General features: G+C 74.0%; 52 protein-coding genes and 2 pseudogenes (1 of these 54 running past the window's edge). 23 read left to right on the top strand and 31 right to left on the bottom strand.

What is annotated here, in order from left to right; all coding sequences use genetic code 11:
- The 4 genes in view from AB0J24_RS23295 to AB0J24_RS23280 are tightly spaced (at most 60 nt apart) and all read left to right on the top strand, a layout consistent with a single transcriptional unit that may run on beyond the window.
- A protein-coding gene (locus tag AB0J24_RS23295) for a LysE family transporter (protein WP_358684744.1) crosses the window boundary here: on the top strand, positions 1–269 show its end. Its footprint begins 325 nt before the window's first position; only the last 269 of its 594 coding nucleotides appear in the window; its start codon lies off the left edge, out of view; its stop codon occupies positions 267–269.
- A gap of 60 nt (positions 270–329) precedes the next feature.
- A complete protein-coding gene (locus AB0J24_RS23290; protein ID WP_358684742.1) occupies positions 330–1166 on the top strand; it encodes an AraC family transcriptional regulator in 837 nt (278 codons plus the stop codon).
- Entirely contained in the window at positions 1163–1546 is a 384-nt protein-coding gene (locus AB0J24_RS23285; protein WP_358684739.1) for a VOC family protein, read from the top strand. The genes AB0J24_RS23290 and AB0J24_RS23285 overlap by 4 nt, the downstream gene beginning before the upstream one ends.
- Positions 1543–1920 (top strand): MmcQ/YjbR family DNA-binding protein, encoded by a 378-nt coding sequence (locus AB0J24_RS23280; RefSeq protein WP_358684736.1) that lies wholly within the window; start codon positions 1543–1545, stop codon positions 1918–1920. The genes AB0J24_RS23285 and AB0J24_RS23280 overlap by 4 nt, the downstream gene beginning before the upstream one ends.
- 59 nt (positions 1921–1979) lie before the next feature.
- Here the strand turns inward: AB0J24_RS23280 and AB0J24_RS23275 are convergent, their stop codons facing one another.
- From AB0J24_RS23275 to AB0J24_RS23265, 3 genes are read right to left on the bottom strand one after another with little or no spacing between them, the layout of a single operon-like run.
- Positions 1980–2903, bottom strand: coding sequence for an ABC transporter permease subunit (locus AB0J24_RS23275; RefSeq protein ID WP_358684733.1), 924 nt, complete (start codon positions 2901–2903; stop codon positions 1980–1982).
- Complete coding sequence (locus tag AB0J24_RS23270) at positions 2903–4102, bottom strand: glycine betaine/L-proline ABC transporter ATP-binding protein (protein ID WP_358684795.1); 1200 nt, start codon at positions 4100–4102, stop codon at positions 2903–2905. Before AB0J24_RS23270 ends, AB0J24_RS23275 begins: the two co-directional genes overlap by 1 nt.
- Before the next feature lie 5 nt (positions 4103–4107).
- Entirely contained in the window at positions 4108–5064 is a 957-nt protein-coding gene (locus AB0J24_RS23265) for a glycine betaine ABC transporter substrate-binding protein (RefSeq protein WP_358684730.1), read from the bottom strand.
- Between the two features lie 64 nt (positions 5065–5128).
- Between AB0J24_RS23265 and AB0J24_RS23260 the strand changes: the two genes are divergently transcribed.
- On the top strand, positions 5129–5890 hold the full coding sequence (locus AB0J24_RS23260) for an alpha/beta hydrolase (protein ID WP_358684727.1): 762 nt from the start codon (positions 5129–5131) through the stop codon (positions 5888–5890).
- A gap of 69 nt (positions 5891–5959) precedes the next feature.
- On the opposite strand, the gene AB0J24_RS23255 is transcribed toward AB0J24_RS23260, so the two are convergent.
- Positions 5960–6385, bottom strand: a complete 426-nt coding sequence (locus AB0J24_RS23255; RefSeq protein ID WP_358684724.1) for a TIGR03668 family PPOX class F420-dependent oxidoreductase — start codon at positions 6383–6385, stop codon at positions 5960–5962.
- 81 nt (positions 6386–6466) lie between these two features.
- Here AB0J24_RS23255 and AB0J24_RS23250 point away from each other — a divergent pair, with 81 nt between their 5' ends.
- From AB0J24_RS23250 to AB0J24_RS23230, 5 genes are all read left to right on the top strand, one after another.
- Positions 6467–7453, top strand: coding sequence for a pirin family protein (locus tag AB0J24_RS23250; protein ID WP_358684721.1), 987 nt, complete (start codon positions 6467–6469; stop codon positions 7451–7453).
- A gap of 79 nt (positions 7454–7532) precedes the next feature.
- Entirely contained in the window at positions 7533–7877 is a 345-nt protein-coding gene (locus AB0J24_RS23245; protein ID WP_358684719.1) for a metalloregulator ArsR/SmtB family transcription factor, read from the top strand.
- Complete coding sequence (locus AB0J24_RS23240; RefSeq protein ID WP_358684716.1) at positions 7874–8356, top strand: SRPBCC family protein; 483 nt, start codon at positions 7874–7876, stop codon at positions 8354–8356. Before AB0J24_RS23245 ends, AB0J24_RS23240 begins: the two co-directional genes overlap by 4 nt.
- A gap of 106 nt (positions 8357–8462) precedes the next feature.
- Complete coding sequence (locus AB0J24_RS23235) at positions 8463–11564, top strand: DEAD/DEAH box helicase (RefSeq protein WP_358684713.1); 3102 nt, start codon at positions 8463–8465, stop codon at positions 11562–11564.
- Positions 11561–12406, top strand: a complete 846-nt coding sequence (locus tag AB0J24_RS23230; RefSeq protein ID WP_358684710.1) for an SWIM zinc finger family protein — start codon at positions 11561–11563, stop codon at positions 12404–12406. Before AB0J24_RS23235 ends, AB0J24_RS23230 begins: the two co-directional genes overlap by 4 nt.
- A 258-nt stretch (positions 12407–12664) precedes the next feature.
- Here AB0J24_RS23230 and AB0J24_RS23225 read toward each other — a convergent pair whose 3' ends face one another.
- From AB0J24_RS23225 to AB0J24_RS23215, 3 genes are all read right to left on the bottom strand, one after another.
- Entirely contained in the window at positions 12665–13015 is a 351-nt protein-coding gene (locus AB0J24_RS23225) for a DUF3817 domain-containing protein (protein WP_358684707.1), read from the bottom strand.
- Between the two features lie 112 nt (positions 13016–13127).
- Positions 13128–14600 (bottom strand): FAD-dependent monooxygenase, encoded by a 1473-nt coding sequence (locus AB0J24_RS23220; RefSeq protein ID WP_358684705.1) that lies wholly within the window; start codon positions 14598–14600, stop codon positions 13128–13130.
- 72 nt (positions 14601–14672) lie between these two features.
- On the bottom strand, positions 14673–15575 hold the full coding sequence (locus tag AB0J24_RS23215; protein WP_358684702.1) for an alpha/beta fold hydrolase: 903 nt from the start codon (positions 15573–15575) through the stop codon (positions 14673–14675).
- Between the two features lie 164 nt (positions 15576–15739).
- Here AB0J24_RS23215 and AB0J24_RS23210 point away from each other — a divergent pair, with 164 nt between their 5' ends.
- Positions 15740–16171 carry an SRPBCC family protein gene (locus tag AB0J24_RS23210; protein WP_358684700.1) on the top strand — a complete coding sequence of 144 codons (432 nt, stop codon included), beginning with the start codon at positions 15740–15742 and terminating at the stop codon, positions 16169–16171.
- A 71-nt stretch (positions 16172–16242) separates the two neighbouring features.
- Here AB0J24_RS23210 and AB0J24_RS23205 read toward each other — a convergent pair.
- The 6 genes and pseudogenes from AB0J24_RS23205 to AB0J24_RS23180 all read right to left on the bottom strand — a co-directional run.
- A pseudogene (locus AB0J24_RS23205) lies at positions 16243–16557 on the bottom strand (SMP-30/gluconolactonase/LRE family protein); the annotation flags it as partial.
- A gap of 56 nt (positions 16558–16613) precedes the next feature.
- Complete coding sequence (locus AB0J24_RS23200) at positions 16614–17861, bottom strand: glycosyltransferase (RefSeq protein ID WP_358684697.1); 1248 nt, start codon at positions 17859–17861, stop codon at positions 16614–16616.
- The gene (locus AB0J24_RS23195; RefSeq protein ID WP_358684694.1) at positions 17858–18784 is read right to left on the bottom strand and encodes an alpha/beta fold hydrolase; all 927 of its coding nucleotides are present in this window, start codon (positions 18782–18784) and stop codon (positions 17858–17860) included. Before AB0J24_RS23195 ends, AB0J24_RS23200 begins: the two co-directional genes overlap by 4 nt.
- The gene (locus tag AB0J24_RS23190) at positions 18781–20217 is read right to left on the bottom strand and encodes an FAD-dependent monooxygenase (RefSeq protein ID WP_358684692.1); all 1437 of its coding nucleotides are present in this window, start codon (positions 20215–20217) and stop codon (positions 18781–18783) included. The genes AB0J24_RS23195 and AB0J24_RS23190 overlap by 4 nt, the downstream gene beginning before the upstream one ends.
- A gap of 204 nt (positions 20218–20421) precedes the next feature.
- Entirely contained in the window at positions 20422–21024 is a 603-nt protein-coding gene (locus AB0J24_RS23185; protein ID WP_358684690.1) for a helix-turn-helix domain-containing protein, read from the bottom strand.
- Positions 21017–21622: a TetR family transcriptional regulator gene (locus AB0J24_RS23180; RefSeq protein ID WP_358684688.1), complete on the bottom strand. Its 606-nt coding sequence runs from the start codon at positions 21620–21622 to the stop codon at positions 21017–21019. The genes AB0J24_RS23185 and AB0J24_RS23180 overlap by 8 nt, the downstream gene beginning before the upstream one ends.
- A gap of 282 nt (positions 21623–21904) precedes the next feature.
- On the opposite strand from AB0J24_RS23180, the gene AB0J24_RS23175 reads away from it, so the two are divergent.
- Positions 21905–22822 carry a TIGR03854 family LLM class F420-dependent oxidoreductase gene (locus AB0J24_RS23175; protein ID WP_358684686.1) on the top strand — a complete coding sequence of 306 codons (918 nt, stop codon included), beginning with the start codon at positions 21905–21907 and terminating at the stop codon, positions 22820–22822.
- Here AB0J24_RS23175 and AB0J24_RS23170 read toward each other — a convergent pair whose 3' ends face one another.
- Complete coding sequence (locus AB0J24_RS23170; protein WP_358684684.1) at positions 22823–24547, bottom strand: hypothetical protein; 1725 nt, start codon at positions 24545–24547, stop codon at positions 22823–22825.
- Between the two features lie 97 nt (positions 24548–24644).
- Here AB0J24_RS23170 and AB0J24_RS23165 point away from each other — a divergent pair, with 97 nt between their 5' ends.
- Both AB0J24_RS23165 and AB0J24_RS23160 read left to right on the top strand, forming a co-directional pair.
- Positions 24645–25163, top strand: coding sequence for a DUF309 domain-containing protein (locus AB0J24_RS23165; RefSeq protein WP_358684682.1), 519 nt, complete (start codon positions 24645–24647; stop codon positions 25161–25163).
- Positions 25164–25224: 61 nt separating this feature from the next.
- A complete protein-coding gene (locus AB0J24_RS23160) occupies positions 25225–26751 on the top strand; it encodes a GDSL-type esterase/lipase family protein (protein WP_358684679.1) in 1527 nt (508 codons plus the stop codon).
- Positions 26752–26820: 69 nt separating this feature from the next.
- On the opposite strand, the gene AB0J24_RS23155 is transcribed toward AB0J24_RS23160, so the two are convergent.
- Together AB0J24_RS23155 and AB0J24_RS23150 are read right to left on the bottom strand one after the other, a co-directional pair.
- A complete protein-coding gene (locus AB0J24_RS23155; RefSeq protein WP_358684677.1) occupies positions 26821–27945 on the bottom strand; it encodes an NDMA-dependent alcohol dehydrogenase in 1125 nt (374 codons plus the stop codon).
- A 121-nt stretch (positions 27946–28066) separates the two neighbouring features.
- Positions 28067–28813: an SDR family NAD(P)-dependent oxidoreductase gene (locus AB0J24_RS23150; RefSeq protein WP_358684675.1), complete on the bottom strand. Its 747-nt coding sequence runs from the start codon at positions 28811–28813 to the stop codon at positions 28067–28069.
- Between the two features lie 63 nt (positions 28814–28876).
- Here AB0J24_RS23150 and AB0J24_RS23145 point away from each other — a divergent pair, with 63 nt between their 5' ends.
- From AB0J24_RS23145 to AB0J24_RS23135, 3 genes are read left to right on the top strand one after another with little or no spacing between them, the layout of a single operon-like run.
- Positions 28877–29725 (top strand): shikimate dehydrogenase, encoded by an 849-nt coding sequence (locus AB0J24_RS23145; RefSeq protein WP_358684673.1) that lies wholly within the window; start codon positions 28877–28879, stop codon positions 29723–29725.
- A gap of 43 nt (positions 29726–29768) precedes the next feature.
- On the top strand, positions 29769–30128 hold the full coding sequence (locus AB0J24_RS23140; RefSeq protein WP_358684670.1) for a DUF3253 domain-containing protein: 360 nt from the start codon (positions 29769–29771) through the stop codon (positions 30126–30128).
- A gap of 18 nt (positions 30129–30146) precedes the next feature.
- The gene (locus AB0J24_RS23135; RefSeq protein WP_358684668.1) at positions 30147–30947 is read left to right on the top strand and encodes a methyltransferase domain-containing protein; all 801 of its coding nucleotides are present in this window, start codon (positions 30147–30149) and stop codon (positions 30945–30947) included.
- 4 nt (positions 30948–30951) lie between these two features.
- Here the strand turns inward: AB0J24_RS23135 and AB0J24_RS23130 are convergent, their stop codons facing one another.
- Positions 30952–31671, bottom strand: coding sequence for a TetR/AcrR family transcriptional regulator C-terminal domain-containing protein (locus tag AB0J24_RS23130; protein ID WP_358684665.1), 720 nt, complete (start codon positions 31669–31671; stop codon positions 30952–30954).
- Positions 31672–31949: 278 nt separating this feature from the next.
- Between AB0J24_RS23130 and AB0J24_RS23125 the strand changes: the two genes are divergently transcribed.
- Positions 31950–33728 (top strand): protein kinase, encoded by a 1779-nt coding sequence (locus AB0J24_RS23125; RefSeq protein WP_358684662.1) that lies wholly within the window; start codon positions 31950–31952, stop codon positions 33726–33728.
- Between the two features lie 6 nt (positions 33729–33734).
- Here AB0J24_RS23125 and AB0J24_RS23120 read toward each other — a convergent pair whose 3' ends face one another.
- From AB0J24_RS23120 to ilvD, 3 genes are all read right to left on the bottom strand, one after another.
- Positions 33735–34316 carry a class I SAM-dependent methyltransferase gene (locus AB0J24_RS23120; RefSeq protein WP_358684660.1) on the bottom strand — a complete coding sequence of 194 codons (582 nt, stop codon included), beginning with the start codon at positions 34314–34316 and terminating at the stop codon, positions 33735–33737.
- 15 nt (positions 34317–34331) lie between these two features.
- Positions 34332–36095 (bottom strand): hypothetical protein, encoded by a 1764-nt coding sequence (locus AB0J24_RS23115; protein WP_358684658.1) that lies wholly within the window; start codon positions 36093–36095, stop codon positions 34332–34334.
- A gap of 336 nt (positions 36096–36431) precedes the next feature.
- On the bottom strand, positions 36432–38108 hold the full coding sequence (gene ilvD / locus AB0J24_RS23110; protein ID WP_358684656.1) for a dihydroxy-acid dehydratase: 1677 nt from the start codon (positions 38106–38108) through the stop codon (positions 36432–36434).
- Positions 38109–38287: 179 nt separating this feature from the next.
- Between ilvD and AB0J24_RS23105 the strand changes: the two genes are divergently transcribed.
- On the top strand, positions 38288–38749 hold the full coding sequence (locus AB0J24_RS23105; RefSeq protein WP_358684654.1) for a L,D-transpeptidase: 462 nt from the start codon (positions 38288–38290) through the stop codon (positions 38747–38749).
- Positions 38750–38802: 53 nt separating this feature from the next.
- Here AB0J24_RS23105 and AB0J24_RS23100 read toward each other — a convergent pair whose 3' ends face one another.
- From AB0J24_RS23100 to AB0J24_RS23060, 9 genes are all read right to left on the bottom strand, one after another.
- A complete protein-coding gene (locus AB0J24_RS23100; protein ID WP_358684651.1) occupies positions 38803–39747 on the bottom strand; it encodes a manganese catalase family protein in 945 nt (314 codons plus the stop codon).
- Between the two features lie 190 nt (positions 39748–39937).
- A complete protein-coding gene (locus AB0J24_RS23095; protein WP_358684649.1) occupies positions 39938–41821 on the bottom strand; it encodes a DEAD/DEAH box helicase in 1884 nt (627 codons plus the stop codon).
- A gap of 348 nt (positions 41822–42169) precedes the next feature.
- Positions 42170–44647: a Tex family protein gene (locus AB0J24_RS23090; RefSeq protein ID WP_358684647.1), complete on the bottom strand. Its 2478-nt coding sequence runs from the start codon at positions 44645–44647 to the stop codon at positions 42170–42172.
- A gap of 55 nt (positions 44648–44702) precedes the next feature.
- The gene (locus tag AB0J24_RS23085; RefSeq protein ID WP_358684645.1) at positions 44703–45335 is read right to left on the bottom strand and encodes a TetR/AcrR family transcriptional regulator; all 633 of its coding nucleotides are present in this window, start codon (positions 45333–45335) and stop codon (positions 44703–44705) included.
- 104 nt (positions 45336–45439) lie between these two features.
- Entirely contained in the window at positions 45440–46639 is a 1200-nt protein-coding gene (locus AB0J24_RS23080) for a cytochrome P450 (RefSeq protein ID WP_358684642.1), read from the bottom strand.
- Positions 46640–46664: 25 nt separating this feature from the next.
- Positions 46665–47255 carry a TetR/AcrR family transcriptional regulator gene (locus AB0J24_RS23075; protein ID WP_358684639.1) on the bottom strand — a complete coding sequence of 197 codons (591 nt, stop codon included), beginning with the start codon at positions 47253–47255 and terminating at the stop codon, positions 46665–46667.
- Positions 47252–47809 (bottom strand): DUF4334 domain-containing protein, encoded by a 558-nt coding sequence (locus AB0J24_RS23070; RefSeq protein ID WP_358684637.1) that lies wholly within the window; start codon positions 47807–47809, stop codon positions 47252–47254. The genes AB0J24_RS23075 and AB0J24_RS23070 overlap by 4 nt, the downstream gene beginning before the upstream one ends.
- A 37-nt stretch (positions 47810–47846) precedes the next feature.
- Positions 47847–50354 carry an FAD-dependent oxidoreductase gene (locus tag AB0J24_RS23065; RefSeq protein WP_358684634.1) on the bottom strand — a complete coding sequence of 836 codons (2508 nt, stop codon included), beginning with the start codon at positions 50352–50354 and terminating at the stop codon, positions 47847–47849.
- 424 nt (positions 50355–50778) lie between these two features.
- Positions 50779–52071, bottom strand: coding sequence for an MFS transporter (locus AB0J24_RS23060; protein WP_358684632.1), 1293 nt, complete (start codon positions 52069–52071; stop codon positions 50779–50781).
- 149 nt (positions 52072–52220) lie between these two features.
- Between AB0J24_RS23060 and AB0J24_RS23055 the strand changes: the two genes are divergently transcribed.
- Positions 52221–53087 carry an alpha/beta hydrolase gene (locus tag AB0J24_RS23055; RefSeq protein WP_358684629.1) on the top strand — a complete coding sequence of 289 codons (867 nt, stop codon included), beginning with the start codon at positions 52221–52223 and terminating at the stop codon, positions 53085–53087.
- The gene (locus tag AB0J24_RS23050) at positions 53087–53827 is read left to right on the top strand and encodes an enoyl-CoA hydratase-related protein (RefSeq protein ID WP_358684627.1); all 741 of its coding nucleotides are present in this window, start codon (positions 53087–53089) and stop codon (positions 53825–53827) included. Before AB0J24_RS23055 ends, AB0J24_RS23050 begins: the two co-directional genes overlap by 1 nt.
- A 34-nt stretch (positions 53828–53861) precedes the next feature.
- Here the strand turns inward: AB0J24_RS23050 and AB0J24_RS23045 are convergent, their stop codons facing one another.
- Positions 53862–54824 (bottom strand): WYL domain-containing protein, encoded by a 963-nt coding sequence (locus AB0J24_RS23045; RefSeq protein WP_358684624.1) that lies wholly within the window; start codon positions 54822–54824, stop codon positions 53862–53864.
- Positions 54825–54954: 130 nt separating this feature from the next.
- Between AB0J24_RS23045 and AB0J24_RS23040 the strand changes: the two genes are divergently transcribed.
- Positions 54955–55356 carry a RidA family protein gene (locus tag AB0J24_RS23040; protein ID WP_358684622.1) on the top strand — a complete coding sequence of 134 codons (402 nt, stop codon included), beginning with the start codon at positions 54955–54957 and terminating at the stop codon, positions 55354–55356.
- Positions 55357–55388: 32 nt separating this feature from the next.
- Complete coding sequence (locus AB0J24_RS23035; RefSeq protein ID WP_358684620.1) at positions 55389–56408, top strand: DUF4185 domain-containing protein; 1020 nt, start codon at positions 55389–55391, stop codon at positions 56406–56408.
- 55 nt (positions 56409–56463) lie between these two features.
- On the opposite strand, the pseudogene AB0J24_RS23030 reads toward AB0J24_RS23035, so the two are convergent.
- Positions 56464–56771 (bottom strand): annotated as a pseudogene (locus AB0J24_RS23030) (MFS transporter); the annotation flags it as partial.

Here is a 56771-nt window from a genome sequence, read left to right as displayed (position 1 = left end):
TGCTGGGCACGGCCGCCGCGCTGACCTTCCTCAACCCGCACATGCTGCTGGACCTGCTCGTGCTCGGCTCGCTGGCCGCCGCACACGGGGACGGCCGGTGGGCGTTCGCCGCCGGTGTGATCGCGGCGAGCCTGCTCTGGTTCACCGGTCTCGGTTTCGGCGCGACCCGGCTGGCCGGGTTGTTCGCGCGGCCGTCGGCCTGGCGGGTGCTCGACGGCGCCGTCGCTGTGGTCATGCTGGTGCTCGCGGCCGGCCTCGCACTCGCCTGACGCCGGCTCTCGTCGCACAGCAGCTGCCGGGGCGGCCGTCGCCCTGGCACGATGCCCGGTATGGGAGGGCAGTTCCGGCCGGCGCGGCCGCCCGCCGCGCTGCGCCCCCACGTGCTGCGCTACCTCGGTTACCGGGAGGAGTCGGCGGTGCCCGTGCAACGGCGGCAGGCCCCGGCCGCGGGAGTCGCGCTCGTCATCGGGTTCCATCCGCTGGAGCTGTCCGGTCCGGAACTCGGCGCGACGAGCGCGGCCGCGTTCGTCGGCGGACTGAGCGACAGCTGGGTCCTCACCCGGTTCACCGGCCCGCAGGCGGGCGTACAGGTGGACCTCACCCCGGTGGGCCTCTACACCCTGCTCGGTGGCCGGGCCCTGCCGAACGGCGCGGTCCCCACGCTGGACGAGCTGTCCGATCCGGTACTGGCCGCGCTGCCCGACCGGCTCGCCGCCGCACCGGACTGGCCGGCGCGGTTCGGGCTGGTCAGCGACGTGCTGGCCGCCCGGCTGCTCGACCTGCGGGCCCGCCGCCCGGCACCGGAGGTGATGCACGCCTGGCGGCGGATCTCCGCCACGGGTGGAGGGCTGAGGGTGTCGGAGCTGGCCGCCGAGACCGGCTGGAGCCGCAGACACCTCCAGGCCCGCTTCTCGGCCCAGATCGGGATCGGCCCGCGTACCGCGGGCCGGGTGCTGCGCTTCGCGCGGGCCTCCGCGATGGTCACCGGCAGCCGGGCCCCGCTGGCCGGGATCGCGGCGACCTGCGGCTACGCCGACCAGGCGCACCTGGGCCGGGAGTTCCGCGCGCTCGCCGGGGTCACCCCGGGCGGGTTCCGCGCCGAGTGGTCCGGGTTCCCGTTCGTACAAGACGAGGGCCCGGCTGCCGGCCAGGATCGACCGGCATGAGCATCCACACCACGCTGCGCTACGACGACCCCCGCGCCGCGATCGACTTCCTCACCTCGGCGCTCGGGTTCCGGGCGCTGGACACCCGCGCCGACGACCGCGGGGTGATCGCACACGCCGAGCTGGCCTGGGACGACGGCGACGACACCGCGGTGCTCGCCCTCGGTGCCCGTCGTGGTGTCGACGACCGGTTCGACACCGGACGCGCCGTCCTCTACCTGACCTGCGACGACCCGGACGCCCTCTACCGCAGGGCGGTCACCGCCGGGGCCCGGGTGGTGATGGAACCGGTCGACCAGGACTACGGGTCGCGCGAGTTCGCCGTGGCCGACCCGGAGGGCAACGTCTGGTCGGCGGGGACGTACCGGATGACCGGATGACGGCGCGACATCCCGACCCGGCCGATCCGCTGCCCTGGCTGCGGGAGATCTGCCTGTCGCTGCCCGAGGTCACCGAGAAGATCAGTCACGGCTCACCGGCGTGGTTCGTGAAGCGGATGTTCGTCAGCTACGCCGAACACCACCACGGGCACCCGCACATCGCGTTCTGGTGCGCGGCGCCGCCGGGTGTGCAGGAGGAGCTGGTCGCCGAGGACCCGGCCCGTTTCTTCCGCCCCGCCTACGTCGGGCACCGGGGCTGGCTCGGTGTCGTGCTCGACGGGACCGGCGAGCAGGCCGCCGACCTCGACGAGATCACCGAGATCGTCACCGACGCCTACCGCCAGGTCGCGCCGAAGCGCCTCACCGGGACCTGAGCACCGGCTGCGCACGGTGCGGCGCAGCGCGGTTCGGCGCGGCGCGGCGCGGTCCGGGTTCAGGCTCGCGCCCCGGCGCCGGCGACCTCGGTCGTCGTCGCGGGCCGGGCCGAGCCGGAGGTCCGGCCGCGCCGGCCCCGCAGCGTCGCCAGCAGGCCGCGGCCGGGGCGCTCGGCGAGGGCTGCGGTGAACCGGTCCAGGAAGATCGCCAGGATCACGACGGCCAGACCGCCCTCCACGCCCGCGGCGATGTCGAGCTGGGTCACCGCGCTCACCACGACGGTGCCCAGGCCGTCGGCTCCGGCCAGCCCGGCGACCACCACCATCGACAGCGCCAGCATGATCACCTGGTTGATCCCGGCCATGATCGAGGGCAGCGCCATCGGCAGCTGGATCTCGCGCAGGATCTGCCGCGGGTGCGCGCCGAACGCGTGCGCGGCCTCGACGATCTCCGGATCGACGCCGCGGATCCCGAGCTCGGTGAGCCGGACGGCGGGCGGGATGGAGAACACCGTCGTCGCCACCACGCCGGGCACCACACCGATGCCGAAGAAGAACACCGCCGGGATCAGGTAGACGAACACCGGCGTCGTCTGCATCAGGTCCAGCAGGGGGCGCACCACCGCGCCGACCGCACGGCTGCGGGCCGCCCAGATGCCCAGCGGCACCCCCACCGCGGTCGCGATCGTCGCGGCGACCAGCACCACGCCGAGCGTCTCCATCGTCTCCTGCCACAGGTCGAACGCGTCGACCAGGGCGAACCCGAGCAGCGTGAACACGGCCAGGCCCCAGCCGCGCACGAGCAACGCGCCCAGGGTGAGCAGCACCAGCCAGACCCACCACGGCGGTCCGGCGAGCACCGTCGTCAGTGCCTCCACGACCACCGTGACGAGAGCGCTGATCCCGTCCAGCAGGGCCGGGATCGCCGACAGCAGCCACAGCACGAACGCCTCGACGTAACTCCCGAGCTCGATCCTGGGCATCAGCGGCTCCCGTCGGGGCCGGGCTGGGCGGACAGCGCGGCCAGCACGGCACCGCGCGGCACGACACCGCACAGCCGGCCGTCCGCCACGACGGCCAGCGGGACGGGGTTGCGGCCGACGTCGCCCAACAGGTCGATCAGCGGACGATCCGGTTCGGTCGTGCGGTACTCCGCGACCAGCGCCGACTCGTCGATCGAGTCCGCGCCGCGCCCTGCGGCGTGGCCCAGCCGGTCGTCCCGGATCACGCCGAGGATGCGCTGCTCGTCGTCGACCACGTAGGCGCCGGTCGCCTCGGCCTGCCCGAGCCGGACGAGCACGTCGGCCGGGCGCTCGGTGAGCCGCACCGTGATCCTCGGTTCCCGGATCACGTCAGCGGCGGTCAGCACCCGGCTGCGGTCGACGTCGGAGACGAACTCGGCGACGTAGTCGTCGGCCGGGGACTCCAGGATCTGCGGACCGGTCCCGACCTGGACCAGCCTGCCGTCCTTGAGCAACAGGATCCGGTCGCCGAGCAGCATCGCCTCGTTGAGGTCGTGGGTGATGAACACGATCGTCTTGCGCAACTCCCGCTGCAGCCGCACGAGCAGCTGCTGCATGTCCCGGCGGATCAGCGGGTCCAGCGCGGAGTACGGCTCGTCCATGAGCAGCACGTCGGTGTCGGCGGCGAGCGCCCGCGCCAGCCCGACCCGCTGCTGCATCCCACCGGAGAGCTGACCGGGGTAGGCCTCGGCGCGCTCGGCCAGACCCACCTGCTCCAGCGCCCATTCGGCCTTCTCCCGGCGCTGCGCGGTTGCGGTGCCGCGGATCTGCAGGCCGTACTCGGCGTTCTGCCGGACGGTGCGGTGCGGCAGCAACGCGAAGTGCTGGAACACCATCGCGATCCGCTTGTTGCGCAGGTTCCGCAGATCGACGCCACCGAGCGAACCGAGATCGTGCCCGTCGATCCCGATCGTGCCGGAGGTCGGCTCGATCAGCCGGTTCAGCAGCCGGACCAGCGTCGACTTGCCCGATCCGGACAACCCCATGATCACGAACAGCTCGCCGGCCGCGATGTCGAACGACACGTCGTGCACGGCCAGGGTCGCGCCGGTGCGCCGCTGGATCTCACCGCGGCCCACCCCGCCACCGGCCAGCACGACGGCGTCGTCGATCTCCTTCGGGGAACCGAACACCTTGGTCAGGTTCCGGACCTCGATCATCGTGCTCACGGCGCACCCACCCATTCCCGGACCAGGTCGGGACGGGCGGCCACGTAGTCGCGGGCCACCGTCTCGACGTCGGCGTTGTCGACGTCCACCCGTTGCAGCATCTGCTCGACGTCGGCGAGCGGCAGTTCGAATCGTCCGAGCAGTTCCGCGAACCGCGGGGCGGTCGCGTTCAGATCACCGGCAGCGGCGGTCCACGCCGAGTACGCCGGCATCGCGCAGGCACCGTCACCGGTGGTGAAGCAGTCGTCGCGGGCCGGGTTGGGTTCCTCCAGCCTGGTCAGCTCGAACTCCTCGAAGACGTAGTGCGGCCGGTAGAGGTAGACCAGGATCGGCGTGCCGCGTTCCTGGGCGCGGCGCAGCTCGGCGATCTGCGCGGCCTCGCTGGAGGTGACCTGTTCCAGGTCCAGGCCGTATCCGGCGAGCCGCTTCGCGTTCTGCTCGGTGGTGATGAAGCTCGGGTCGGAGTCGACCAGTCTGTTGTCCAGTGCGGCCGCGTAGTCGTTGAGCTGCGTGACACTGCGCAACCCTTCGAGCGGCTGTCCGGGGCCGAGCATCGCGGTGGGCACGTACCAGCCCTGCTCGGCGCCGTCGTAGGTCGGGTGCACGAGCTCGATGCGGGGTTCGGCCTGCGCGGCGAGCTCGGACTGGTTGGGCATCGCGACCTCGGTGAGCACGTCGACGTCACCGCGGCGGGCGCCGGCCCACGCGGTGGCGGGCCCGACCTGGATGGTCTCCAGCTCCCCCACCCCGAGCTCCGGATGCGTCGCGACGACCTCGGCCAGGATCGCGTTGGTCAGCTTCGCCGCACTCCAGGGGAACTGGGCGAGGCGCACCGTGTGCCCGTCGGCGGCACCGGCACAACCGGTGACGGTCAGCAGCGCCGCGATCAGCGCGAGTGCCGGGCACGCGACCCGGCCGGACGCTCGGGTCGGGTGCTGCCTGCCGCGGGACACCGCCGGAACCCTGCAGCACCGCTCGACCACCCGCAACCGGACGCAGCACCTAGCATGATCGACCGTGCCCGCGACGACGCTGCTGGAACTCGACGGCCTGCGCTACGAGTTCGACGACGTGCCCGGTTCACCGGACCTCGCACCCCTGCTGTTCCTGCACGAGGGGCTCGGCTCGGTCGGCCTGTGGCGCGGGTTCCACCGCAGGATCGCCGCCGAGAGCGGCCGGCGTGCCGTCGCCTACTCGCGGCTCGGGCACGGCCGCTCGGACCGCCCCCGCACCCCACCGACGACGTCGTTCATGGCGGAGGAGGCGGCCGTCGTCGTCCCGGCGCTGTGTTCCGCGCTCGGTCTGGACCGTCCGGTCCCGGTCGGCCACTCCGACGGCGGGACGATCGCGCTGCTGACCGCCACCCGGCTCGACGTGCCCGGGGTGATCGTCCTGGCCCCGCACGTGCTGGTCGAGGAGTTCGCGCTGGCCGAGATCCGGGCCGCGCGGACCGCGTTCGAGCAGGGTGACCTGCGCAGCCGGATGGCCCGCCACCACGACGATCCGGACGCAGCCTTCCGCGGCTGGAACGACATGTGGCTGGCCGAGGAGTTCCGGGCCTGGGACATCCGCGACGAGCTCGGCGCCATCACCGCACCGGTGCTCGGGATCCAGGGTGACGACGACCCGTACGGCAGCATCGTGCACGTCCGCAGCGTGGCGGAGCGGGCGGCCGGTCCGGTCACCGTCACCGAGCTGGCATGCCGGCACTCCCCGCACCTGGAGCTGCCCGACGAGACGGCCGCTGCGATCACCGGCTTCCTCTCCGGTCTGCCGTGACCGGACCGCGCCTGCCGCCCCGGGGCGTGCCGACCCGCAGATCGTCGGGCCGGGCACGCGTCCGACGGATCAGCGCGCGGACCATCCGGTCCAGCGGGTCGGGGTCAGCACGAGCACGTCGTCGACGGGCGGCCGGGCCGCGTACGGCGGGTACTTGGCCACCAGCGCCGCGACCGCCCGCTCGTGGTGCTCCCCCCGGTCGTGCAGCTCGGCCACGGCGTCGACCCGCACCCACCACAGCTGCGACCAGTCGTCGTCGTAGCGGTCCGCGAGCAGACCCACCCGCGGATCGGCGGCGATGTCGCGCAGCCGGGCCAACCGGGTGTGCCGTTTCGCCTTCACCCGGTCGACCGCGGTCACCACGGTGCTCTCGACCAGCGCGAACGTGACGGGAACCAGGCGCGGGGTGCCGTCGGTGTGCCGGATCGTGGCGAGCCGGGCGACCGGGGCGGAGGCGAGCAGCTCGGCTGCGGCGGACTGCAGGAGTGCGGGCACCGCCCGAGTCTGGCGGTCCGGGAACAGCCTCGCCACCCTGGTTGTTGAACGTGCAACCACCACCGAATCCGGGAGGATCCGATGCCCGCCGTCACCGTCACCGACGTCAGCACGCTGCCCCGCGTCCCGATCCCGGGGCCGACCGACCTCGACCGCGGGGTCCGCAGCGTCACCACCGCGCCGAAGGGTTACGAGGGCGAGGGCTTCCCGGTCCGGCGCGCCTTCGCCGGCGTCGACCTGCGCGATCTCGACCCGTTCCTGCACATGGACCAGATGGGCGAGGTCGAGTACGCACCGGGCGAGCCGAAGGGCACCTCCTGGCATCCGCACCGCGGCTTCGAGACCGTCACCTACATCATCGACGGCACCTTCGAGCACGGCGACTCGCACGGTGGCGGCGGCACCATCACCAACGGCGACACCCAGTGGATGACGGCGGGCTCGGGCCTGCTGCACATCGAGCGCCCGCCGGAGGAGCTCGTCCGCAGCGGCGGACTGTTCCACGGCCTGCAGCTCTGGGTGAACCTGCCGCGCAAGGACAAGTGGCTGCCGCCGAAGTACCAGGACCTGCGCGCCGGTGAGTCCGCACTGGTTGCGAGCCCGGACGGTGGCGCGCTGCTGCGGGTGATCGCGGGCGACGTCGCCGGGGTGTCCGGGCCGGGCGCGACACACACCCCGATGGCGATGGTGCACGCGACCGTCTCCCCCGGCGGCGAGCTGCGACTGCCGTGGCCGCGCGAGTTCAACGCGCTGGTCTACGTGCTGAGCGGCTCCGGCACGGTCGGCGCGGACCGCCGACCGGTGCGCACCGGGCAGCTCGCCGTGTTCGGGCCCGGTGACGCGATCACCGTGGGCGGCAACGTCTCCCAGGAGGCCCGGCATCCTGGGTTCGACCTCGTCGTACTGGGCGGGCTCCCGATCCGCGAGCCGGTCGCGTGGGCGGGACCGTTCGTCATGAACACCAAGGACGAGGTGCACCAGGCGTTCGAGGACTACCAGCGCGGGCGGCTCGGCGTCGTCCCGTCCGACTACGTGCCGCACGGCTCGCTCCCCGGCTCCTTCAGCTGATTCAACCAATGAGTTGAGTACGGGCCGGTCCTCCGCTAGCGTCTTGCTCAACCGAGAGGTTGAGCAAGGAGGAGGCGACGTGGAGGACCGGCTCTCGAAGGTGTTCGCCGCACTGGCGGACCCGATGCGCCGCGACATGGTGGCCCGGCTGGCCGCCGACGACGCGACGGTGAACGAGCTCGCCGAGCCCTACGACGTCTCCCTGCAGGCCGTGTCGAAGCACATCAAGGTGCTCCAGGACGCGGGGCTGGTCCGGCGGAGCCGGCAGGCCCAGCGGCGCCCGGTGCACCTGGAGGCGGAGGTGTTCGACCTGATGACGGCCTGGATCGAGCGGTACCGGCGACAGGTCGAGCAGCGCTACCGGCGCCTCGACGACCTGCTCGCCGAGGAGTCGTCCGGAACGAGCGAGGGAGCAGCATCATGAGCACGACCACCCGCGAGACCAGCATCGAGGCCGTCGAGGGCCTCCCGATGGTCCGGATCGTCCGCGAGTTCGACGCCCCGCCGGAGCGGGTCTTCGACGCGCACGTCGACGTCGAGAAGGTGAAGCGCTGGCTCGGCCCGCGCAACCTGACGATGACCGTCGACCGCTGGGACGCCACGACCGGCGGCGCCTACCGCTACACGCACACCGACGGCGAGGGCGAGTACCGCTTCTACGGGTCGTTCCACGAGGTCCGCGCACCCGGCCGGATCGTGCAGACCTTCACCTTCGAGGGCTTCCCGGACGGCGTCTGCCTGGAGACACTGACCCTCACCGCGCTCGACGGCGGCCGTACCCGGCTGGTCGCCACGTCGACGTTCGAATCGTTCGAGGCCCGCGACGGGATGCTCGCCTCCGGGATGGAGGTCGGGGTCCGGCAGGGGCACGAGAAGCTCGACGAGCTGCTGGCCGGCGGTTGAGCCGCAGCAGGTCACCGACGGGCAGGGCGTGCGGCCGGGGACCCGGTGCGGGGCCGCCCCGGTTCCCCGGCCGCACATCGTCGGGGGTCGCCTCTAGCGTGGGGGCGTGCTCGTCGTCCACGCCCTGTTCTCCCCCGGCCGCGGCGTGCTGCTCTGGGCGGAGGACGGGGAGCGCCCGGCCCGCACCTCCCGGCGCTCGCTGCGCACCGCGCGCCCGCACCCGTTCGCGGTGCCCTCCGACGAGCTGGCCGCGGTGCACCCGGGTCGCAACGCCTCGGTCACGGTGCTGCTGCCGTCCTTCCCCGGCGGCCCGCAGGACTCCCCCGGCCTCGTCCGGTCGACCGCGAGGGTGCACTCGCGCAGCGACCCCACGCTGGCGCCGTGGACGGTCCCCGCGGTACTGGTGGACCCGTCCGAGCTGAGGGACCTCTCGGCCGACGTGCGCTACGGCGACGAGGTCGCCCATCTCGCCGAGCTGGCCTCGATCGCCGAGGAGCTGGCCGCCCGCGGGCGGGTGCTTCCGCTGCTGCGCACCGAGGCCGGCCGACCGGTCGCCCGCTGGCGTCCGGTGGTGCAGGGTCTGGACGCGGTGGCCCGGGCCGATCTGGTGCGCCGGCTGCCGCCGGTGGCGCGTGCCGAGCAGCGGCGACCGGGTGACGTCTCCGGCCCCGCCCCGGAGGAGCTGGTCGACTCGGCGCTGGCCCGGTTCACCGATACCGCGGTCCGGGAGCGGTTGGGCCGCTCATCGGTGATGCCGCTGCCGTCGCGGCCGGACTCGGTGGCAGCACTGCTGCACGCCCTCACCGGGCCGGACCCGGCGGTCGCCGCCGGCGCGGAGGGGCTGGGTGTGCTGCGCGACGCCCTCGACGAGTGGGCGGAGGTCGGCCGCGAGCAGGCCGGTGCAGGTACCGCGCTGTTCCGGCTGGCCGAGGTGCCCTCGATGCACGACCCGGCCGATCCCGGGCCGGACCCGCTGGACCAGACCGGTGAGGGCACCCGCTGGGAGCTGCAGTTCGTGCTGCAGTCCACCGAGGATCCGAGCCTGCAGATCGAGGCCGCCGACGTCTGGGCAGGCGCGGCCGACGATCTCGTCGCCGGCGCGCAGGAGGTGCTGCTCGCCGAGCTGGGCCGGGCCGCCCAGGTGCTCCCGCCGCTGGTCCGGGCGCTGCGCAGCGCCCGGCCCACCGAGCTGGCGCTGGACGTCGACGGGGCGCACCGGTTCCTCACCCGGGATGCCCCGGCACTGCTCGCGGCCGGGTTCGGGGTCGCGCTCCCCCGCGGGTGGGACGGCGCGCGCACGCTCGGGCTGAAGCTGTCGGCGTCGTCGGCGGCCGCCCCCGGGGTGGTCACCCGGGGCGGTCTGGGCCGTGACGAGCTCGCGACCTTCCGCTGGTCGATCGCGGTCGGCGACGACGAGCTGGCCGAGGAGGAGATCGCCGCTCTGGTCGCGGCGAAGGCTCCCCTGGTCCGGCTGCGTGGGCGCTGGGTCGCGGTCGACGCCGAGGCGCTGGCCCGCGGTCTGGACTTCCTGCGCCGCGCACGGGACCGCACCCCCACCGTGCACGACGTGCTGGCCGCCGCCCGGGGTGATGTCGACGCCCCGCTGCCGGTGACCGACGTGACGGCGCACGGCCGGCTCGGTGAGCTGCTCGAGGGCACCGCGGACCGCGATCTGGAGCCGCTGCCGCCGCCGTCCGGGTTCACCGCGCAGCTGCGCCCCTACCAGGAGCGCGGCGTCGCGTGGCTGGCCTTCCTGTCGTCGCTCGGGCTGGGCGCCTGCCTGGCCGACGACATGGGGCTCGGCAAGACCGTGCAACTGCTCGCCCTGGAGGCACACGACCGGGCCCCCGACGAGGGTGCGCCCGGGGCACCGACGCTGATCGTGTGTCCGATGTCGATGGTCGGCACCTGGCAGCGGGAGGCCGCCCGGTTCGCGCCGGACCTGCGGGTGCACGCCCACCACGGCGCGGGCCGGCCCCGTGGCGCGGCACTGCACGAGCGGCTCGGGGCGGTGGACCTGGTCGTCACGACGTACGCCACCGCCACCCGCGACGCCGAGGACCTGCGGCTGTGGCGGTTCCACCGGCTCGTCCTCGACGAGGCCCAGATGATCAAGAACTCGTCTGCCGCCGCGTCCCGCACGATGCGCTCGCTCGACGCGGCGCACCGGATCGCGCTCACCGGCACCCCGATGGAGAACCGGCTGGCCGAGCTGTGGTCGGTGATGGACTTCCTGAACCCGGGCATGCTCGGTGTGCCCGAGGTCTTCCGGCAGCGCTTCGCGGTGCCGATCGAGCGGCACGGCGACGCCGGGGCCGCCCGGACCCTGCGCCGGATCACGCGCCCGTACCTCCTGCGGCGGGTCAAGACCGACCCGACGGTGATCGACGACCTGCCGGAGAAGATCGAGATCGTGGTCGACCACCGGCTCACCCGCGAGCAGGCCTCGCTCTACCGCACGGTCGTCGACGACATGATGGAGAAGATCGAGGGCAGCGACGGCATCGAACGCCGCGGCAACGTGCTCGCGGCCATGAGCAAGCTCAAACAGGTCTGCAACCATCCAGCACAGCTGCTGCACGACGGCTCGCCGATCCACCGGGCGGGCGGGCGGCACCGCTCCGGGAAGGTCGCCCGGCTGGAGGAGATCCTGGAGACGGTGCTCGCCGCGGGAGACAAGGCGCTGCTGTTCACCCAGTACACGGAGTTCGCGGCGATGCTGCGCCCGCACCTGTCGGCGCGGTTCGACACCGAGGTGCTCTACCTGCACGGAGGCACCCCGAAGAAGCGCCGCGACGAGATGGTCGCGGCGTTCCAGGGACCGGACGGGCCCTCGGTGTTCCTGCTCTCGCTCAAGGCCGGCGGTACCGGGCTGACGCTGACCGCGGCGAACCACGTGATCCACCTGGACCGCTGGTGGAACCCCGCCGTCGAGGACCAGGCCACCGACCGGGCGTTCCGGATCGGCCAGAAGCGTTCGGTCCAGGTCCGCAAGTTCGTCTGCCCGGGCACCGTCGAGGAGCGGATCGACACGCTGGTCGCGTCGAAACGGTCGCTGTCGGACATGGTCGTCACCGACGGCGAGGACTGGCTGACCTCGTTGTCGGTCGGCGAGCTGCGGGAGGTCTTCGCGCTGGGCGCCGACGCGGTGGCCGACAGCGACTCCGATGCAGAACCTGACCTGCCTGCCGCCGGGGGGCTCCGGTGAGCGACCGGCCGTTCTGGGCGCAGGACGACTTCACCGGCGGTCGCCCGATCCGGGTCGAGGGCGGCATCCGGATCCACGCCCCGAAGGGCCCGGTGGCCCGCACCTGGTGGTCGGCGCGGTTCCTGTCCGTCCTGGAACAGCTCGGCGTCGGCGGGCGGCTCTCCCGCGGGAAGACCTACGCCCGGTCCGGGCAGATCGTGTCGCTCGACGTCGACGCGGGGGCCGCCGTCGCACTGGTCCAGGGCACCCGGCCACAGCCCTACCGGGTGCGGATCGGGTTGCGGGTCTGGGACAAGCCGGAGTGGCGCCGGGTGGAGCACGCCCTCGCCGCGGATGCCTGGTACGCGGCTGCGCTGCTCGCCGGGACGGTGCCGACCGAGATCGAGGAGCTGCTCGGCGGGCTCGGGCTGTCGCTGTTCCCGGCACCCGGCAACGATCTGTCGCAGGACTGCTCCTGCCCGGACGCGACGGTGCCCTGCAAACACCTGGCCGCGGTGTTCTACCTGCTGGCCGAGCGCTGCGACACCGATCCGTTCATCCTGCTGGCGCTGCGCGGCCGGGACCGGGCGACGCTGCTGGGGCGGTTGCGCGAGGAACGCGACCAGGCCGCCGGTGCGGCCGGGCCGGCCGAGACGGTGGCGCTCGCCGACCGGCTGGACGACTTCTGGTCGGCGCCCGCCGCCACCACCGTCCCGCCGCGACCACCGGAGACCGAACCGGGAGCGGTGCTGAACCAGGTGCCGGAGCCGGAGCTGCGGGCCGGCCGGAAGCGACTCACCGAGGCACTCCGACCGATCTACGCGGCACTGGCCGACCCGGAGGATGACGACCGGAACGTGTGAGGGCCCGGCCGCTGTGATCGACACGGCCGGGCCCTCGTCCCGAACTGACGCGCCGCTCCCACCACGAAGCGACACGACGAAATTAGCCAAGCCTTACCTCAATGTCAAGCCCCGGGCCGGACCGGCTCGAGTGCCGTCCAGGCACCCCGGAACGCAGGACGGCCCGGCCGCTGTGGTCATGGCGGCCGGGCCGTGATTCCCGAACTGACGCGCCGCTCCCACCACGAAGCGACAACGCAGAAGTTAGCCGAGGCTTACCTACGCCGTCAAGCGGCGCACCCGGCGGGGCCCTCGCGCCCGGTCCGCGTCAAGCCGCCCGGTCCGCACGACGTGACGCTCGAACCAGATCGTCGTCAACGGCGGGACGCTGGCGAGCAGGCCGACCGCCGTCGTCCACAGGCTCCAGCGGAACAGCCTCGCGGTCCACAACGTGACCAGCACGTAGACGACGAACAGCGCACCGTGCACCGGGCCGAAGACCTGCACCCCGATCTCGCTGGTGCCCAGCACCCACTTGACGAACATCCCGGCCAGCAGGCCGGTCCAGGACACCGCCTCGGCGATCGCGACGATCCGGAAGATCCGGGCGACGAGGGTGGGGTCGTTCATGGGGGCGGCCTCCGGGCAAGGTCGTCGAGTCGGACGGCTCCACTGTGCCGCATCCGGAGCGCGACCTTCTACCCGGCGTCGAACAGTGCGCGGACGGTCGGCAGGAGACCGTTCACCGGTGCGCCCCGACCGGCCGGATGCCCGCCGCCTCCAGGGTCGCCTCCAGCCGGGCCGGGGAGGTCCCCCGCCACAGCAGGTGGCCGTCGGGCCGGATGAGCAACGCGTCCGCGCGGTCTGTCGCGGCGAGCGTGACGGCGCCGGGAAGCCTGCGGTCGAGCACGGCGCGCAACGGCGCGAGGTCCCGGCCGACCAGCGCCCATCCCGGCCCGAGCAGGTCGGCGAGCCGCAGCCGTCCCCCGTCGACGGTGACCGGACGCTCGCCGACACGGTCTCCCGGCCGCGGCGCCCGCCCGCCCCCGCCCAGCGGGCCGCGACGGTAGCTCAGGTCCAGCTGGGACGCGACCCGGGTCGCCCGGCGCTGGACGCTCGGCAGGTCGAGGATCCGGATGAGCACGTGATCGCGCAGCAACCGGGCGAACCACCCTTGCGCGACGAGCATCCGGGTGTTGGTAGTGGTGCGCCGGAGCACGTCGGCGGCCGCCGGCCTGCGCTCGGCACCGTAGGTGTCGAGCAACGCCGCCCGCGCCCCGCCGTGTACGACCAGGGCCAACTTCCAGGCGAGGTTCTCGGCGTCACCGATGCCGGTGTTCATGCCCTGACCGCCGAACGGGGAGTGGATGTGCGCGGCATCACCGGCGAGGAGGACCCGGCCGGACCGGTAGCCGTCGGCGAGTCTGCGCTGGATGCGGAACACCGAGGTCCAGACGACGTCGGAGATCCGGGTGCCGACGATCCCGGCACGCTCCTCGATCAACCCGGCCAGCTCGCGCACGACGTCGTCGGGGGTGAGGCGGCGGCCGTCGTCGGGCACGTCGGCCATGAGCCGCCACAGCGTCCCGACCTCGTCCGGCATCGGCATCGCCATGATCAGGCCCTCACGGTGGAACCAGCCCGCGCCGCCGGAACGGTCGGGGAGCCCGTCGGCGTGCACGTCGGCGAGCAGGAACCGTTCGACGATCGGCACACCGGGGAAGCCGATGCCCGCCAGCTCCCGGACACGGCTGTGCGCACCGTCGCAGCCGACCAGCCAGGAGGCCTCGATCGTGCCGCCCTCGGAGGTCCGGATGGTCACACCACCGGCCTGCTGTTCCAGCTCCGCCACCTCTCGTCGCCATTCGACCCGCACACCGTGTCGGTCGAGGCGTTCCCGCAGCCGGTGTTCCACCGAGGCCTGAGAGACGTAGAGGGCCTGCGTGCTCTCCCGTTCGTCGTGGGCGAAGGTCATGGTCGCGAGGTGCTCGCCGCGCACGTACATGCGTAGCCCGGTCGGGGCGACGGCGTCGGCGGGCAGGTCGCCGAGCGCGCCGAGCCGGTCGAGCACCTCCACCCCGCGGGCATGCAGGATGTTCGCCCGCGAGGTCACCGACGGCCCGTCGGCCCGGTCCAGGACCCGGACCCGCACCCCGGCGGCGGCCAGGCCACAGGCGAGTGCGAGGCCGGTGGGTCCGGCGCCGACGACGAGCACGTCGGTGCCGGACCGGTGCCCCCCCGTCCCCGAGGTCCGGGACGGCGACGGTGCCGCCGGGGCCCTGGTAGGTCAGCTCGGCCACGGCGCACCCTCCTGGAAGGCGGTGAAGTCGAGTACGCGGGCCTCGACCAGGTCGGGCCGTTCACCGGACAGCGAGTGACCGACGCCGGGGACCAGCTCGACCCGGGCGTCGGGCAGCAGCGCCCGTGCCCGTCGAGCGGCCCGCGCCGCGTCGTGGGTCCGGCTCTCGGCACCGAGGAGCACCTGGACCGGGAGGGTGAGCGAACGCAGCTCGTCGTCGGACAGCATGGCGGGCGGTACCGCCGCGCCGCGGTGTCCCGCGGCGACCGCGGTGGTGACCCGTCCGGTCGGGGTGTCGAGCGACCCACCGCCGATGATCCACCGCAGCGCGCGGCGCCGGACCGGTTCGGGGGCGAACCGGGACGCCGCCAGAGCGGCGGGCAGGAAGGCCATCGGGAACCGGGCCAGCACCTGCGCCGGTTCGATCATCGTCAGCGAGGCGAACGCGGACGGATCACGCACGGCGAGGTTGGCCGCGAGCCAGGCCCCGTAGGAGACACCGACGGCGTGCGCGGGCCCGGTGCCGAGCCCCTCGACGGTGTCGGCGAGCCACGCCGCCTGGTCGTCGGCGGTGCGCGGGATCCGGTCCGGCACGCTCGGGCCGGCGTCGCCGAGCGGTTCGACAGCCAGCACGGTGCGGTTGCGGGACCAGACCGGGATCTGTGGCAGCCACAGGGCGGTGGTGGCGCCCCGGCCCGGCAGCAGCATCAGCGGGCGTCCCGGCCCGTCGCCGTACTGCAGGACGCGCACCGTTCCGAGGCGGGTCGGCACGTCGTGCTCGGTGCTCGGCTCGGGGAGTCGGGCGAGCGCGCGGTGATAGGCCAGCTGGAAGCGCCTGCGGGCGGCGGGGCTGGCGAACCCGCCGGTTCCGTCGCTGGTGCGCGCGCTCATCTCCGCCTCCGATGGCTCGGCGTCGGACGCCCTACGCCTCCGATATTACTACAGTCACTGTATCACTACATCGACTGCTCCATAATGACGTGCAATGCTGACGCCTGGACGTACCAGGTGGTACAACCTGGTTGCGTGCCGGACGGTACACCCGAGGAGGGGCGATGGAGTTCGTCGTGGAGCAGGACGTCCCGACCGACGCCGAGCACGTGTGGTCCGTGCTCGCCGACCCGGTGGACTGGCCACGGTGGACCGACTCCATCACCCGGATCGACCTGCTCGACGGCGGCATCGCACCCGGTGACCGGGTCCGGATCGTCCAGCCCCGGCTCGTCCCGATGACCTGGACGGTCACCCGGCTCGTCGAGGGCGCCGAGCTGACCTGGGTCGCCCGGGGCCTCGGTGTGGCAACCACCGGGACGCACCTGGTGACCGGACGGGGCCCCGGCCGGTCCCGGCTGCGGCTCGGCCTGGCCCAGCACGCTCCGGTGGGCGTCGTCGTCGGGACGGTGCTCGGCCGGCTCACCCGTCGCTACCTGGGGCTGGAGGCCGCCGGGATCGCGGCGGCCGCGCTGGAACACCGCGGCGCCACCTGACCGGACGCGGCCGTGCCGGAGCACCGTGGCGCCGCCACACCACCCGGCGACGAGATTGCCCCGCGCGCGGATCAGCGACCGGCCGGCGGAGGAGCCCCGTTCACCGACAACCGGATCGCGTACACCGACGTGGTCGCGGTGATGAACAGGTGGTTGCACCGGGGGCCGGCGAACACCAGGTTCGAGCAGATCTCCGGCACCCGCAGTACGCCCAGCACCGTCCCGTCGGGATGGACGCAGTGCAGGCCGTCGTGCGCCGCCGCCCAGATCCGCCCCTCGGCGTCGACCCGGACGCCGTCGAACCCGCCCGCGTCGGAGATCGCCAGGATCTCTCCGCCGCGCAGCGACCCGTCCGCGGTCACCTCGAACCGGCGGATGTGACTCGGCCGGGCCCGGGCGCCCACCGGCCACTCCCGCTCGTCGTGACGCCCCGCCGTCCCGGTCACGGACCGGTCCGTTCCAGCTCCGCGACCAGCGGGCTGTGCGCGATCTCCTCCCGGACGGCCGCGCCGAGCCGCTGCGCCGCCGCGGTCCAGGACGGGGTGTGCAGCAGGTCGTCGACGGCGCGGGCCAGCCGGGCCGGTGACGCGGTCGGGCGCAGCATGCGCCCCGCACCCCGGGCCGTCACCCGGGTCGCGTTGTCCCACTGGTCACGACCGTGCGGGAGGACGAGCAGCGGACGGTCGGCGACCAGGGACTTGAGCACCGTGCCGTGCCCGCCGTGCGTCACCACCAGATCGGCCCGTTCGAGCACCTCGGCGTGCGGGGCCGCGCGCACCACGGTGATCCCGTCGCCGCCGCGGATGCCGGCCGGATCGAGCGCGGGCCCGGTGGTGACCAGGCCACGGACCCGGCACCGGATCAGCGCATCCACCACGTTCTGCAGGCACCGGCGCTGGTCCTGGAAGGTGGAGGAGAGCGCGACCAGCACCAGCGGACCGGTGCCCTCCGGCGCGGACCAGTCGGGTGCCGTGGCCCAGGACGGGTCGTCGAGCACCGGGCCGACGTAGCGGACGCCCGGGTCGAGCCGGGCCGGGAAGTCGAAGCTGCGGGCCGTCAGGACGAGCCGGTGCCGGGCCCGGCGCAGCTGCTCCCACACTCCGCGCAGCGGCGGCAGGCCGAGCCGGGACCGCAGGCCGTTCAGCGGCGGCAGCACGTAGCGGCCCAGGAGCCGCGAGGCCGCCGCCCCGGCGGCCCGGTCCCGGAACCGGCCGAGCGCGGTCCGCCCCGGCCGCCATCCCGTGCCCAGTGGCGGCAGGCCGGGCGCCGGGACCGGGTAGACGTTCGGTATCAACACGTCGTACCGGAGTCCGGCGGCCTCGGCGGCGGCCATCGCGCCGAACGCACCGAACGAGGTGACGACCAGATCGGGCCGGTCCGCCGCGACCTCGACCGAGAGCCGCCCGGCCTGCACCGGGGCCTGGCCGACGAGCATGTGCTCGGCCATGCCGCGGGCCAGCGCCCACGGGGTGCGCAGCTCCCAGTCCCGGAAGCCGGCCGCGGGCGGCGGGCCGCCCGACCCGGGCTCCCACGGGAGGAACTCGGCCCCGGTCGCGGCGACGCCGCGTGCCATCGAGTCGTCGGCGAGCACCCGCACCCGGTGACCGCGGGCGAGCAGGCGGCGGACCGTCCCGAGCTCGGGCGGGACGGTGCCGCCGCCGTCGGTGAGCGCGAACAGGTAGTCGTTCATCCCGCGCCCCGCCCGGGCGCCTCGGCCGCGACGGTGCGCCGGAGGAACTCGACCTGCGTCCGCGCCACCCGGGCCCACAGCTGCGGATCGTCGTAGAACTCCAGGTGCGTCGCCGGGAAGACGCGCAGCTCACCGTGCGGTGCCCGGTCGGCGATCCGGCGGACCAGCGGCAGCGGCGTCTCGGTGTCGAACTCGGCGGCGCAGACCAGCACCGGCACCGGAACCCGGTCGGCGACGTCCCCGGGCCGGTAGCGGAGCATGTCCAGCGCCGCGCCCGGTGCGACCTGCTCGACCCGTTCGACGTCCGGGCCGAGGTCGGTGACGTGCCGGACGGCCTCCGGCGTGGTGACGATCGCGACCTCCCCCGGCCGCCCCACCAGCGGGACGTAGTGCGGTGCCGCCCCCAGGCGGCGACCGAGCCGGTCCCGGACGATGGCGGCGAACAGTCGCGCCGTCGTCCACCTGTTGCGGCCCTCGACCCGGCGCGGGAAACCGTTGAACGGCACCTGCGCGATCACGGCCGCGACCGGGGCGCCGTCGGCCGCGACGTGCACCGCGTGTGCCCCGCCCAGTGACACGCCCCAGACGGCGACCCGGGACGGGTCGACGCCCGGCAACGCGGAGCCGGCGACGATCGCAGCGCGCAGGTCCGCCCGCTGACCGGCCAGGTCGACGACGTGGCGCGGCACGCCCCCGCTCCTGCCGAAGCTGCGGTAGTCGAAGGTGAGCGTCGCGACGCCGGCCTCGGCGAGCGTGTGCGCCTGCATCCGGAGGCGGGCGGCGAGACCGCCGAAGCCCTGACACATGACGACGAGCGGCAGCCGGTCGCCCGCCCCGGCCGGACGGTGCAGCCGCCCGGTGAGTCGAACACCCCCGGAGTCGATGTCGACGTCGTCGATCGTGACACCGGATCCGGCCGTCATCGCCGGGGCCCGTCCGGCGCGCCGAGGTCGACGCCCGGCGCCCCGAGCCGGGCCGCCGCCGCGCCGAGCCCCTCGGTGCCGTCGGCGGCCCAGCCGACGTAGCCGTCCGGCCGGATCAGTGTCGACTGCACCCCGGGGAACCCGGCGACGAGATCGTGGCGCGCCGAGCGCGCCGCCGGTCCGGTGAGTACGAACCGGCCACCCCGGAGCGCCTCGTAGAGCCGGACGCCGTCCGGCCCGACCGCGTCCGGGGCGCGCCGGCCCACCTGCGCACCCGCACCGGCGGCGCGTGGGTAGGCGTACCCGATCCCGGTCAGCAACCCTCGGATCCGGCGGGCCGCAGGGGGCAGCGCGAGGAGGGTCCGCGCGACCCGGTTCCGCACGGCGCGGGCCGGTGCCGCGCGCAGCAGCGCGGCCCGGATCAGCCCCCCGGACAGGCGCAGGACCGTTGCGCCGACCGGACGCCGCTCGGCGTCGTAGGTGTCGAGCAGCGCGGGCGCGGCCCGCCGGTCGAGCACGGCCGCGAGCTTCCAGCTCAGGTTCGCCGCGTCCTGCAGGCCGGTGTTCATACCCTGCCCGCCGGCCGGGGAGTGCACGTGCGCGGCGTCGCCCGCCAGGAACACCCGTCCGCTCCGGTAGGCGGTGACCTGCCGCTCCTCGCTGTGGAAGCGCGAGAGCCAACGCGGGTCGTGCATACCCAGATCGGTCCCGAAGACCCGCCGGGCGACCTCGGTGATCTCGTCGAGCTGCACCGGCGCGTCGTCGGGCAGCTCCGAACCGGCCCGCCGGGCGATCACCCGGTACCAGCCGTCCCCGTAGGGCACGACGAAGCAGAAGCCGTGCCGGTTGCCGTCCACGGTCAGCACATCCGGCGGCGGGTCGCTCATCCGCACGTCGGCGAGCATCAGGGAGCGGACCACCGACTCGCCGGGGAAGTCCAGTCCGAGCTGGTCGCGCACGGTGCTGTGGTGGCCGTCGGCGCCGACGACGTACGCCGCGCCGGTCTCCCCGGGGCGCCCGTCCGGGCCGGTCCAGCCCACCGTGACCCGGTCACCGTGGTCGACGACCCGGTCGACACGCACCCCGCTCCGGAACCGGGCCCCGGCGTCCACCGCCCGCGCGGTCAGCAACCGCTCGACCTCGTACTGGGGTGTGACCAGCAGGAACGGGAACCGGCTGGGCAGGGCGGTCAGATCGATCGAGACGGAGCCGAAGAGCCGGAACTCGTCGACCGTCGCACCCCCGCTGACCAGGTCGTCGGCAAGGCCGCGGGCGTCGAGCTGCTCGAGCGTCCGGGCGTGCACGGCGAACGCCCTGGTCAGCGGGGACTGTTCGGTCCGCCGCTCCAGAACCGTGACGTCCACTCCGGACGCCGCGAGATCACCGGCCAGCAGCAGGGCAGTGGGACCGCCACCCACGACGACGACGCTCATCGCGCACCGCACGGCCGACACGGGTTTCGACAGGGCTGGGACATCACGACGCTCCGGGAGGATGGGCGGAACCACGCTACTTCGCTGAGTGTAGTAATGCAGTCAATGTAGTCAACTCAGGCGGTGCTGTTGTTGTCGTTCCCGGGGCACCGCTCCACAACCATCACGACAGCCATCACGACACCGCCGGACTCGTCCCGCTGGTCACCCGCCCCCGAGTCCGCGCAGCGCGATCTCGACCCCCCGGTGCATCGCCGCCCGCACCCCCTCCGGGGTCTCCCGGGCGCGCAGCGCGACGAGCCCGGCCGCGTACATCGCCTCCATGACGGCCGCGACCGAGACGGTGGCGCCGAGCTCGTCGACCTCCTCCGGGAACGAACGGTGCAGCGCCTGCGCGTAGCGCGCCTCCGCGGCGCCGCGACCGCGGAACATGCTCGCCTGGAAGCGCTGGTCCTGCGCGGCGAGGCGCAGTCGCAGCCAGGCGAGCCGGGCCTCCTGCTCGGGCAGGTCGTCGATCATCGTGTGCGCCGCTCTGGCCAGGGTGTCGACCATGTGCTCACCGGGTCCGGGTGCCGAGAGCACGTCGAGCACGAGCTCCACCCGCGCGGCCGCACCGCCGGTCAGCACGTCCTCCTTGGACGCGAAGTGCAGGAAGAACGTCCGCGGCGTGACGTCGGCCCGCTCGGCTATCTGGGCGACGGTCGTCCCGTCGAACCCCTGCGCCTCGAAGAGTTCGACGGCGGCGTCGATCAGGGCCTGCCGGGTCGCCAGCCTCTTGCGCTCGCGTCGCCCCGGCTGCTCAGCCATTGCGGCGCTTCCCCCACAGCGCGATGTCGACGGCGCGGTGCATCGCGTCCTGGATCGTCGGCACCGCGGCACCGCTGGCGAGCACGGTCGTCGCGGCGGCGTAGGTCGCCGCCATCACCGCGGCGACCAGCGCCGCCGCGCCGATCTCGTCGATCCGGTCGTCGAACCGTTCCCGCAAGGCCGCTGCCAGCAGCTTCTCCGCCTCGAACCGGCGACGCACGCTGTTCGCCCGGATCGACGGGTGCGCACGGGAGAGGTCGTAGCGGACCCGGCCGAGAGCGAGCTCCTCGGGCCGGCCGTCGTCGATCATCAGACGCATCGCTCTGGCCAGCGCGTCCTCCGGACCCTCCCCCGGCACGTGTTCGGCCAGCGCGTCCAGGCCGATCTGCAGCCGCGCGTCGGCGTCACCGGCGAGGACGTCCTCCTTGGTCGGGAAGTGCAGGAAGAACGTCCGGGTGCTGACGTCGGCCCGCTCCGCGATCTCCGCGACCGTGACACCGTCGAAACCGCGCTCGCCGAACAGCTCCAGCGCAGCGGAGACCAACGCCTCCCGCGTCGCCAGCTTCTTGCGTTCCCGGCGGCCCATACCGTCTGACACGCGGCCAGTGTTCCACCCGGTTCCGCTCGGCTGCCGGTTTCGGGCCGCCCGTCACCAGGTGACGAGGAGCTCGTCCGGACCGGCGAACACGCTGTCCCGCCGGGACGGCGACGTCGCGGTCGGACCCGAGCCGCCGTTTCGTCGTCGCAGCCGACCCACCGACACCGGCAGGAGCGGGAGCCAGGGACGCCCGGCCCGCGCGATCTCACCGAGCCGCCCGAGGACTGTGGTCCACTCCCCACGAGCGTGACCCCACAGTGGTCAGGGCGTAACGTGGAGTGAGTGGCCGCTTCCCCGCACGGCAAGGTACGGATCGGCGTCGGGCTGCTGGGGGCACGCTCGCTCCCCGACCTGGGCACCGAGTTCGACGAGCTGCTCGCCGCGCTCGACAAGTCCGCCGTGGACTCCCTCTGGCTCGCCGACCTGCCCTCCACCGGGGTGATCGAGGCGACCGTCGGCAGCACCTGGGCCGCCGCCCGCACCCGGCGGCTGAAGGTCGGCACCGGCGTCACGGTGCTGCCCGGCCGCAACCCGATGCTGTTCGCCGCCGAGCTCGCCTCGCTCGCGGTGCTCGCGCCGAAGCGGATCCTGCCGGTCTTCGGGATCCGTGCCGCGTCCCCGCACGACCGCCAGCTCTACCCGGTGCCGGGACGGCTCGCCGCCGTGTTCGAGGAGTCGGTCACCGTGCTGCGGCGGCTGCTGACCGAGGACTCGGTCACCCATCACGGCGAGTTCTTCACCCTCGACGACGCCTCGATCGTCCCGCGACCGGTGCAACCCCTGGACCTGTGGTTCGGCGGCCGGGCGGAGGCGGGTCTACGCCGCGCCGGGCGGCTCGCCGACGGCTGGCTGGCCAGCTTCCTCACCCCGGCGGAGACGGCGCGCGGTCGCGCCGTGATCGAGCGGGCGGCCGAGGAGGCGGGCCGCACGATCGACGACGACCACTACGGCACCAACGTCTGGGTCGCCGTCCCCGGCACGGACACCGACGCCGCGCTGGCCCGCGCCGCCGCGCAACGCCCGGACGTCGACCCCCGCGAGCTGGTCGGGATCGGCTGGGACGGGGTCGCGGAGCTGATCCGCCGCCACCTCGACGGCGGACTCACCAAGTTCGTCGTGCGCCCGTCCGCCCCGATCCTCGACTGGACCGGCTACCTCGACGAGTTCACCGCCGAGCTGGGGCCGCTGGAGTCCGGCTGATCACCGGGTGACGGTCAGCGCCTCCGTCGAACCGGGACGCAGCGTCCCGCAGCCCGATCGGGGCGCCGAGCTCGCCGCCACCCGGCGCGGCTGGGTGACCTGTTCGGCGTAGCTGGTCGCCGCGGCGAGCCGGGCCGGATCGGTCACGAGGTCCCGGCGCACCAGGTAGCCCGAGTCGGGCGCCACCATGAGCACCGGCAGGTAGCGCTGCGCGGTGCGCGGGTCGTCGAGCAGGCCGGTGTTACGCGCCCAGTTGCCGTGCACCTCGATGAACTCCGGGCGCACCTCGTCGAGCACGTGATCGCGCAGGCCCGCCATGTCGTCGTCGGCGTAGTACCGGGCGAGCGGCGCCGACACCAGACCTGCGAGGTCGACGACCTCGTACCGGCTGGTCAGGGCGGTACCACCGACGTCCGGCGTGGCGATCCGGCCGGTGCGGATGCCGAGGATGTCACCGAACGCGTTCGGCGCCGCCCCCATCCCGACGGCGATCGCGCACAGCGGCACCGTCGGGCCGTTCCGGAAGCCGCGGGCGATCTGCGACCACGACGACGCCGACACCACCAGTGCCACCGCCACCAGCAGTCCGGCGACCACCCGGCCGCGGCCGGTCATCGCACCGGCCGCCCGCTCCGCGGCCAGCACCCCGGTCAGCCCACCCGACACCCAGACCGGTGTCGCGAAACGCTGCAGCCCCATCCAGTCCGGTTCCAACACGGCGTAGGCCCCCAACGCCAGTGCGAACAGGACCAGCAGCACCGCGAGCAGCGGCCGGTGCCGTCCCGGGCGCAGCAGCGCCGCCCCGAGCGCGCCCACCGCGATCGACACCGGCAACCAGCCGACCACCGGCACCAGCTCCACCGGCCGGTCGAGCGCGGCCAGCCCCGGCAGCTCCTGCGCCTTCGCGACCGCCGTGTTCGGCACCCACAGCTCGAAGGTGGCCAGCCGCCAGGCCAGGTAGGCCCCGTACGGCACCGCGAACGCGACGACCGACAGGCCCGCCGCGGCAACCGCCCGTCGCACCGTGCCGCGGCGCAGCAGGAGCACCACGACCAGCGGGTACGCCACCGCGTACACCAGCCCGTCCGGCCGGGTCAACGCCGCGGCCGCGGCGAGCAACCCGGCCGTCACCGCGACACCGGGCGCGGTGAGCCGCTCCCGTGCCACCGCCCGGACCAGCGTCGCCGCCAGTGCCGACGTCACGACCGCCAGCAGTGGGTTCTCCAGCCCGGACGACATCCACACCGCGTACGACGGGACGACCGCCACCAGCGACCCCGCCACCGCGGACACCAGCGCGGCCCGCCACCGGGAGGGAACGACCTCGCGCGCGATCAGGTGGAACGCGACCGCGACCCCGGCGCCGCAGGCCAGCGCCGCGGCCTTGGGGAACAGCACCAGGTCGGACACCCCGAACCAGGTGCCGTGGTCGAACAGCCCGACCACCGAGGCGAGGACCAGCAGGGCCAGCCAGGTGGGATTCGACCAGCCCTCCACGGGGGCCGAACCCGGCTGCAGAACCGGGCCGGCGCCGGCCGCGATCGACCGGGCGTAGGCGAAGGTGATCCCGGCGTCGTCGATCAGCCAGCGGCCGTAGAGCGCCATGTGGCACGCCAGCACCAGGGTGGGTACGCCGACCGCGACCCCCCAGGCCGCCGCGGCGGACCACCTGCCACGCCGGACCGGAGCTGCCGCACGCCGGGCCGGGATCTCGGAGACGAGCACCCGCGGGATTGTGTCGCAAAATCATCATCGGCGGATGTCCGGAGCCCCGCCCGCATCGGGCGTGCCCGGTCGCCGTGCGGATGGCAGGGTCGGAGCCATGACAGCGACCCGCGATCGCGACGACCGCGGCCGTGCCCGCAACGCCCGCCCCCGGGACGCCGCGGGCCGGCCGCTCCCGCACGGCGCGACCGGCGTCGACCGAGTGCCCGAGGATCTCGTCCTACCGCCGGACGAGGCCGTCACCGAGGCCCAGCGGCTGCTCGACGAGGGCCTGCCGTTCCAGGCGCACGAGGTGCTGGAGGGCACCTGGAAGGACTGCGACGACGACGGCCGCGAGCTCTGGCGAGCGCTGGCCCAGCTCGCGGTCGGACTCACCCACGCCCAGCGCGGCAATGCCCGCGGTGCGGTGGCGCTGCTGCGCCGCGGCGCCGAGGGCGTCCGCATCTGGCGGGTGCTCGACCGGGCCGCTCCGGCCGGGCTGGACCTGGCGGGCCTGACCGCGCACGCCGAGTCGCTCGCCTCCGACATCGAGGCGGGCCACGCCGTCGGGCCGGACCGGTTGCGTCCCCGGTTGCGCGGGGGTGCCGTCGGCCACCCCGGTGGTGATCACCCGTGACGCCCGGCGCTCGTCCGGGCACGATGTGGGGCATGCAGCTCCCCGGTGACCCTCGCTGACGGTGCCCGTCAGCTCCGCCCGCACGTCCTGGTTCCGCAGCCTGCTGCGTGAGGCCCGGTCGCTCCCGACCCTGCTGGTGCTCGCCCTGATCGCGGTCGTCGGCGTGCCGCTGGTGATCATGGGAACGCCGGAGAAGCAGGTCGAGGTCTTCGGCCAGCAGGTCGGCGTCGGTGCCCGCGTCCCGCCGCTGACCCTGTCCGGCCCGGCCCAGATCGTCCAGATCGGCAACGCCGAGTTCGATCTCAGCAGCGTGCAGGTCTACGGCCCGATCCGGCCGCGGTTGTCGGTCGGGCCGCTGAAGCGCCCCGAGGACAACGGCCCGGTGCTCGGCCCGCACACCGTCGACGGCGCCGGGGACGCCGTCCGCACGCTCACCGACGGTTTCGCCACCTGGTACCTGTGGGGCGCCGCCGGCATGATCGTCGCGGCGCTGCTGGCGAGCGGGTTGATGGGGTGCGTGCGGCTGCTGGTCGCGCTGCGCCGGGCCCGGCGCCAGGACAGCGAACCCGTGCACTGGGACGATCACGCCGGCCCGATCGGCCGGATGACCACGATCGCGGTGGCCGCGTCGGTGCTGTTGTGGGGCGGTGCCGGTGTCGCCGCGCTGCACGGGACGACGACCGGGCTCGCCTCGATCACCTCGCTGACCGATCTGGTCGGCGCATCTGCGATCACGCCGTCACCGGTCGGCCCACCCGTCACCGGCGTCACCGGCGCGGTCATCGGCGACTCCCGGGCGGCGCGGGTAGGTGGTCCACCCCTCGAACAGCCGGACGGCTCCGTCGCCCCGGACGACGCCGCCTGCGCACGCAGCGCCGACTCCACGGCCGCCGAGCTGTCGCTGCTGCGCGGCGAGCAGGTGCTGAACCTGGCGTGCGCCGGGGCCAGCATCCCCGCCGGGTTGCGTGGGCCGCAGCAGCGCGACGGCGTGACCCTCGATCCCCAGGTCGGGCGGCTCAAGCAGGTACAGGGGCTGCAGTGGGTGGCCGTCGCGATCGGCCCGAACGATCTGGCCTGGTCGGACTTCCTTCTCTACTGCTACGGCTCCGAGACCTGCGACGACCGGCTCGCCGAGGGCGAGTTCGAGTCCCGGCTGGCCGTGTTCGCCCGCGACGTCGGGGCGCTGTTCAGCGACCTGGACGCGCTGCCCGGTGATCCACGGGTCGTCGTCACGCTGTCCTACGACCCGTTCCCGGCGCAGTTCGACCCCACCTGCGCCGACATGCAGGGCCCGCCCGGCGCCGCCGGGCTGGACCAGGACAAGATCGACCTGCTGACCGAGCGGAACCGCAGGCTCAACGACGTGCTGGCCGACGGTGCGGCCCGCTTCGGCTTCACCACCGCGGCACCGAACCTGACCCCGCTCTGCGCCCCGTCCGCCGATCAGCTGGGACCGGACCTGCAGGGCCTGGACCGGCCGGACCCGTTCCACCCGACCGCGGTCGGGTCGTTGCGGATCGCCGCCTCGACGGCCGCGGCCCTGGCGGTCCCGCGCGAGGGCCCGCAGGGCGCCCCCGGATCCCCGTGACCGGTCCGGCGGCACGGGTCGGGCCCCGGTCCTGGCGGGACCGGGGCCCTGGACGTGCCACCGGTGAGGTCAGTAGCGGATGACGCCGCGGACGTTCTTGCCGGCGTGCATGTCCTCGTAGGCGGTGGCGACCTGGTCGAGGGTGTAGGTCGTGGTGACCAGCTCGTCGAGCTTCAGCGCGCCGGAGCGGTAGAGCTCCAGCTGGCGCAGGATGTCCCAGTTCGGGTTGGACATGCCGAACATCGCACCCTGGATCCGCTTCTGGAACAGGGTGACGTCGGCCAGCGAGACCGGCAGCGGCTCGGTCGAGTTGATGTCGCCCAGTGCCGTGACGACGACGGTGCCGGCCTTGCGGATCGAGCCCATCGCCTGCCCGACGTGGTCGGGCTTCAGCACGCCGACGGTGATGATCGTCTGGTCGGCGCCCTGGCCGTTGGTGAACTGCTTGGCCAGCTCGGTGGCCTCCTCCATCGTCTCCACCGCGTGGGTGGCGCCGAGCTGCTGGGCGGTCTCCCGCTTGAGCGCCACCGGGTCGACGGCGATGATGTTGCTGGCGCCGGCGTGCGCGGCGCCCTGCACGGCGTTGATACCGATGCCGCCGATACCCATGACGATCGTGGTGTGTCCGGGCTGGACGCCGCCGGCGTTCACCGCGGAGCCCCAGCCGGTGCCGACGCCGCAACCGACGAGGCAGGCGACCTCGAGCGGGATGTCGTCGGGCACCTTCACGCAGGAGTCCTCCGAGACCAGGGTGGTCTCGCAGAAGGTCGAGATCCCGCACATCTGGCCGACCGGGGTGCCGTCGTCGGCCAGCCGCAGGCGGGTGGTGTTCTCCTCCCACCGGGTGCCGGCGAGCAGCCCGGCGCCCAGGTCGCAGAGGTTCTGCATGCCGCTCGCGCACCAACGGCAGTGCCCGCACGAGGGCAGGAAGGAGAAGACGACGTGATCGCCCTCCTTGAGGCCCTTCTTGTTCGCGCCGGCCCGGGTGACGATGCCCGAGCCCTCATGTCCCCCGGCGAAGGGGTAGGTGCCGACCGGGATGTCCCCGGTGGCGATGTGGTCGTCGGAGTGACAGAGCCCCGACGCCACCATCTTCACCTCGATCTCGCCCGGGCGCGGGTCGTCGAGCTCGAGATCCACGACCTCGAACTTGCCCGGTGCGCTCCGGACCACGGCCCCACGGGTCTGTGCCACTGTGCTCTCCTCCGACGTCGATGTCAGCTCAGGTCGATGCGCACGTGACGATATGACCCGGATCACGGGTTGGGAAGTGCCACACACCGATCACGGCAGGACGTTCGCTCGTGGAACGTCCCTACCGGGGCATCCGGCGCCACACCGCGCGCGGCAGCAGCCGCAGCACCGCGAAGAGCAACCGCAGGGTGCCCGGCACCCAGACGTCGGCGTTCCCGCTGCGACGGCGCAGAGCCGCGACGGTGGCGTCGGCGACCTGCTCCGGGGTAGAGGACAGCGGAGCAGGATGCATCCCCTCGGTCATCCGGCCGATCACGAAGCCGGGCCGGATCAGCACCAGCCGCACCCCGGATCCGTGCAGCGCGTCGGCCAGGCCGGAGGCGAACCCGTCGAGGCCCGCCTTCGCGCTGCCGTAGACGTAGTTGGCCCGCCGTACCCGCACCCCGGCCACCGAGGAGTAGACGACCAGCGTTCCGCTCCCCTGTTCCCGCAGCACCTGCGTCAGCTCGGTGAGCAGGTGAACCTGGGCGAGGTAGTCGGTGTGCACGATCGCCGCCGCGTGCGCCGCGTCGGTCTCGGCGCGGGCCTGGTCGCCGAGCACACCGAAGGCGATCACCGCGACATCGATCCGCCCGTGCCGGGCCCGCACGTCGTCGATCAGCGGGCGGTGCGCCGCGAGATCGTCGGCGTCGAACTCGGCGGTCTCCACGCGGGCGCCCGCCGCGGCCACCCGCGCCGTCTCGGCGTCCAGCTCACCGGCCCGGCGTGCGGCGAGCACCACGGTGCCCGCCTCCCGCCCGGCGAGGCGCTGCGCGACCGCCACCCCGATCTCGCTCCGACCGCCGAACACCAGCACCGTTCCGCTCACCCGCGCAGCCTCCCACCCGGTGCCGCACGGTTCGCCGCGCGGGCGGGCAGGGATACTCCGGGGGTGACGACCTCCGCCCCACCCGGGCGCCGCGCCGCGGTGCTCGGCTCGCCGATCGCCCACAGCCTGTCCCCGGCCCTGCACAACGCCGCCTACACCGCCCTCGGCCTGGTGGACTGGCGCTACGACCGGTTCGAGGTCGACGAGGCCGGCCTGGCCGGGTTCGTCGCCGGGCTGGGCCCGGAGTGGGTGGGCCTGTCGCTGACCATGCCGCTCAAGCGGGTCGTGCTCGACGTCGCCGACACCGTCTCCCCCGGTGCCGCCGCCATCGGCGCCGGCAACACGCTGGTGTTCACCGACGGGGGCAGCACCGTGCACAACACCGACGTCACCGGGATCGCCGAGTCGCTGCGCGCCGCCGGGGCGGGCGCCGGGCGGGCGGTGATCCTCGGTGCCGGCGGGACCGCCCAGGCCGCGCTCGCCGGGTTGCACGACCTGGAGGTCGACGGGATCGACGTCCTGGTCCGCGATGCGAGCCGCTCCGGTGACCTGCAGGCCACCGCGGCCCGGCTCGGCACCGAGGCACGGGTGCACGCGGTGCTCGGTGACCCGGTCGCCGCCGCGACCGTGCTGGACGGGGCCGCCGTCGTCGTCTCCACGCTGCCCGCGGGCGTCGCGGACGTGCTCGCCGGTGCGCGCTGGAGGCCCGGGACCGTGCTGCTCGACGCGGTGTACGCGCCGTGGCCGACCGCCCTCGCGGCCGGTGCCGCCGCGGCCGGGGCGACGATCGTGTCCGGCCTGGAGATGCTGCTGCAGCAGGCGGTCGCACAGGTCGAGCTGATGACCGGCCGGCCGGGGCCGGAGCCCGCGATGCGGGAGGCCCTGGAGGCCGCCGTCCTCGCCCGGAGCTGAGCGTCACCGCGCGCGAGGACCGCACCCGTCCGACCATGGCCGGGTGGAGGCGACGAGCTGCGCGGTGTGCGGGCGCCGGACCGAGGGCCCGGACACGGACCGGTTCTGCTGTGCGGAGTGCCGCGAGCGCGGCCTCCGGCAGGTCGACCGGGACCTGGAGGACGCCATCACCGACCTGCTCGCGCAGCGCCGGGCCGGTGCGACGATCTGCCCGTCCGAAGCGGCCCGACGGGTCGCGCCCGACGGTTGGCGCGACCTGATGGAACCGGTCCGGATGGCGGCGCGACGGCTGGTCGCCGCCGGAGCGGTCGAGATCGTCGCGGGCGGCGCGGTCGTCGACCCGTCGACGGCGAGGGGGCCGGTCCGGATCCGCCGCGCCCGGCCGCACGACCGGGGCGGGTGATCGGGCACGCTGGCCGGTATGCCACCGCGCGACGTCTACACCCACGGCCATCCCGAGATCGTCGTCCGCTCGCACTCCGCCCGCACCGCCGAGGACTCCTGCGGTTACCTGCTGGGGCACCTGGCACCGGGCACGTCGCTGCTCGACGTCGGTTGCGGTCCCGGCAGCATCACCGTCGACCTGGCGGCCCGGGTGGCGCCGGGCCGGGTCCGGGGCGTCGAACTGGTGCCGGAGCCGCTGGAGCAGGCCAGGGCGGCCGCCGCCGACCGCGGCGTCGCCGTCGAGTTCGCCGTCGACGACGCCTACGCCCTGTCCGAACCGGACGACACCTGGGACGTCGTGCACGCCCACCAGGTGCTGCAGCACGTGTCCGACCCGGTCGCGGTGCTGCGTGAGATGCGCCGGGTCGCCCGCCCGGGCGGGCTGGTCGCCGTCCGGGACGCCGACTACGCGGGGTTCCACTGGTGGCCCGCCGATCCTCGGCTGGACCGCTGGCTGGAGCTCTACCGGGCGGTCGCCCGTGGCAACGACGCCGAGCCCGATGCCGGGCGGCGGTTGCTCGGCTGGGCGCACGCAGCCGGGTTCACCGAGGTGGTCCCCTCGGCCGCGGTCTGGTGCTATGCCACACCGGTGCAGCGGGCCGCCTGGGGTGGCATGTGGGCGGACCGGATCCACACCGGCGTCGGGCGGATGGCGCTGGAGCGCGGCCTCGCCGAGCCGGCCGAGCTGACCGCGATCTCGGACGCCTGGCGGGCCTGGGCGGAGCACCCCGACGGCTGGTTCGTCGTCCCGCACGGCGAGCTGCTCTGCCGGGCCTGAGGGGTCAGGGGATCCGGGCGCCCAGCCAGAGCAACAGCATCTCGACGTGCCCCTCGAAGCGCTCGTCGGCGGTGGCCGGCGGGACGTGCCCGAGCGAGCGCAGGTGCGGCAGCTCGTCCTCATTGGCGGCTGCCCGGGTGACCGGCGTGACCTCCTCCGGCGGGCCGTTCCGGGGGTCCGCCGCGGCCGCCCTGGCCTCCCACTCCTCGATCTCGGTGAAACCGGCGACGGTGCCGATGATCAGGTCGCAGCCACGGACCACGTCCTCGGGCGGGAGCCCCGTCGCCAGCAGGAACCCGGCGAGAACCTCCATGTTGCGCAGGGCGGCGGCGCGCACCTCGTCGTCCATCGGGGTGGACGCCACGATCCGCAGCAGCACCGGGTAGCGCCGGTACCAGGCCCGGAGCTCGCGGACGAACCGGGCGAGCCCGTCCTCCCAGCGCTCCGGGTCGTGCGGCCCGTCGGGCCACTCCCGTTCGGCGACGGCGACGGCCGCGGCGAGCGCGTCGTCCCGGTCCCGGACGATCTTGTAGAGCGCGCGCGGGGTCACCGAGAGCCGCTCGGCGATCGATCGCATGGTCACCCGGTCCGCGCCGCGGCCCGCCGCCTCGTCGAGCACTGCGCGACCGATCCGCTCCCGGGTCAGCGTCGGCTCGCCCTTCCGCGGCCTGCCGATCCGCCGGGCGATGCCCGGGGGCCGTCCGGACGTCGGAAGATCGGTCACCGGGCCCACGGTATCGGTGCGGGCCGGGGGTGGACGGGCCGAGGCCGGGAGTCGGCGGGTGCGCACGTGCCCGAGGACGGGCGGTGACTGTCCCGACGATGTTCTCCCCGACATCCTCAGTGGCACTCTCAGTGCCACTCTCAGTGCCACTCTCAGTGCCACTCTCAGTGGCACTCTCAGTGGCACTCTCAGTGGCACTCTCAATGACGTTGCGGAACCGGCCCGACCACCCGGCCCGCCTGGTATGAACGCTTCGTCGGACTGCAGCTGGGGGGCTCATGGATGTCGGCGATCTGCCGATCGGTGCGGAGTTCGGCGACTTCGAGATCCGGGGCAGGCTCGGAGCGGGCGGGATGGGTGTCGTCTTCCGTGCCTACGACCGGCGGCACGGCGGCGAGGTCGCGCTCAAGGTGCTGCCCGCGGCCCTGGCCGCCGACCGCGTCACCGTCGAGCGGTTCCGTCGCGAGGCCCGGGCCGCGTTCGAGCTGCGCGACCCGCACGTGGTCCCGGTGCACGGCTACGGCGAGGTCGACGGCAGGCTCTACCTGTCGATGCGCCTGATCGACGGCGAGGATCTCGCCCGGCTGCTGTCCCGCAGGGCCCCGCTGCCCCCGGTGCGGGCGGCCGGGATCGTCCGGCAGGCCGCGCACGCGCTGGACGCGGCACACGCCGCCGGGATGGTGCACCGCGACGTCAAACCGGCGAACCTGCTGGTCGTGGAGGCTCGCGACGACTTCACCTCGCTCGTCGACTTCGGCATCGCCCGCGCCGTCGGACCCGATCCGGACACCGCGCTCACCGCGACCGGTGCCACCGTCGGGACGCTCGGCTATCTCGCCCCGGAGCGCCTGTCCGACTCCCTCGGCCCGGTGGACGGGCGCGCCGACGTCTACTCGCTGGCCTGCGTGCTCGTCGAGATGCTGACCGGGCGGCCACCGTTCCCCGGTGCGGAGCCCGCGACCGTGCTCTCCGCGCACCTGATGGCGCCACCGCCGCGGGTCACCGCGCTGCGGCCCGAGCTCGATCCCGGGTGGGACGACATCGTCGCCCGCGGGATGGCCAAGCGACCGGACGAGCGCTACCCCACCGCCGGGGCGCTCGCCGCCGCGGTGACCCGGCTGGCCGGGGGCGCCCCGCAGGCACCCGTGGCACGGACCGAGGTGCCCGCGCCGGCCCGAGCCGGCGCGGTTCCGCCGGCGGCCCCGAGCGGCGCAGGTGCACCGGCCGAGGCGCAGGACCGGGCCGGCGCCCCGGGGCACCACGCTCCCCCGGGACCGCCGCCGTACGGCACGCCCCCGGCTCCGCCGCCGAACGGCACGCACCGGGACGCGGCACCGCCGGGCGGAACCCGTCCCGGCGCGGGCGACGCGTCCCCGGCCGCGGCGCCGGCCGCCACTGCACCGGCGGACCCCGGGCCCGGGCCGACCTGGATCCTGCCCGACCACGACGGCGCCGCTGCCCCACCACCACACCGGGGCCGCGGGCTCGTCCTCGCGATCGGGGCCGCCCTGGTCGCGACGGCCGTCCTGGTCGGCGTGGTGTGGGCGATCCTGCCCGACCGGGGTGACGGCGACGGCGACACCGCGATCGCCGTGCCCACCCTGAGCTCGCCACCGGCCCCGGACCCGCGGCCGACGGCGCCCGGTTCACCCGGGCCGTTGCAGCCGGCCGGCTCGGCGACCACCGGCGCGCCACCGACCGCCACGTCCGACCCGGCCGCCGGTGACGGCGACCTGGGGCTGGCCCGGCCGGTCACCCGGCTCGGCTGCACGGGGGCCGATGTGGTCATCGTCGGCGCCGGGATCGATCCGGCGCGCTACCCGCAGGACGTCCAGGAGCACCTCGACCGCCATCCCGGCTCGAACTACCTGCGGGCACTCGGCAGCTGCACTTCGTTCCGGCCGCGAACCCCGACCGGCGAGCTGATCTACGTCGTCTATCTCGGACCGTTCAGCGACCGCGGACGGGCGTGCGAGGCACTGGCCCGGGCCGGAGGGGACTCCTACATCCAGCCGCTCGGTGTCGCACCCCTGCAGCCGGGCGGCCCCGGCTGCTGACCCGCCTCAGCGCAGCCGGTGCGCGGAGACGGCGTAGTCACCGCCCCGGTAGGGCTCCCGGTCCCAGGTGGCCCACCGCTGCTCGGGCACGAGACCCGCGGCGGCGCACCAGGCGTCGTACTCGTCGAGGGTGGGCCAGCCGGGCCGCAACGTGAAACCGGCGAGCAGCAGCCCGCCGCGGCGCAGGTGGCGAGCGCACCCGCCGACGACCCCCGCGCGGTCATCGGCGTAGGGGATCACGTTGCCCGCCAGCACCACCAGCCCGAACCGCTCGGGCAGGTCGAGATCCTCCAGACCGACCGCCGCCCAGCGCAGCCCCGGCGCCTTCGCCCGGGCGGCGGCGATCATGTCGGGATCGGGATCGACACCGACCACATCGATCCCGCGACGGTCCAGCTCGATCGCGACCCGACCGGTCCCGCAGCCACCGTCGAGCACCGCGCCGCCCTCCAGCAGCGCCTGCACGAGGCCGGCCTCGCCGTGCGGGTCGTGGCCGGCCTCGGCCATCGCCGCCCACCGGGCGTCGTAGGTGTCCAGGTCGACCCGGTCCTTCCAGGACGACCAGTCGTCGGGCAGGTCGTTCGGCACCTGCCGAGGGTAGCCCTACGCCGCGACGGTCGTACCGAGCCTGCGGCGCAGCCAGGCTGCCAGCCCGCGGCCCCGGTACAGCGGATGCACCAGGACCACCGGTTCCGGACCGCCGCCGTCGGCGGCCAGCAGCGAGCCGGCCGCGACCAGCGTGCCGCCCGTGGTGCGCACCAGCAGGCAGACCCCGCCCGGGGGGTCGAGCACCGACCGCAGCTCGTCGACCGTCCAGTCCGCGACGGCGGTCCCGTCGCCGGACGCCCCGGCCAGGCAGGTGCGCAGCAGTGTGTCCAGCTCGGTCGTCTCCGCACCCGCCGCGGGCAGCACCGTCAGCTCCTCGCCACCGGGGAGCAGCAGTTCGTGACCGTCGCGGGCGGGCTGCGTGGACGCGGCCCGGAGGAACGCCTCGGCCCGCGCCCGCTCGGTCACGGTGAACGGCGCCCACGCGCGGCGGGCGATCAGCCCGGCACCGTCCGGGCAGGGCAGCACGAGGGCGTGCCCGTCCCCGGTTTCCGGTCCGGTCCCGTCCGGCGTCGTCTCGACGGCGTCGGCGTGCAGCAGCTCCGCCAGCCCGCGCGCCACGTCACCGGCGGTGCGGGTCCGGGTGAGCAGGTCCAGCGCCCGGGTCGGCGGGTCGACCAGCTCGTGCGGATCGGCGACGACGACCTGCACCGCGTCCAATCCGGCCGAGCGCAGCCTGCGCCGGATCACCCGGGACAACCGCGCCGCGCTCACCCGCCCGCCGACCAGCATCTCGTCGACGACCGAACGTGAGTCGTTGCCGTGCACCGACAACGCCAGGATGTTGCCGTCCACCTCGGCGACAGCCGCGGTCAGCCGGGCCAGCGCCCCCGACTCGTCGGGCAGCCGGACCCGGACCTTGTACAGCGCAGGCAGGCCGTCGGCCACCTCGTCCTCGGTGGCGTGACCGGAGCCCGGATCGGTCCCGGGCCCGCCGTCCGGGCCGCCGGTGCCGTCGTCGGTGCCGAATCCGGACGGCACCACGGTCAGGTCGGCGGTGCTGTCGTGCACCACCCGCAGGACCGCGCGGTCCCCCGGCGCCCGGCACTCGACGAGCGACTGGCCGGGACCGACGGCGCAGCGCCCAACCGCGCCCAGCGCCGCCCACATGGTGACCTGGTTCGCGGTGAGCACCGGCTTGCCGAGCTCGGCCTCCAGACCGGCGATCACGTCGTAGGTGGGCAGGTTCGTGCAGGACACGAAGACCGCCTCGGCGTCCGGGTGGTCGGCGGCGCGCACCGCGCGCACCACCTCCTCCGCCCGCACGTCCCAGATGCGGCCGAGCAGGCCCAGGCCGTACCGGGCCACCGTGCCGATCCCGTGCGCCGCGAGGAACGCCTCGAGCTTCGCGGTGAGGTCGTCGACGTAGGGGGTCGCCAGCGCGAGCCGGTCGACGCCGAGCGCGGCGCACGCGGCGACCAGGGCACCGGCGGTGGTGACGGCCTGTGGGGCCCCCGCGTCCCGGATGACCTCGCGCAGCGCCCGCTCCCCGTCGGCGCCTGCGACGAAGCTGCCGGAGGTGCAGGAGTAGGCGACGACACCCGGCTCGGGAAGCAGCACGTCCCGCACCGCCTGCCGGACGGTCTCCGGGGCCGAGATCAACAGGGCCTGGCCCGCGTCGGCCGGGGTCGCGACGTAGGGGGTGCGGGTGACGTGCAGCGACGTCGGTGCCGGGACCCACCGCCACATCTCGCGGTCCTGGGCGAAGTCGTAGGGAACGACGACGCCGATGCCCGCCTCCGGCAACTCACGATCACCCATCACGGCCTCCACACGCACACGATCGACGGCCGCCGTTTCCACGGGGGGTCGCGGCGGTTACACGGGGGTCAGGACGCCCGCCGGAGGCCGTGGGTTCCGTCTCCCCGCCGGTGACTGTGTGCGCAGGAGAGGTGTGCTGCCCGTTCTCGATCGTCCCGCCGCCGAGTGTGCCATCCCCACCCGTCCGTGGAGAAACCTCCCGCGGTGTCACGTTCGGCACGGGTCGACCGCGACTCACGGGACCCGATCTCGTTGCGACGGCGGCGAACCCGTGCGGGCGGCGGTGGGTACCGGACGCGGGGGTGCCGGACGCTGCGGGGTGGGAGCCGTCGGGGCTCAGCCGCAGACCGCGCCGTCGGCCGCCGACGAGACCAGCTTCGCGTATTTCCCCAGGACACCGCGCCGGTTGGTGGGCTCCGGGGCCACCCACCCGGCGCGGCGACGGTCCAGCTCTGCGGCGTCGACATCGACGTCGAGGGTGCGGGCACCCATGTCCAGGGTGAGCCGGTCGCCGTCGCGGACCAACGCGATCGGCCCGCCGTCCGCCGCCTCCGGCGCCACGTGCCCGACGCACAGCCCGGTGGTGGCACCGGAGAACCGGCCGTCGGTCACCAGCAGGACGTCCTTGCCCAGGCCGGCACCCTTGATCCGGCCGGTGACGGCGAGCATCTCCCGCATCCCCGGCCCGCCCCGCGGGCCCTCGTAGCGGATGAGCACGATCGTCCCGGGTCCGATCTCGCCGGCGTCGACGGCGTCGAGGGCGCCCTGCTCGCCGTCGAACACCCGGACGGTGCCGGTGAAGGTGGTGGCGTCGAACCCGGCGGACTTGACGACGGCACCGCCGGGGGCGAGCGACCCGCGCAGCACGGTGATCCCGCCGGTCGGGTGGATCGGGTCGGCGAGGTCGTGGATCACCGAGCCGTCCAGGCCGGGCGGGTCGAGATCGGCGAGGTTCTCCGCGACGGTCCGGCCGGTCACGGTGAGCGCGTCACCGTGGATCAGACCCGCGTCGAGCAGCGCCTTCATCACGACCGGGATTCCGCCGACCCGGTCGACCGCGTACATCAGGTGCTGCCCGAAGGGCTTGACGTCGGCCAGGTGCGGCACCCGGTCCCCGACCGTGTTGAAGTCGTCGAGATCGAGATCCACCTCGGCCTCGCGGGCGATCGCCAGCAGGTGCAGCACCGCGTTCGTCGAGCCACCGAAGGCCATGACGACGGCGATCGCGTTCTCGAACGCCTCCCGGGTCAGCACGTCGCGCGCGGTGATCCCCTTCTCGATCATCCCCACGGCCGCCTCACCGGAGGCCCTGGCGACGCCGTCGCGACGCCGGTCGACGGCCGGTGGGCTGGCCGATCCGGGCAGCGCCATGCCGAGAGCCTCGGCCGCGGCGGCCATCGTGTTGGCGGTGTAGAAGCCGCCGCAGGCGCCCTCACCGGGACACATCGCGCGTTCCAGTGTCTCGACCTCCTCGGCCGTGACGAGACCGCGCGAGCAGGCACCGATCGCCTCGAACGCGTCGCCGATGTTGACCTCGCGGTCACCGACCCGGCCGGGCATGATCGATCCCGCGTAGACGAACACGCCGGCCAGGTCCAGCCGGGCGGCGGCCATCAGCATCCCGGGCAGCGACTTGTCGCAGCCGGCCAGCAGGACCGTGCCGTCGAGCCGCTCGGCCTGCACGACCGTCTCCACCGAGTCGGCGATGATCTCCCGGCTGACCAGCGAGTAGTGCATGCCGACGTGCCCCATGGAGATGGCGTCGGAGACCGAGATGGTCCCGAACTCCATGGGGTAGCCGCCGCCGGCGTGCACGCCCTCCTTCGCCGCGGTGGCGAGCCGCTGCAGGGACAGGTTGCACGGGGTGATCTCGTTCCAGGACGACGCGATGCCGATCTGCGGTTTCGCGAAGTCGTCGTCGCGCATACCGACGGCGCGCAGCATGCTCCGCGCGGCGGTGGCACCGATGCCGTCGGTGACCTGATGGCTGCGCGGCTTGCGGGTGGTGGTCATGCGCGTTGCCTCCTGTGCTGGCCGGCGTACGGGACCGCCCGATCCTCCCGCAGATCACCGCGGCGGGCCGCCCACGCGCCGCCTGCAGTGGTCCGATCGGACGTAACCGTTGCTCCGAGTGATCGTTGATCACCGCAGCAGCCCTGCAGTTCCCCCGAGAGAGGATCCACGCGACCGCCATGAAGCACTCTTCCCGCCGCCGCGCACTCACCGTGTCCGCCGTCGCGCTCGTCGTCGGCCTCGGCGCGGCGGGCACCGCGGTCGCGCTACCGGGCACCGACCTGGTGGAGGGCACGCCGTGCTCGGTCACCGCCCGGGCCTGCGTCGACCTGGCGAGCGACCGCGCCTGGCTGATCGACGGCGGCGAGATCTCCTACGGCCCGGTGCCCATCAGTCACGGCGGCGCGGGGATGGAGACCCCGACCGGGGACTTCGGTGTGCAGCGCAAGGCGCGCGACCACCGCTCGGTCGAGTTCGACGGCGCGAAGATGCCGTGGTCGGTGTTCTTCGCCCCCGGCGGCATCGCTTTCCACGAGGGTGAGCAGGACACGACCTCGGCCGGGTGCGTGCGGCTCGAACGCGCCGCCGCGGTCATCTTCTTCCACGAACTCGACGTCTACGACCGGGTCGAGGTGCGATAGCCCGCGCCCGGGAGGCGGTGGGAGCGGCACTCGCCGCCGCTCCCACCCGCGGATCAGCCGCTGCGGCCCCACTGGCCGGCGGGCTCGTCACCCTCCATCTCGGCGACGGCCTGGACCATGGCGAGCAGTTCCGGATCGAGTCCCGGACCGAACTCCTCGGGGCGCTCGGTGGCGATCTCCATAGGCACGCCCTCGGGTGCCTGCTCCGTGGTGAGCTCGGTGCCGTCGTTCGAGGGCGACGGGCCCCGGAAGAGCTTCCCCGCCTCGGAGAGCTGGTCGAGGCTGAAGGTGTACTGCTTGCTCTGCAACCCCTGGTCGAGGAGGGTCTTCACCTCCGGGAACCGCTCCGCGTTCGTCTTCGGGATCGGCAGGAGCCGGTTCCAGTGGACGCCGAGCGCCTCCAGGGCCTTGGCGTAGGCGTTCTCGTGCGCCTGGTCCCGCACGATCAGGTAGGCGATGGTGGAGCGGGCGGTCTTGTTGGCCGTCATCTCGTAGAGCCGGCACTTCTGCAGCCGGCCCGTCGACTCCAGCATCAGGTTGTAGAGCAGGTTCAACGGCAGGTTGCCGCTGTCGTAGACGTACTTCCCGGTCCAGGGATCCCCCTGGGCGTCGACCGGCAGCGCCCCCTGGGCCCCCACCAGGTAGTGGTGGATGTTGCCCTCGGTCAGCGCGAGGTTCAGCGGCGTCGCGCCGTCGGCGCCCGGGGCGTCGAGATTCGTGGGGTCGCCCTGGTAGCCGGGCGCACCGTCGGTCAACCGCGCGATCGTGGTGGCGATGAGCTCGACGTGGCCGATCTCCTCGGTACCGATCCCGTAGAGCAGGTCACGGAACGGCTTGCCGTCGGGGCCGCGGAAATTGAAGCTCTGGAACAGGTACTGCATCATCGTGCGCATCTCACCGAACTGACCGCCCAGCCCCTCCTGGAGCGCGTTGGCGGCGGCGGGATCCGGCTCGTCCGGGGCGATCTCGTTCAGCAGACGTTGAACGTGCAGGAACATGGGTGACTCCTCGTGCACGACCGGCCGTGCCCGCACACCCGTCTCCGGGTACGGGGCGGGACCGGCGTGCACATCGTCGGCACGACCCGTTCCGGGCCGTCGACGAGCCGCCTACCCGGGGTGGAGCCACCCACACCCCCGGACCGCCGACCCCGTCGCAGAACCCGGGGCCAGCGGTGTGCGCCGGGCGTCAGGCGCCGGCGCCGTCCCGGTCCCGCCGGACGTTCGCCTTGCGGCCCTTCAGGGTGGTCGCACCCCGCAGCGACCGCAGCACGTCGTCGGCGGCGTGCTCGGGGACCTCGACCAGCGCGTGCCGCTCGTGGATCTGGATCGCGCCGATGTCGCGGCCGGAGAGCCGCGACTCGTTCGCGAGCGCACCCACGATGTCCTGCGGGCGGACACCGGAGGAACGGCCGGCCGACACGAACAGCCGGGTGGTGCCCGCCTTCGGCGGGCGGGCGCCCTGACCGCGGGCACCGCCGGGACGACCGTCGCGGTCGCGGCGCGGGCCGCGCGAGTCGGGCCCGCGGTCGCGTCCGCCGCGGGAGCGGACCTCGGGAATCTCGATCTCGTCGTCCGGCACCGAGGTGTCCGCCCTCGCCAGCCGGATCGCCGCGGCGGCGATGGAGGCCAGGTCGTGGTCCCGGGCCAGTTCGAGCACCAGCTCGTCGACCCCGTCCGACGCGGAGTCGGCGGCGGACTCGTCGGCGCCGACCTGGTCACGCAGCGCGAGCGCGGTGCGGGCGAGCCGCACGGTGCGCAGGTCGTGCGGGGTCGGCACCGGCGCGGACGGGACCGGGGCCCCGATCAGGCGCTCGATGTTGCGCAGGTGCCGGATCGAACCCGGGGTGACCAGCGTGATCGCGACACCCTCGCGCCCGGCCCGGCCGACCCGGCCGATGCGGTGCACGTAGGACTCCGGCGAGGACGGCACGTCGTGGTTGACGACGTGGGTCAGCGAGTCGATGTCCAGGCCACGGGCCGCGACGTCGGTCGCCACCAGCAGCTCGGTGCGGCCGGCACGCAGCCGCTCGACGACCCGGGTGCGGTGCTCCTGGTCCATGCCACCGTGCAGCGCCTCGGCGCGCAGGCCACGGGAGGTCAGCGTCTCGGTGACGGCGTCGACGTCGGCGCGGGTGCGGCAGAACACGATCGCCGCGGTCGGCTGCTCCATCTCCAGCACCCGGCCCAGCGCGACGGTGACGTGGCTGCGCGGCACGTGGTAGGCGGTCTGCCGGACCTTCGGCGCCTCCCCCTCCGGGGTGGCCTCCTTCTTGATCCGGATGTCGACCGGGTCGCTCAGGTGGGTCCGCGCCAGGCTCTGGATCCGGCCGGGCATGGTCGCCGAGAACAGCACCGTCTGCCGGCCGCGCGGGGTCGCACCGAGGATGGTCTCGATGTCCTCGACGAAGCCCATGTCGAGCATCTCGTCGGCCTCGTCGAGCACGGCGACCTCGATCGCGTCCAGCGCCAGCGCACCGCGGTTGATCAGGTCGATCGCCCGGCCCGGGGTGGCGACGACGACGTCGACGCCGCGCCGCAGCATGCCCAGCTGCGGGCCGATCGGGGCGCCGCCGTACACCGTGGCGACGGTCGCGCCGAGCCCGGCGCCGTACTTCGTGATCGCCTCGCCGACCTGCATCGCGAGCTCGCGGGTCGGGGCCAGCACCAGACCGAACGGCTTGGTGCCCCGGGCGCGGGAGCCACCGTCGTGCGAGGCCCGGCCGTCGGCGAGGCGCTGCAGCATCGGCAGCGCGAACGCCGCGGTCTTGCCGGTTCCGGTGGCGGCCTGCCCGAGCAGGTCGCGGCCGGCGATCAGCGGGCCGATGGCGGCGGCCTGGATGGGACTGGGGGTCTCGTATCCCAGCCCGTCCAACGCGGACACCAGCTGCGACGCCAGGCCGAGCTCGGCGAAGCCCGGCGTGGTCTCGATCTCGGGGGCGTTCACGGGGGCGCTGTCGACCGTGTTCACGGTGGCGTCGTTCGCGGTGTTCTCGTTCTCGGTGATCTCGTTCTCGGGGGTGTCGATGTCGGTGACGTCGACGGAGGGGTGCTGTTCCAGCAGGGTGTTCACTCGGTCCTCAAGGCTCGCGCAGGGGGATGCGCACGTGTCGTCGGGCGGATCTCGCCCGCTCCCAGCCCGCCAGGCCCGCGCGCGACACTCTGTGTGCCGGTGAACCCAGACCTCCGGGGCTCGCGGCCACCGTCGTTCCCGGCGGCCGTCAGGTGTCCATTGTTCCACGTCCGGTCGCTTGCCGTGCGGCGGGTCCGACGTGACCGGCACCACCGACGCCCCAGGTCACGTAGCCGTGGGGTTGCGACCGGTGATCGACACCCGGACCGGGGCGCCGCGCCGGTGGAGATCGCCGTGGTGGTGCGCGGGACCGCGGTCCGCGCGGCCGTACGCACCACCACGGCGATCTCAGCCCGTGCCGAAGCCTGCCCGGCGCAGGGCCTCGGCCATCGCGTCGTTCGACGGCGCGGACTGCCTGCGGTCGTCCCGCCGGTTGCCGCCGCCCTGCTTGCCGCCGCGCTGGTTGCCGGCGTTCTGCCGCCCGGCGCCGGGCTTCCCGCCGCCCTGGGCGCCGCCGCCCTGCCTTCCTCCCGGCCGGCCGCCGCGGCCGCCGGACGCGGAACCGCCACGGTTGTCCTGCGGGCGCCCACCGCCACGCGATGCGGAACCCGGTTCGTCGTCCAGGCGCAGCGTGAGCGAGATGCGCTTGCGGGCCTCGTCGACGTCGAGGACCTTCACCTTCACGACGTCACCGGACTTCACGACCTCCCGGGGGTCGGACACGAACTCCTTGCTCATCGCCGAGACGTGCACCAGGCCGTCCTGGTGCACCCCGACGTCGACGAACGCGCCGAACGCCGCGACGTTCGTGACCACGCCCTCGAGCAGCATCCCCGGCCGCAGGTCGGAGATCTTGTGCACGCCGTCGGCGAAGGTGGCGGTGCGGAACGCCGGGCGCGGGTCGCGGCCCGGCTTCTCCAGCTCGGCGAGGATGTCGGTGACCGTCGGGAGCCCGACGGTGCCGTCGACGTAGTCCTTCGGCTTGATCTGGTGCAGCCGCGCGGCGTTGCCCATCAGCGCGGACACGTCCAGCTTGGTCCGCTCCACCATCCGCCGGACGACCGGGTAGGACTCCGGGTGCACACCGGTGACGTCCAGCGGCTCGTCGCCGTCGCGGATCCGCAGGAATCCCGCGGCCTGCTCGAAGGCCTTCGGACCGAGCCGCGGCACATCGGTGAGCGCGGCCCGCGAACGGAACGGGCCGTTGGCGTCGCGGTGCGCCACGATCGCCCCCGCGAGGGACTCCGATATCCCCGAGACCCGGCGCAGCAGCGGCACCGAGGCGGAGTTCAGGTCGACGCCGACCGCGTTCACACAGTCCTCGACCACCGAGTCCAGCGACCGGGACAGCGACGACTCCGGCAGGTCGTGCTGGTACTGCCCCACGCCGATCGACTTGGGGTCGATCTTGACGAGCTCGGCCAGCGGGTCCTGCAGGCGGCGGGCGATCGACACCGCGCCGCGGAGCGAGACGTCCATGTCCGGCAGCTCGGCGGACGCGTACGCCGACGCGGAGTACACCGACGCGCCGGCTTCCGAGACCATGACCTTGGTCAGCTTCAGGCCCGGGTTGGCCTTGATCAGCTCACCGGCGAGCGCGTCGGTCTCCCGCGACGCGGTGCCGTTGCCGATCGCGATCAGCTCGACGGAGTGCTTGGCGCACAGCGCCGTGAGCGTCTTGAGCGCGCCGGCGCGGTCGTTGCGCGGCTCGTGCGGGTAGATCACCGCCGTGTCCAGGACCTTGCCCGTCGGGTCCACCACCGCGACCTTCACCCCGGTGCGCAGGCCCGGGTCGAGACCGATCGTGGCCCGGGTGCCGGCCGGCGCGGCGAGCAGCAGGTCGCGCAGGTTCGCCGCGAAGACGCCGATCGCGCCCTCCTCGGCGGCGGTGCGCAACCGGACCCGGATGTCGATGCCCAGTGCGGTCTGCAGCCGGGTCCGCCAGGCCCACCGCACGACGCCGAGCAGCCACGCGTCGGCGGGCCTGCCCTGATCGGCGATGCCGTACTCGGCGGCGATCATCCGCTCGTAGGAGGTCGGCTCGTCGTCGTCACCGGCGTCGAGCGTGACGTCGAGGGCCTCCTCGGTCTCCCCCCGGAACACCGCGAGGATCCGGTGCGAGGGCAGCGTCGTGAACTTCTCGGAGAACTCGAAGTAGTCCGAGAACTTGGCGGCGGCCTGGTCGTTCTCCTTGCCGTCGCGGACCGTGGTGACCAGCCGGCCGCGCGACCACATGCGCTCGCGCAGGCCACCGACCAGGTCGGCGTTCTCCCCGATCCGCTCGACCAGGATCGCCCGGGCGCCCTCCAGGGCGGCGCCGGCATCGGCGACCCCGCCCTCCTCACCGGTGACGTACCCGGCGGCAGTCGTGTGCGGGTCCAGCGACGGGTCACCGAGCAGCGCGTCGGCCAGCGGTTCGAGACCCTGCTCGCGGGCGATCATCGCCTTGGTCCGCCGCTTGGGCTTGTACGGCAGGTAGATGTCCTCGAGCCGGGCCTTCGACTCGGCGGCCTCGATCCGCTCCTGCAGTGCCTCGTCGAGCTTGCCCTGGGACCGGATCGACTCCAGGATCACCGCGCGCCGCTCCTCGAGCTCGCGCAGGTACCGCAGGCGCTCCTCGAGGGTGCGCAGCTGCGCGTCGTCCAGCCCGCCGGTGGCCTCCTTCCGGTACCGGGCGACGAAGGGGACCGTCGCCCCCTCGTCGAGCAGGGCCACCGCGGACCCCACCTGGTCCGGCCGGGCGCCGAGCTCGTCGGCGATCCGCTGGTTGATCGAACGGTGCTGCTGGACGTCCGCGCGGGTGTCCGGGGGTGCCGTGCCTGTCACGGGTCCATCGTCGCGAACGGTGCCCGGGCCGCCACCGCCGGGTGGGTGGTCCGGGTCAGTGCCCGGGTCGATCGGCCCCGGGGGGTTGCTCGGCGAGACCACGGGCCAGCGCGAGCACCGTGCGGGCGTAGAGCCCGCGCGGCACCGAGCCGGGGGCCAGGCGGTGCTGCCGGCACAACCCGTGGAACAGCGCGGTGAGCACGACGGCGAACTCGTCGTCGGGCATCCCGAGCTCGTGCCCGGTCGCCACCCGCTCCTGCTGCACCAGCTCGGCGGCGGCGGATCGCACGCCGTTCTCGTGCTCGGCCAGCATCGAACGCAACCGCGGGCTGCGCATGGCCGAGGCCCAGGTCTCGGCGTCGAGCAGGGTCTGGCGCCGCGACGCCGCGGTCTCCTGCAGCAGATCGTCCAGCACGCGCAGACCACCTTCGGGTCCGGCGGCGAAGCCGTCGCGCACCCGGGCCAGGTCACGCTCCATGTACTCGCTCATCAGTTCCCGGAACAGGTCGCGTTTGCTCCCGAACCGGCTGTAGATCGACCCGACGGACACCCCGGCGGTACCGGCGATCTCGTCGACCGAGGCACCGTCGTACCCGCGCTCGGCGAAGATCTCGGCGGCCGCCTGCAGCAGCGCCTCCCGGGTCCGCGCCACCCCACCGCGCGCCCGCCGGCGCCGTACCTCCGCCACGTCTCCCCCTCACCCGCCCGGATCGGCCTCCGGCGGGTGTAACCGAGGGTAAGCGGGATCGGCGGGTGCCGTCGACGCGATCCCGGCCACCCCGGTGACCCGGCTCACCAGGTGACGGGCAGCGCCCGCACACCCCCGGTGAGCTGGTCGGACCGGACGTCGAGCTGATCCGGCGAGATCGCGAGGCGCAGGCCGGGCAACCGGGTGAACAGCCGGGCGAACACCGTCGACAGCTCGGTGCGGGCCAGGCTCGCGCCGATGCAGAAGTGCCCGCCGTAGCCGAACGAGAGGTGCGGGTTGGGCCGGCGTGCCGGATCGAACGTCTCGGGTTCGTCGAACACGCCGGTGTCCCGGTTCGCGGAGTCGGTGGAGATCAGCACGGCCTCACCGCGCCGGATCCGCACGCCGCCGACGTCGATGTCGTCGTGGGCGTAACGCAGCAGGCCGAGCCCGCCGGGTGCGGCGAGCCGCAGCACCTCCTCCACGGTGCCGTGCAGCCTGCCGTCGACGTCGGCGACGAAGGCGTCCCGGCGCGCCGGGTCGGTCAGCAGCAGGAGCACACCGAGGTCGATCCGGCCGACCGTGGTCTCGTGCCCGGCGAAGAGCAGGCCGGCGGTGATCCGGGTCAGCTCCGCCTCGCCGAACGACGGATCGGCCTCCTGTGCCCGGACCAGGTCGGTGATCACGTCCTCGCCGGGACGAGCCCGTTTGGCGGCGGCGAGCCGGCCGGTGTAGGCGTGGAACTCGGCCATCGCGGCCGCGGCGTCCCCGCCGGACCGGATCGCGGCGACCCGCTCCGACAGGCCGCTGAAGTACTCGCGGTCGGCGAACGGCACCCCCAGCAGCTCGCAGATCACCAGCACCGGCAGCGGGAACGACAGGTGCGCGTGCAGGTCGGCGACGCCGTCGGCGTCACGGGCGGCGACCAGGTCGTCCAGGCAGCGGTCGACCAGCTCGGCGACGTGGTCACCGAGCAGCCGCATCCGCTTCGCGGAGAACGCCGGGACCAGCAGCGTGCGCAGCCGGTCGTGCTCCTCCTGCTCGGTCTCGTGGTCACCGCTCGGCCCGTTCATCACGGCGGCCTCGGTGACCATGGCCGCCCGCTCCGGCTCGGGATGCGAGCGGCCGAGCCGCGGATCGGCGAACACCTCGCGGGCCTCCGCGTGCCGGGTCACCAGCCAGGCGGGGTCACCGACCGGGGTCCGGACCGGCACCACCGGTGCCTGCCTGCGGAGCACCGCGTAGAGCGGGGCGACGTCGAGGACGTTCGGACGGTCGAAGGGCAGCCGGGGAGTGGCGATCATCGATTTAACGATAGGGAGCTATCAATTAGTCGGCAACCGGGGACCGTCCGGCTCCCAGTGCCGGGAGGACGACGGCCGCGAGATAGTCGTGCAGATGGCGCTGGTCCACGGTCGCGGCGGGCCCCTCCAGCAGCGATGGTGCGAGCACCGCGCCGGTGAGCATGTGCTGGAGGTAGCGGGCGGCCGGCGGCTCGACCGGTAGCTCCCCCCTGGCGACCGCCCGGCCGACGATCGCGCGCAGCGCCTCGACCTCGGGCAGCAACCGGGCCGACAGCGCGGCCAGCAGCGCCGGATCGCGCTGACCGGCCCGGGCGATGCCGAGCACGATCGGCACGTTCACCGCCGCCCGCTCGGCCAGCATGTCCGCGACCGCGGCGAGGTCCCCGGCCAGCGAGCCGGTGTCGATCCGGCCGATCGCGATCCCGCTGCCGGCCGACACCGCCTCCACCACCAGGGACGCCTTGTCCCCCCACTGCCGGTACAGCGTCGCCTTGCTGGTGCGGGTCGCGGCGGCGACCGCCTCGACGGTCGTCTGCTCGAAGCCGCGCTCGGCGACCAGGCGACGGGTCGCGTCGAGCACCTCACGGCGGCGCCGGACGGGGAACCGGCTGCTCACTCGCGGCGCAGGAAGAAGATGAACGGTGAGGTCAGCCCCCGCAGGTCCATCGCGCCGAGCACGGTGTCGGCGTCGACCCGGCGGAACACGTCGTGGATCGGCAGCTCGTCGTAGCACATGGTGGCGCTGACGACGCCGCGGTACTCGGTGCGCCGCAACCGCGCCCTGGGCGCCCGGGTGCCGAGGGCCGGGGCGAGGGTGCGGGCGACCCGGGCCAGGGCGGGATGCCGGACCAGGCCGGGACGGCGCCGCAGCACCGGCAGCAGCGCGGGCAGCGGCACCAGCCCGGGACGCAGGCTGAACCGCCCGCCGCCGGGTCGGTCCATGACCAGGGGATGGACGTCCTCGGCGGAGTCGAAGCGCTTACCGTGCCAGCCGAAGCGCTCCAGCAGGCCGTCCATCGGGTTGCCGGTGGGGATCTCCCCGCCGCGCCAGCTGCCGAACAGCTCGGGCACCTCGACCGCGGGCAGCCCGTCGAAGAACGCCAGCGCCTCGCCGATCGTGGCCCCGTGTTCGAGGTGACGGAGGGTCTCGGTCGGCTCGACCGTCGTCATACTGGCTCCTGTCGAAACGGCATCGTTTCGATCGAGGCTACCGGAACCGCTCCGTCACCTCCGCGGTGAGCCTGCGACCGAACAGCTCCACCGAGACCCGGGTCCCCGGATCGGCCCGCTCGGCGGGCAGCCACGCTCGGGCGAGCGAGGTACCCGTGGTGTAACCGGTCGCGGCGGTGGTGATCCGCCCGATCACCGGCCCCCTGGCCAGGTCCGGCGCCCCGTCGAGGAGGACCGGGTCGCGCGAGTACCGCCGGGGCGCCGGCAGGTCGTGGACCGGCTCGCCGCCGTGCAGCACGGCACCGGCGTCGTCCAGGACCAGCCGGGCGAGTCGGCGCGCCGGCCCGCCGGACTCCCGGGACGCCTGGACCGCGGCCCGCCCGACGAACGGGCCCTTGCCCATCGCGACCGCGCCGCCGAGGCCGGAGGCATCCGGACCGTGCTCCGGGGTCAGGTCCACCCCGGTGACCGGACGGCCGGCCTCGAACCGCAGCGCGTCGAGGGCGTGCCCGCCTGCCGCGATGAGTCCCAGCGGTGCTCCTGCGGCGTGCAGGCGGTCCCAGAGCCGCTCGGCGTCGGCGGCGGCGCACAGCAGCTCCCAGCCGTACTCCCCGATCCCGCTGATCCGCAGCCCGGTCACGCCGACGCCGGCGAGAACGAACCCGGTGGCCCGCAGCGGGCCCAGCCCGGCCACGTCCGCGGGGACCAGGCCGTCCAGGACGTCACCTGCCAGGGGGCCCCAGAGCCCGATCGCAGCCGTCACCTCGGTGATGTCGGTGACCGCGGCGCCGGGGCGCGCACACCGGTGCAGCACGGCGACCCCGCGCCGGTCCGGCACGACCACCAGGAACCGCTGTTCCGCGAGCCGGGTGACAGTCAGATCGGTGACGACGCCCCCCGCGTCGTCCAGCGCCACGGTCGGCACGACCTGCCCGACCGGACCGTCGACGTCACCGGTGACGGCGTGCTGCAGCAGTTCCACCGCTGCCGGGCCGGTGACCTCGATCCGGCGCAGCGGCGACAGGTCGAACATCCCCGCGGCCCGACGGGTGACCAGCGCCTCGGCCGCGGCGATCGGTGACCAGTGGCGCGCGGCCCAACCGCGGCGCGGGAAGGACTCGTAGACCTCGGGCAACCAGGCGTTCGCGCCGAACCACATCGGACGCTCCACCGATCCGGCCTCGGTGAACACCGCCCGCAGCTCGACCTGCCGGGAGTGCAGCGGCGTGGTGCGCACCGGGCGGGCCGCCGAGGGCGGATCGAGCGGATGCCGGACCTCGTCGGCCTGCTCGAACACCCGGACCGCGCGGGCCAGCACGACCGGCGGCGCGAGCTGGGCCGCATCGAACCGGTCCAGGTGCAGGTGCGACAGGTCGATCGGCTCACCGCCGAGCATCGGGCGACCGGTCGTCAGCCACTCCGCGACGGCCTCGGCCACCCCGGCCGACTGTGCGAGCCGGACCGCCTCGACCGTCCAGAATCCGGCGAGGCCGGGGTGCTCGCCGAGCAGCGGCAGGCCGTCCGGGGTGACCGGCACGACGCCGCCGGTCCCGTCCTCGATCTTGGCGTCGCCGAGCACCGGCAGCAGCGCGGCGGCCGCCGCCCAGGTCTGCTCGAACTCCTCGGGGGCGAAGCGGCGCCGGGCGGGTGCCGCAGCACCGGGGCCGGGGACGTCCAGCTCGTGCAGCGGGACCGGACCGGGACGCCGGTCGCGCGCCCCGATCCCGAGCCGATGGCCGTGCGGGCGGACGCGCAGCGCCGCGTCCGGGTGCCACAACACCGGCAGCACCGGATCGACCCGACCGGCCGCCGACTCCAGTGCATGGATCGTCTCCAGCGCGCGCAGCGGATTCGTCCGCGCGTACTGGTGCACCATCGGGACCAGCGGGATCGTCACCCCGGCCAGTTCACCGACCAGCGGGCCCCACGTCCCGGCGCAGCAGAGCACCACGTCGGCGCCGAACAGCTCGTCCCCGCACCGGACACCGGTGACCCGATCGCCGCGCTGCTCGACGGCCGTCACCGTGCGGCCCTGCAGGAACACCGCGCCGCGGTGGATCGCCGCGCGGGCCTGCTCCCGGGCCGCGTCGACCGGACCGGCGACGCCGTCGCCGCGGACGTGCAGCCCGCCGAGGACCCGCTCCTTGTCCAGCAGCGGATACAGCGTGGCGCACTCCCCCGGCTCCAGCAACCGGGACTCGACACCGGCCGCTGCCGCCCAGCCGTGCCTGCGGTGCAGGTCGGCGAGGCGCTCCGGTGTCGTCGCCACCTCGAGGCCGCCCGTACTGCGCAGGCACGGCGTTCCCTGCGCGCGCAGCGCGGAGTACTTGGCGACCGTCGCCGCCGCCAACCGGGTGGAGGCACGGTCCGGCGCGATCTGGTGCACCAGGCCGGGATCCTGCGACGTCGCACCACCGGTGCGGAACAGCGCGCCCTTGTCGAGAACCGTGACGTGCCGGTGGCCGCGGGCGGTCAGCTCGTCGGAGAGCGCGCAGCCGACGACACCGGCTCCGATGATCACGATGCGGGGGGTGGTGGTCGCCATGGCGCTCTCCTGCGTGCGAATCCGTGTGCCCTCTCGGGCAGCTCGCGAATTCGTCGCTGCGCAGCGTCGCACGCCCCACCGGGGCGGGGTGTCCACACACGAGTTTGAGCCGGCGGCCACCAGACGATCCGACAGCGTGTGTTGCCTGATACGCAACGTCGAGGTACTGACCGCAACACGGTGCAACGCAGCGGATCCCCGTGTCAAGAGGGCCGTCGACCAGCGGATTCCCGGTACCCGGCGGTGACCCGCCCGGCGCACGTCCGCAACATGGCGCACCGCGGACGAACCGGCAGGTCACACCCCACCGAGGTGCCGGCCACGGTCCGGACACGCACCGCACGGGCGTCCGACACGCCGTCGGCGCGACACGAGAACGCAACGCGCGCGATCCGGCGCCGCGGCGCGGTCCTCAGCGCCGTACTCAGCGCAGCACCGACCCCCGGGTCTCGGGCAGCGTCAGGATCGCGCCGAAGGCGATCGCCGCCCCGACGGCGACGTAGGCGAAAAACAGGGTGGCCAGCCCGGCCTGCTGCAACGACTGCACGACCAGCGGGGCGGTGCCGCCGAACACCGCGACGGTGAGGTTGTACCAGGCCCCGATGCCCAGCGCCCGGACCGACGTCGGGAAAAGTTCGCTCATCACCGCCGGGGCGATCGAGGTCATCATCGTGTAGAGCCCGAGCCCGACCGTGAAGACGACGAGCATGTTCCAGAAACCCGGTCCGATGAGGAAGGACAGCGGCACGATCAGCACCGCGGTCGCGGCCGACCAGACGAGCAGCTGCGGTCGGCGGCCGTACCGGTCGGACAGTGCCCCCATCGGGTACTGGAGCAGCACGAAGATCGTCGTCGCGATGGACAGCGCCAGGAACACCTCCGTCGGGTCCGCCCCGCGCGACGTCGTCGCGAACGGGGTGAGGGCGGAGAAGAAGGTGTAGTAGCACAGCGTCGAGAGCAGGGTGAACCCGACGAGCTGCGCCACCGCCCTCGGGTGTTCGCGCAACGTCAGCAGCAGCGGGTTCCGGATCTTCGCCGCCGCCTCCTTGTTGTCCTCGAACTGCTCGGTCTCCGCCATCTGCCTGCGCATCCACATGCCGATCAACCCGAGCAGCCCGCCGATCAGGAACGGGATCCGCCAGCCCCACGTCGAGAGCTGGTCCTCGGTCAGGGTCGCCGCGAGCACGAACCCCATCAGCGACGCGATGAGCACCGCCGTGCCGGTCGAGATGTAGAAGAACGACGAGTAGCGGCCGCGGCGCCCGGCCGGGGCGATCTCGGCCAGGTACGCCGACGCGTTCGACACCTCACCGCCCAGCGACATCCCCTGCGCGATCCGCGCCAGCAGCAACAGCACCGGCGCGAGCCAGCCCACCATGGCGAAGGTCGGCAGCAGGCCGATCACGACCGAGCCGCCCGCCATCATCAGGATCGTCACCAGCATGGCGGTCCGCCGGCCGTGCAGGTCCGCGAACCGGCCGAGCAGCAGACCGCCGAGCGGGCGGAAGAAGAACGCCAGCGCGTACGTCGCGAGCGTCGATATCAGCGCGAGCGCCGCGTTCTCCGGCGGGAAGATCTGGGTCGCGAAGTAGATCGAGAACGTCGCGTAGATCGTCCAGTCGTACCACTCGACGGCGTTGCCGATGGAGGCGGCGACCAGCGTCCGTACCGGCAGTCGGTGACGCTCCGTGGCAGCAGTGGCCGGAGTCTGGGACACGCTTCCCCCTGGCGGATCGCCCGAACGGTCGGCGGATCGTAACCGCCTTGATTCCGTTGCGGAAGGCAGCGTTGCACGGACGACCGGTCGCCGTCGGCGGCCGCCACTGGTAGATCCGGGGTGGCGTACCGACCGTGAGGAGCCACGCGATGCCGCTGTCCGACGCGATCGACGACTTCCACCTGGCCTACGACCGGCACGGCGAGCCGGGCGCACCGCCCGTCCTGCTGCTGCACGGCTGGCCGGGAGACCGGACCGACATGACCGCGGTCGCCGAGCGGCTCGCCGCCGGCCACGACGTCGTCGTGCCGGACCTGCGCGGCTTCGGCGGGTCCGACAAGCACGACCGCGACCCCGCCGTGCACTACGGCGCGGCCGCGCAGGCCCGCAGCGTCGTCGGGCTGCTGACCGAGCTCGGGCACAGCGGCGTCGTCATCGGCGGGTACGACGTCGGCAGCCGGGTCGCCCAGCAGGTGGCGCGGGATCGGCCGGACCTGTTGCGGGCCCTCGTCGTCACCCCGCCGGCGCCCGGCGTCGGATGGCGGATCCTCGGCGAGGGGCCGATGCGCGAGTTCTGGTACCAGTCCTTCCACCAGCTCGACCTGGCCCGCGAGCTCGTCGACGGCGAGATCGGCGCCACCCGCGCCTACCTGCGCCACTTCTGGTCGCACTGGTCCGGCCCGGGCTTCGCCCCCGACGACGACCGGCTCGACCATCTGACCGCCGCCTACTCGCCGCCCGGGGCCTTCGTCGCCTCGATCGGCTGGTACCGCTCCGGCGGCGGCGTGGTCGCCCGCTCGCTCGCCGAGACCGCCCCGGACCCCGCCGACCGGATCACCGTGCCCACCACCTTCCTGTGGCCCGAGCACGACCCGCTGTTCCCCCGGGAGTGGTCGGACCGGGTGCCGGAGTTCTTCGCCGACGTCCGGGTGAGCGAGGTCGACGGCGCCGGGCACTTCGTGCCGGTCGAGGCTCCGCAGGTGTTCGCCGCCGCCGTCGCCGCGGCCGCCCGCTGATGGGGCTCCCGCTCGTCGCCGACGAGGGCGGCGTCCGGACGATCACGCTGGACCGGCCCGCGCAGGCCAACGCGCTGCACCTCGCCGACATCGACGCGATCGCCGACGCCGTCCGCGACGCCGACGACGGGGCCCGGGTGATCGTGCTGACCGGCACCGGTGATCGTGCCTTCGGCGCCGGGATGCACCTCGACGTCTTCACCGGCGCCGCCCCCGGTGACGGCCGGGAGATCATCACCCGGCTCGCGGACTGCCTGGCGACGGTGCGCCGTTCACCGATCCCGACGATCGCCCGGCTCAACGGTGTCTGCGTCGGCGCGGCGTTCGAGCTGGCGCTGGCCTGTGACCTGCGGGTCGCCCACGAGGGTGTCCGGGTCGGGCTGCCGGAGGTGAAGCTGGGCATCCCGTCGGTGGTGGACGCGGCGTTGCTGCCGCACTACCTGGGCCCGGCCCGCGCACACGAGCTGATCCTGACCGGTGACCTGTATCCGGTGACGGAACTGCCCGGCCTGGTGAACCGGTTGGTTCCGGACCCGGACGCGCTGGGCCCCGCCGTCGCCGACCTCGCGGCGCGGCTCGCCGGACCGACCCGGGAGGTCGTCGCCGCGCAGAAGGCGCTGTTCGAGACCTGGCGCAACCACGGGATCGACGAGTCGGCGCGGGCCAGCATCGACGTGTTCGCCGAGGTGTTCGCGCTGCCCGCGACCCGCGACGCGATCTCGGCCTACCGGCGGCGGTGAGCAGGCGGCGCCAGCCGTTCGCCGCACCGGGCGGTCACCGGTAACGGGACGCGACGAGCTCGGCCCGTTCACGCAGCGCGGTGCGCAGGGTGTCCGGTGCGAGCACGACCGCGTCGGCGCCGAGTTGCCAGACCGCCCAGACGGCGTGCCGGAGGTCCTCGAAGCTCACGTCGAGACGGAGCAGGCCGTCGTCCTCGGTGGTCTCGGAGCGGACGGCGCGTGCGGTGTCGAGCAGCTCCTCGCGCCGGGCCGGGTGCACGAGCACCTGCACCGCGATGTGGTCCCGGGAGAGGAACCGCGCGCAGCGATCCGCCCAGAGACGGTCCAGGTCGACGTCGTCCGGCCGTTCGGACGGTTCGGGGAGTTCTCGCGCGGCGCACATCCGGGAGAGCCGGTAGGTGCGGTCCCGCCCGTCGACCAGGGCGAGCAGGTACGCGCGGGCGCGGACGGTGACCAGACCGACGGGATCGACGGTGCGCCACCGCGGCTGTGCACCCGAGGCGGCGTAGTGGATACGGAGCTTGTGCCCGGCCAGCACCGCGCGGCGCACCTCCGTCACCGTGTTGTCGGCGATCTCTTCCGACACCTGCCGACGCGAGAGCAGATCGGTCTCCGGCTCGATCAGGATCCGCGCCACCGCGTCGCTCGCGACGGAGCGCCGACTCTCCGGGAGCGCGTCGACGACCTTGCGCATCGCGGAGCCGAGCGCCGGACCGAGTCCGAACACCTGCCCCGCCCGCCCCGATCCGGCGGTCGACAGGGCGAGGGCCTCGTCGTGGGTGAGTCCGGCGAGCTCGGTGCGGAAACCGGGCAGGAGTGCGAAGCCGCCGTGCCTGCCGCGCTCGGCGTAGACCGGCACCCCGGCGACGGACAGCGCCTCGACGTCGCGCAGCACGGTGCGGGTCGAGACCTCCAGCTCCGCCGCGATCGCCTCCGCGGTCATCCGACCGCGCCGGCGCAGCAGCAACACCAGGGACACCAGCCGGTCGGCACGCATGTCCGGAGTTCCTACCGGAAACACGACACAAGGTGTCGTCTTTCGCCGGCAGGTTGATCGTGCGCGGTCGGACGCGCCGGCCGCCGGGCCGGCGGGCGGGCGCGACGACGATCGAACGGACGGAGCCGACATGACACTCGAACGGATCGCGGTGAACCCGGTGACCTGGTCCCAGGAACTGGGCTTCAACCAGGGGGAACTCGTCAGCGGGGAGACCCGGACGCTCTACGTCTCGGGGCAGACCGCGATGAGCGGCGACGGCAGGCCGGAACACGAAGGCGACGTCGCCGGGCAGCTGGCGCTGGCCCTCGGCAACCTGGAGGGTGTCCTCGCGGCGGCCGGGATGACGCTGGCGCACCTGGTCCGGCTGAACGTGTACACCACCGACGTCGACGAGCTGGTCGCCCACTACGGCCTGCTGGCGGGCCGCCTCGGCGCCGCCGGGGTGGCGCCGACCACGACGATGCTCGGGGTGGCCCGGCTGGCCGTGCCGGGACAGCTGGTCGAGCTCGACGGTGTCGCCGTGGCGTAGCCCCGCGACACCGAGGTCGTAGGGTCGCGCCCATGGCCGTCACCACCAAGATCGCCGACCTGACCGGGCCCGGCCACACCGACCGTTTCGGGATCGGCGGGACCGATCTCGGGATCCTCACCACCGCGCCGGACGGCCGGCTCGTCGCCGTGTTCGGCGACACCTTCGACCGGGCCGGGGTCGGCGGGCCCGGCTGGCGGTCCCCGGTGGTGCTGTTCGCCGACCCGGACGACTTCCGGTCCGGCCTGCGCTGGACCGGATCCGGTGGGGACAGCGCCGAGTACGCCTGCCGGCTGGTGACCAAGCCGGCGACGAACTGGTTCCGCCTGCACCGGCGGGTCACCACGATCCTGCCCGCCGACGTCATCACCGTGGGTGACACGATGTACCTGCACGTGATGGCGAACAAGGGCCTCGGCAACGTGCTGTACAGCGAGGTGCTCGCCTCCCGGGACAACGGTGTGAGCTGGGAACGCACCGGGTGCGAGTGGCCGGGCGGGCACTGCGACGGACTGTTCCAGCAGCTCACCTGGGAGCACGGTGGCGACGGCTACGTCTACGCGTACACGACCGGCTTCCAGCGCCGCGACGGCCTGCTGCTGCACCGGGTGCCCGCGGACCGGATCACCGACCGCGACGCCTGGGAGCCCTGGGGCTTCGCCGGGGAGCGCTGGGGCTGGGGCAACCCTCCGACCCTGACGATCCCGGGCGCGTTCGGTGAGCTGAACCTGCGCCGGGTGCCCGGCCCGGACGGCCGCGAGCACCTGCTGCTCACCTGGTTCGACGCCGGCAACTACCGGATCGACACGATGCTGCTCGACCGGCCGAACGCCGACCTGCACGCCGCCCCCCGCACCACCCTGCTGCACGGCTGCGGGTGGGATGACGAGGACCACGCCCGCGGCCGGGTCGCGCAGCTCTACGGCGGCTACGTCGTCCCCGGGTCGACCCTCGACGACCTGCACCTGGTGGTGAGCCAGTGGAACACCACGACGAACTGGCCGTACCGGTCGATGCAGTTCCGCACCGACGTCAGCGAACTGCTGAGCTGACCCGCTCGTCCGGAGGCGCCGTGCCGGGCGGGCCCGAGCGCAGCGACGGCCGGGATCAGCGATGGCCCACCTCGTCCGGCCCGGCCGCCGCGGGCGGCGGGGACGGGACGCCGGGCGGTCGGGACCCGGTGCCGCCACCGCGGACGGGGTGGGGAACGGTACCGGCGGCCAGGACCGCGGCGACGGCGGCGATCGCGGCGAGCAGGCCGAACACGGCGGGGTAGCCACCGAGGGCGACGGCGAGCGCAGCACCGGCCCACGGGGCGAATGCGGTGGCGATCATCGCCGGCGCCGACAGCAGCCCGTTGAGCCGTCCGTAGTGGGCCGCGCCCCAGCGGTCGCTGATCGCGGTGGCCTGCAGCA

The organism is Pseudonocardia sp. NPDC049635 (genome assembly GCF_040659795.1).
In the GTDB taxonomy this organism is placed as follows: Bacteria; Actinomycetota; Actinomycetes; order Mycobacteriales; family Pseudonocardiaceae; genus Pseudonocardia.
The sequence above is the reverse complement of the archived record's forward strand: the minus strand, read 5'-3'. Positions and strand labels throughout refer to the sequence as shown.

Excerpts from the sequence above, each read along its gene's own strand:
- AB0J24_RS23290 (WP_358684742.1), top strand. The coding sequence starts at position 330 with ATGGGAGGGCAGTTCCGGCCGGCGCGGCCGCCCGCCGCGCTGCGCCCC.
- AB0J24_RS23285 (WP_358684739.1), top strand. The coding sequence starts at position 1,163 with ATGAGCATCCACACCACGCTGCGCTACGACGACCCCCGCGCCGCGATC.
- AB0J24_RS23280 (WP_358684736.1), top strand. The coding sequence starts at position 1,543 with ATGACGGCGCGACATCCCGACCCGGCCGATCCGCTGCCCTGGCTGCGG.
- AB0J24_RS23275 (WP_358684733.1), bottom strand. The coding sequence starts at position 2,903 with ATGCCCAGGATCGAGCTCGGGAGTTACGTCGAGGCGTTCGTGCTGTGG.
- AB0J24_RS23270 (WP_358684795.1), bottom strand. The coding sequence starts at position 4,102 with ATGATCGAGGTCCGGAACCTGACCAAGGTGTTCGGTTCCCCGAAGGAG.
- AB0J24_RS23250 (WP_358684721.1), top strand. The coding sequence starts at position 6,467 with ATGCCCGCCGTCACCGTCACCGACGTCAGCACGCTGCCCCGCGTCCCG.
- AB0J24_RS23240 (WP_358684716.1), top strand. The coding sequence starts at position 7,874 with ATGAGCACGACCACCCGCGAGACCAGCATCGAGGCCGTCGAGGGCCTC.
- AB0J24_RS23225 (WP_358684707.1), bottom strand. The coding sequence starts at position 13,015 with ATGAACGACCCCACCCTCGTCGCCCGGATCTTCCGGATCGTCGCGATC.
- AB0J24_RS23215 (WP_358684702.1), bottom strand. The coding sequence starts at position 15,575 with ATGAGCGCGCGCACCAGCGACGGAACCGGCGGGTTCGCCAGCCCCGCC.
- AB0J24_RS23210 (WP_358684700.1), top strand. The coding sequence starts at position 15,740 with ATGGAGTTCGTCGTGGAGCAGGACGTCCCGACCGACGCCGAGCACGTG.
- AB0J24_RS23200 (WP_358684697.1), bottom strand. The coding sequence starts at position 17,861 with ATGAACGACTACCTGTTCGCGCTCACCGACGGCGGCGGCACCGTCCCG.
- AB0J24_RS23195 (WP_358684694.1), bottom strand. The coding sequence starts at position 18,784 with ATGACGGCCGGATCCGGTGTCACGATCGACGACGTCGACATCGACTCC.
- AB0J24_RS23190 (WP_358684692.1), bottom strand. The coding sequence starts at position 20,217 with ATGAGCGTCGTCGTCGTGGGTGGCGGTCCCACTGCCCTGCTGCTGGCC.
- AB0J24_RS23185 (WP_358684690.1), bottom strand. The coding sequence starts at position 21,024 with ATGGCTGAGCAGCCGGGGCGACGCGAGCGCAAGAGGCTGGCGACCCGG.
- AB0J24_RS23165 (WP_358684682.1), top strand. The coding sequence starts at position 24,645 with ATGACAGCGACCCGCGATCGCGACGACCGCGGCCGTGCCCGCAACGCC.
- AB0J24_RS23135 (WP_358684668.1), top strand. The coding sequence starts at position 30,147 with ATGCCACCGCGCGACGTCTACACCCACGGCCATCCCGAGATCGTCGTC.
- AB0J24_RS23125 (WP_358684662.1), top strand. The coding sequence starts at position 31,950 with ATGGATGTCGGCGATCTGCCGATCGGTGCGGAGTTCGGCGACTTCGAG.
- AB0J24_RS23115 (WP_358684658.1), bottom strand. The coding sequence starts at position 36,095 with ATGGGTGATCGTGAGTTGCCGGAGGCGGGCATCGGCGTCGTCGTTCCC.
- ilvD (WP_358684656.1), bottom strand. The coding sequence starts at position 38,108 with ATGACCACCACCCGCAAGCCGCGCAGCCATCAGGTCACCGACGGCATC.
- AB0J24_RS23105 (WP_358684654.1), top strand. The coding sequence starts at position 38,288 with ATGAAGCACTCTTCCCGCCGCCGCGCACTCACCGTGTCCGCCGTCGCG.
- AB0J24_RS23100 (WP_358684651.1), bottom strand. The coding sequence starts at position 39,747 with ATGTTCCTGCACGTTCAACGTCTGCTGAACGAGATCGCCCCGGACGAG.
- AB0J24_RS23080 (WP_358684642.1), bottom strand. The coding sequence starts at position 46,639 with ATGATCGCCACTCCCCGGCTGCCCTTCGACCGTCCGAACGTCCTCGAC.
- AB0J24_RS23070 (WP_358684637.1), bottom strand. The coding sequence starts at position 47,809 with ATGACGACGGTCGAGCCGACCGAGACCCTCCGTCACCTCGAACACGGG.
- AB0J24_RS23065 (WP_358684634.1), bottom strand. The coding sequence starts at position 50,354 with ATGGCGACCACCACCCCCCGCATCGTGATCATCGGAGCCGGTGTCGTC.
- AB0J24_RS23055 (WP_358684629.1), top strand. The coding sequence starts at position 52,221 with ATGCCGCTGTCCGACGCGATCGACGACTTCCACCTGGCCTACGACCGG.
- AB0J24_RS23050 (WP_358684627.1), top strand. The coding sequence starts at position 53,087 with ATGGGGCTCCCGCTCGTCGCCGACGAGGGCGGCGTCCGGACGATCACG.
- AB0J24_RS23045 (WP_358684624.1), bottom strand. The coding sequence starts at position 54,824 with ATGCGTGCCGACCGGCTGGTGTCCCTGGTGTTGCTGCTGCGCCGGCGC.
- AB0J24_RS23040 (WP_358684622.1), top strand. The coding sequence starts at position 54,955 with ATGACACTCGAACGGATCGCGGTGAACCCGGTGACCTGGTCCCAGGAA.
- AB0J24_RS23035 (WP_358684620.1), top strand. The coding sequence starts at position 55,389 with ATGGCCGTCACCACCAAGATCGCCGACCTGACCGGGCCCGGCCACACC.